Raw genomic sequence first — 57,671 nt, forward strand, 5'->3', positions numbered from 1 at the left:
TTTGCTAGATAACGCCCCCCACGACTATGTGATGAATGCTTCAGAGAGTGACCTTGCACCACTTTCAAGTTTTGTGCATAGAACCTTTAACGGCGAAGATCTACACTATTTTATAAAAGCGCTCCGGTATATCTATTCAGAAAAAGGTGGGCTCGAGGCAATTTTCAGCAAATACAGCACCTCCACTTCTACGCAAGGGGCGATTTCGGCTTTCAAGAAAGATTTCTTTAGCCTTCCACATCCTGCCCGTACCCAAAAACATGTAAGCGACCCTTCAAAAAATTCGGCTGCCAAAAGAATAAATATGTTCCTAAGATGGATGGTTAGGGAGAACACCACCGGTGTAGACCTGGGGATTTGGCAATCAATCCCACCAAGCGCCTTAAGTTGTCCGTTGGACGTGCACAGTGGGAATGTTGCAAGAAAACTGGGTATCTTGAAAAGAAAGCAGAACGACGGCAAAGCCTTGGCGGAATTGGACAAGAGCCTTCGGAAATTTGACCCCGAAGATCCCGTTAAATATGACTTTGCACTTTTTGGCTTAGGTGTTTTTGAGCGTTTTTAAGTAATTTATTAACATAATACACACATGCCGTTAAATCTATCATAATTATACACTATATTAGTTGATAGATAGCTCATCTTTGGGCACTATAACAAAACCTAATGCATGATTGCACCTGTACTTCCACATAATGAAGAACAAAGACTGGCTGCGTTACGTGGATATGGCGTACTCTATACTGAAAGAGAAGAAGAATACGACCAGATAACCGACCTCGCAACACATATTACCGATATGCCCATTTCCTTGATATCGCTGGTAGAAGAAAATGATGTTTGGGTCAAATCTACACAAGGGATGGATATTTGTAGTACAGATCGCTCCAACTCCTTTTGTAGTTATGCAGTAGAAAATACAGATGATAGCTTTGTGGTAAACAATACCAAAAACCATCCAAAATTTAAAAATCACCCCTTTGCCATCTTGGAGGACGATCCAGTGATATTTTATGCAGGGGTCTGTTTGATAGATAAAAATGGTTACAAGCTGGGAACACTGTGTGTAATTGATAGTAAACCTAATAAAATCTCAGAAAAACAGTTGAATGGCCTAAAAAAATTGGCCAAACAAATTGTAAAACTTATAGAGTTGAACAAGGCCAACTCGGTTTTAAAGGGCATACAACTTGAACTTGAAAAAAGGAATAACGAACTAAAGAACTTTGCAGGAGTAGTTTCCCACGACATGAAGATGCCCCTGGCCAACATTATTGTAACTACAGATATCCTAAAAGCTAAGTATGCCTCTAAATTGGACCAAAAGGCCGTTGACTACCTTACTTACTTAAAACAGAGCTCTTTTACCCTTAGCGACTATATAACAGGCCTCTTGAACCATTACGAAAGTGACAAATTAGCTGAAGGCGATATGGAAAGTTTCGATATCCAACATCTATTGGAAGAAATAATCGAACTTTTAAATATTAATATTGATTGCGAGATCAACCTCCCGGAAGAAAATTTTGATCTGCACTGCAACAGAGCGGCTCTTGAGCAAATATTCTTGAACCTTATTGGCAATAGCCTAAAATACAGTGATAAAGATAAAATTGTAATCGATATTGAAGCTACACAAATGTCTGACCAGTACTTTTTCAAAGTTAGTGATAATGGTGTGGGCATTCCTAAGGATAAACAGGAGGACATCTTCAATCTGTTTTCCGTAGTTGGCAATCTGGACAGAAACGGCCAAAAAGGCAGCGGCATAGGCCTTTCTACCGTGAAGAAATTGGTCAATAATTTAGGTGGAGTGATTTCTGTTGCTTCAGAAATAGAAAAGGGCACAACTTTTGAGTTTTCCATTAAGAAATAAGAGCTATTCCCTATATTTGAAATGCTCTTTAATTTACAAAATCGTTTTATAGCAACCTACAAACACGTATGATCTCCCCTCAAAACCCTGAAAATGAAACAGAACGGTTAAAAGAAGTAAAATCCTATAGTTTATTAGACACACTTCCAGAGCAAGAATATGATGATATTACAGAACTTATCGCAAATATCTGTGACACCCCAATCTCGCTTGTAACCCTCTTGGACTCAGACAGGAATTTTTTGAAATCACACTACGGTGTACCTTTTAACGAGTCTCCCAGAGCCATATCCTTCTGTGGACATGCTATATTAGAACCCGAGGATATATTTGTGGTTGAAGATGCCAGGATGGATCCCCGCTTTGCCGAAAACCCCTTGGTAAAAGAACATAACGCCATATTTTATGCAGGAGCGCCCCTCCGTAGTAAAAATGGATACCCCTTAGGCACCCTCTGTATTTTTGACACCAAACCCAGAACAGTCTCAAAAAGACAAAAAACCATTATCGTGGCCATGGCGCAACAAGTAGTAAAGCTATTTGAACTGCACAGAAATAACATTCTGCTAGAAAACAACAAGAAGCAATTGGAAAAAAGAAATGAAGAACTGAAAAATTTTGCTGCAGTGGTATCGCACGACCTAAAATCCCCTTTGGGAAACATCACCTCACTGGCCAAGTTATTAAGGGAGGAGTACAAATTTTCTTTTGATGAACCCGGGATACAGTATCTAGATTATATTGAAGAATCCTCGCTCACACTCAATAAATACATTGATGGGATGTTGGGTTATTATAAAAGTGATGACCTCTTGGCTGAAAACAGAAAGGAAACCTCCCTCCTATCCATCTACGAAGAAATTGAAGACATACTTTTTGTAGACAATGAAGAGTTTAAGCATCCCACCGAAGATGTTACCATAAAAGTAAACCGTTCGGCCTTATTGCAAATTTTCTTGAACTTGGTAGGAAACGCCCTAAAATATAACCATAATGAAGTGCCGCACGTAAGCACAACCTTCTCCCAGGACGAAACCCATTACATCTTTACCGTACAAGACAACGGTATAGGTATAGACAAAGAGAAACAAGAGGTTATATTTCAACTATTTAAAACGGTGGGGGATAAAGACAGGCACGGTGAAAAAGGCTCTGGTATAGGTTTGGCAACGGTTTTGAATCTCGTAACAAAACTTGGCGGCACCATATCGTTGGAGTCCAAACCAAAAAAAGGGACTACTTTTACCTTTACTATTCTTAAATAGTATTTTATCCAAACCATTTTTTATCTTTGGGCAATCTTATAACAGCATGCAGTTTAAACACCCAGAACTTCTCTACGCCCTATTTTTACTGCTCATCCCTATTATTATCCATCTTTTTCAGTTACGTAAGTTTCAGAAGATAGATTTTACCAATGTAGCTTTTCTTAAAAAAGTGAACATACAAACCCGCAAGAGCTCCCAACTTAAAAAGTGGCTAACACTAGTATTGCGCTTGTTTGCATTGGCCTGTATCATTTTGGCTTTTGCACAACCTTTCACAGCTTCAAGAACAGCCCTTAACACACAAAAAGAGACCGTTGTGTATCTCGATAACAGTTTCAGTATGCAAGCGAAAGGGCCCAATGGGCCATTGTTGCAACGGGCCATCCAACAACTGTATGCCCAAGCCAATGGTACAGAGACCATAAGCTGGTTCACCAACTCACAAACACATAAAGATGAAGGCCTACAAGATTTTAAAGCCAAATTGCTGGATGTAGACCATACCGCAAACCAGTTACGCCCAGAAGATGTTATATTAAAATCTGGCCAACTATTTTCCAAGAGTGAGGGAGCCAACAAGCGTTTACTGTGGGTTTCGGATTTTCAGGGTGTTGGCGCTTTTCCTGAAATCCCTGAGGATATTAAAGTAGAGGCGGTACAGCTGGAGCCAGTAAACCAAAATAACATAAGTATAGATTCGGTTTTCGTGGCATCGAGAAACAGTACTATTTCCAAACTTACCGTACAGGTTTCATCACAGGGAGAGGTTCCTATTTCGGTACCAGTGTCCTTGTACAACGGGAACGAGCTCATTGCAAAAGCTGCTGTAGACTTTTCAGAAAGAAACGAAAGCTTTGTCACATTTGATATTGATGCGACCCAGACGTTTAAAGGAAAGATAACCATAGAGGATCCCAACCTTACCTATGACAACAGTTTATTTTTCAGCATAAATACCCCTAAAAAAATCAAGGTGCTCTCCATCTCTGGGGCCAACGCTACTTTTTTGCAGCATATTTTTGAAACCACAGAATTCAACTATACAGCACAAACCGATACGAACACAGACTATAACAGTTTCACCCAACAAAACTTCATCATCCTCAACGAGATCACTTCAGTCCCAGCTTCTTTAAGGACAGCATTGGCAGACTTTGTGGACAAAGGAGGGAGCCTATTTGTAATACCCTCAAAAAATGGACAGCTTGAAGAATATAACGGTTTGTTGAGCAGTCTTGGTGCTGGAAGTTTCGGAAATTATAACGAACAAGAAAAGAAAATCACACAGATTGTCTTTGCCCACCCTCTCTATAAGGACGTTTTTGAAAAGCAGGTGGTCAACTTTCAGTACCCAAAAGTGAACAGTGCCTATAAATTTGCTGCCAATGCCTCTTCCGTATTGAAATTTGAGGATGGCACCCCTTTTATTTCCCAGACTGGTAACGTATACACCTGTGTAGCTCCCATAAACAGCGAGAACAGCAATTTTAAGAATTCACCTTTAATAGTACCTACCCTGTACAATATGGCGCAACAAAGTTTACCTCTTTCACAATTGTACTTTACCGTAGGCCAAGCAAATACCTTTGCGGTTCCCGTAACGCTTATCCAGGACGAGATCCTTACCCTCAAGGACAGTACGAGTAGCTTTGTACCCCTGCAACAAACAAAGGCAACCAATGTGCTCATTACCACAACCGAAGAGCCTACCAGCGCGGGAGTTTACGAAATACATAACAAAGACCAATACCTCGAGGATGTGAGTTACAACTATGGCAGGGTCGAGAGCAACTTGCAATATGCGGACGCCTTAAACTGGGATGGCGCTAGAACCTATAACAGTATCGAGGGATTGTTCGATACGCTACTTGAAGAGAACAGCATAAACAGCTTCTGGAAATGGTTTGCTATTTTTGCACTATTGTTCCTTATCCTTGAAATGTTAGTACTGAAATTTTACAAAACTTAAGTATGAGTGCCACACTATTAAAAAACGCGACCATAGTTGACCCAACGAGCAAACACCATCTCAAAAAAAGAGATGTTTTGGTTGAAAAGGGGATCATAAAAAAAATAGCGGCCAGCATTTCGGAACCCAAAGCGAAGGAGATCGTCCTAAAGAACCTACATATTTCACAGGGATGGTTTGATAGTAGCGTGTGCTTTGGCGAGCCCGGTTACGAGGACAGGGAAACCATTGAAAACGGACTGAAAACTGCAGCAAGATCTGGCTTTACGGCCATTGCGCTAAACGGTGCCACACAACCAGTATTGGATAGTAAGTCTGGCATACAGTACGTAAAGGGAAAAACAGCTGGTAATGTCGTAGAGGTTTATCCCGTAGGGACACTAACCATGCAAGCAAAAGGAGAAGATCTTGCAGAATTGTTCGATATGAAAACCGAAGGAGCCATATCCTTTTACGACTACCAAAAGCCTATTGAGAATGCCAATCTCCTTAAAATAGCACTACAATACACCCAGAATTTTGAAGGGTTGGTACAGTCCTTCCCTATGGATCCTTCCATAGCACGCAAAGGTCTCGTAAACGAAGAAATAAACAGCACAAAACTAGGGCTTAAGGGAATCCCTGCCCTTTCAGAAGAATTGCAGATTACTAGGGACCTCTACCTCTTGGAGTATACCGGCGGAAAATTGCACATCCCCACCATTTCTACCAAAAAATCGGTTCAACTTATAAAGGAAGCCAAAAAGAAAGGTCTGGACGTAACGTGTAGTGTTTCCATAAACAACCTTTGCCTAACCGATGACGAATTGGAAAATTTTGATACCAATTTCAAAGTACTCCCGCCCTTAAGGACAAAAAAAGACATAAAATCGCTTCTTAAAGGGTTGAAGGACGGCACTATAGATGGAGTGACCAGCAACCACGACCCACACACCATCGAGGACAAGAAAACTGAATTTGACCACGCCGCTTATGGCAGCATAGGTCTGGAAAGCTGTTTTGGCGCGCTGCAAGCAATTGTAAATACCGAAACCTCCATAAAGGCACTTACCGGTCTTAAGGAACGTTTCGGGATACATACCACTCCTGTTTCCGAAGGCTCCAAGGCCAATCTTACACTGTTTAACCCAGAGGGTACTTTTCAGTTTTCAGAAGAACATATAGTATCTACATCGAAAAATGCAGCTATGTTGGGCAAAACATTAAAGGGAACCGTGTACGGGATTTTTCACAACAAAAAAATATTTCTAAATGAGTAAAGCTCCTGCAGGAAAAACCAAAGCGATAATAGCCTATATCACTTTTATCGGTTTTTTTATTGCTGTTTCTATGAACAAGGATAAGCCAGAGGCCTTTGCTACTTGGCACATAAAGAACATGTTCGGTTTGTTGCTGTTGCTTATCATTGCTATTGTTACGCAATTCAACATTCATTTATTGATTGGTGATACTATATACTGGTCTGCTGTAGTATTATGGGGTTTTTCTCTCACAATGGCCATTTCGGGCAAAAAAGCGGGTATTCCATTTTTTAGTAAGAAGTTTCAGACGTGGTTCACGTTTTTAGGGTAGATTTTATACCTTTAGTGAAATTTTTACTAAAAATAGCGTATGGAAACGCAGCAAACTGTTGAAGAAGGCAAGACTATGGCTATCATTGCGTATGTTACCGTAATTGGTCTTATCATTGCCTTTATTATTAACAACGACAAAAAAAATAGCTTTACCGCATACCATATCCGGCAAAGTTTGGGTATTTATATTTTGTGGTTTGCATTATCATTGGCCCATACCGCACTTTCGTTTATAGTGCACATCCCCCTACTTTCTTGGATTATCTATATCTGCATGATAGCTCTAGTGGTTATTGGTCTTATCGCTGCAATGCAAGGTGAGCGAAAACCTGTACCCATTGTAGGAGAAAAATTTCAAGAGTGGTTTAAAAATATTGGTTAAACACTAATTCAAACATTCCCTATTGAGGCCGCAGTTTTGTAACTTGCGGCTTCTTTTATGTTACACATTATTTTCTATGGAAAAACAAACTCTTTCACTGGAACACAACATACAATTTGCTGATAGTGCTTCAGAAAAATCACCTGTTATCATTATGCTACACGGTTTTGGAAGTGATGAAAACGATTTGTTTTCGTTTGCACCAGAACTCCCCTCCCACTACACCATTATTTCGTTGAAAGCACCTATCCCAATGCAACCCTACGGAAATGCTTGGTACAATATATATTTTGATGATGCCAACGGAAAATTCAGCGACGACGAACAGGCCATTGCTTCACGGGAGTTGGTCGTTAAATGTATAGATGAAATTATCGAAAAGTATAAAGTTTCCGAAGAAAACGTAACACTTTTGGGCTTTAGCCAAGGAACCATCCTTAGCTTTTCGATAGCGCTTAGTTATCCCGAAAAAGTACAGCGGGTTGTAGGGTTGAGTGGTTATGTAAATGAAGGCATCTTAAAAAAAGGATATGAAAACAACGATTTCAGTAACTTAAAGATATATAGCTCGCACGGAAGTGTAGACCAAGTGATACCCGTTTCTTGGGCGCAAAAAACCAAACCATTTTTGGAAAAGTTAAACATCCCCTGCAAATACTCTGAATTTCCCGTGGGACACGGTGTGGCACCACAAAATTTCTATGAATTCAAGGAATGGTTGGAAACAACTGAAGGATCCAACAATAAAAAGTAAATGCTTGGCTATTGCTAATTCACGTATAAAACCTCGTCCAATCGCTCGATGGAAAGCTCATTGTTCTGGTCAAAGAAATATTCTATTAGCACCTCGCCCCAATTGTCCCCATCACTAAACTCGGCAATTATCCAGCGATGGTTCAAGAATTTTATTTTATTGATCTGCATGGTTCCTTCTATGCTTTCCACAGGCACTAAAGGGTTCCCTCCTGGGGCTACATTCATATCCAATATTTTGTCCCTCACCATGTTTTGTACATCTGCCGCTTCCATGCCAAGACGTTCAAGATAGGTCATAGCGTCATCATTACCCATTAAATTGAAATAATTGAGCTCCCCTATCCGCTCTTCCTGCAGGTTTGCAAGAGAGTCGGCCTCTTTTTGCTTTTGGGTGAGGCTTTCGATCTTTCGTTCCTGGTTTTCAAAGATAGATTTCTCGTTCATATACTGAAATATGATAAACAGCACAGCAAAGAAAAACAGGTACATAAATATTTTATTCTTCATCTCGGGTAATTTAAATAGTTACGTATTAAACTGAAATTTTTAATCCATCGTATGCCAAATGGATATTGGGAGGTAATTTTTTTTCAATCTCTTTATGAAAGCCAAACATATGGCTTATGTGCGTAAAATAGGTTGTTCCTGGGTTTATTTTTTTTACAAGTGCCAGTGCTTCTTCAAGATTTAGGTGGGAATGGTGTGGTTTTTCACGAAGACAGTTCAGCACGAGGACTTCAGTGTTTTTTATTTTTTCAATTTCGGTATCGGCTATTGTTTTAACATCGGTCAAATAGGTAAAGTTTCCAATCCTGAAACCTAGGACCGGCAAAGATGCGTGATGGGCTTCAACTGGTATAATCAGGGTTTCAGCTATATGGAAATTTGAGTTTTTGTCTATTTTGTGTTCAGCAATGGTAGGGGCACCGGGGTATTTATTTTCAGTTTCAAAAATGTAACCGAAACGTTGGTGCAAGGCCTTAAAAACTCGCTCGTGGGCATAAAAGTCTACAAGTCCTTTCTGAAAAGAAAACGGTCTTATATCGTCCAGTCCTGCGGTGTGGTCACTATGTTCGTGGGTTAACAGGATACCGTCTATCTCTTGTACGTCCTCCCGTAACATCTGCTGCCTGAAATCTGGCCCACAATCTATAATATACCGGTGAGGGCCCCACTCCAACATTACCGAGACCCGCAATCTTTTATCCTTACTATCGTTACTTAAACATACTGGGTGCGAGCTGCCTATTACAGGTATTCCCTGTGAAGTTCCAGTACCCAAAAATGTTACGGTGAGCTCATGTTTCATTATGACAAAAATAACAGGATTTTTTTTAGTTTGCCTTGCCTATTCGTTACCTTTGTTAGAGCACATTTAAATAGTGTATTATGCCAGATATGATTAAAGGGGATAAAGAATTTGAGAATATCCCTTCCATAAGAAGTAAAGCCTTGCGTATTAACCTGAACGAGAACATCTATGGTACTTTTGCCGAGATTGGGGCCGGACAGGAAACCGTTAGAAATTTCTTTAGGGCAGGTGGAGCCTCTGGTACCATTGCCAAGACTATGTCTGCTTACGATAAGGATTTTAGTGATGCAATTTATGGCGTAGAAGAAGATGCCAGGTATGTTACGGAGTCGCGTCTCAAAAAAATGCTTAACCACGAAATGAACCTTATTGAGGAACGAATCGTGCGTGAAAAACATCCTGAGAAATTGTTCTTTGCCTATGCAAACACCGTAGCAACTATAGATTTTGCCAAAAAATACAAAGGACACGGATGGCTGGGAATACGCTACCAAACCAAACCAGAAGAAGACTATAGCGAAATTATTCTCCACATACGTTTCCATGAGAACGATGCCGTGGCACAACAGATCACGCTGGGAATATTAGGGGTAAATTTAATTTATGGCGCTTATTATAAATACGACCAGCCCCGAAAATTACTCCGCTACCTTTATGACCATATTGACAAGGACAAAATTGAGATTGACACCATTAATTTTTCGGGACCCAAATTTGACGATAATGTGGATAATAGGTTGATGAGCCTTCAGCTTATTAAAAACGGTATGACCGATGCTGTGATGTTTGGCCCGGATGGGAACAACATACTTCCCGCCCGTATACTCTACAAAAAGAACATCTTAGCGCTCCGTGGAAGTTTCCGCCCTGTAACAAAGGTGAATATTGATATGTATGAGAGGTCGTACGAAATGTTCCTAGAAGAAAACAAGGTTGAAAAAGATCGCACCGAGGTGATCTTCGAAATCACCCTCTCCAACCTGCGTGCCGAGGGAGAAATTGACGAAGAAGACTTTATGGACCGTGCCCGACTACTCTGCTCATTGGGCCACACGGTAATGATCTCCAATTTCCAAGAATATTACAAACTGGTAGAATATTTTTCGCGATATACCAAAATGCGCTTAGGGCTTGCCATGGGCGTAAACAATCTAGTGGATATTTTTGATGAAAAATACTACCGTCACTTAAGTGGTGGTATCTTGGAAGCCTTTGGTAAACTGTTCTTTAAGGACCTTAAGGTATATCTATACCCTATGCGAGACCCAGAAACGGGCGAATATACCACAAGCGAAAATCTAAAGGTGCACCCTCGTATGAAGGAGCTCTACAAGTTCTTTAAATACAACGGCAAGGTTGTGGATATTAAAAACTTTAACGAGAATATCCTCAATATTTTCTCTAGAGAAGTCCTCCAAAAAATTGAGGACAATGAAGACGGTTGGGAGGATATGCTGCCCAAAGGAGTTTCTGAAATTATAAAGGAAAAACAACTATTTAGTTGTCAATACGCAAACGAAGCTGAGACCTTAAAAGAGTAAGATTATTGTAATAAAATATAAAAATCCCGCATGCAGCGGGATTTTTTCGTTGTCTATTTATCTTCTAAAATCTGTGCAGCGTGATCTTTTGTTTTCACTTTATCAATCACACGTTCCACGACACCTTCTTCATTCACTAAAAAAGTTTTACGATGTATTCCATCGTACTCACGGCCCATAAATTTTTTAGGCCCCCAAACGCCAAAGGCATTTATCACTTCTTTATCTACATCTGCCAAGAGCGGAAACGGAAAGTCGTACTTTTTTTTGAAATTGGATTGCCTTTTTTCACTATCGGCACTTACACCTAAAAGTTGGTAGCCTTCATCCTGAAGTTGCTTGTAATTGTCTCGAAGGTTGCACGCTTCAGCAGTACAGCCAGGGGTGCTGGCTTTTGGGTAAAAGAAAACCACTAGTTTTTTTCCTTTGTAATCGTTTAACGAAACGGTATTGCCAGCTTCGTCGTTAACAGTAAAATTTGGCACTGTATCGCCTGCTTGTAAAGTATCCATAGTTTATTTTTGCATAAAAATAGAGAAAATGAACAAGCAAGAAAAGGTACAGTTTGTTATAGATACGTTAAATGAACTCTATCCAGAGATTCCTATCCCACTAGATCACAAAGATCCTTACACCCTATTGATTGCCGTCTTGCTATCGGCACAAAGCACAGATGTTCGCGTAAACAAGATAACACCATTATTGTTTGAAGTAGCCGATAATCCCTACGATATGGTTAAACTTTCGGTAGAAGAAATACGAGATATCATAAAACCCGTAGGACTTTCACCTATGAAAAGTAAAGGCATTTACGGTCTTTCAAAAATCTTGATTGAAAAATATAAAGGAAAAGTACCCCAAGACTTAGAAGCCCTTAAAGAACTTCCTGCTGTAGGCCATAAAACTGCGAGTGTAGTGGTTTCGCAAGCTTTTGGAATTCCTGCGTTTCCCGTGGACACCCACATACACAGATTGATGTATCGTTGGGGACTAACAAACGGAAAAAACGTAGTACAGACCGAAAAAGATGCTAAGAGGCTATTCCCTAAGGAAATATGGAATAACCTGCATTTACAGATAATTTGGTATGGTCGCCAATATTCTCCAGCAAGGGGCTGGGATTTGGAAAAGGACATTATTACGAAGACTATTGGTAGAAAAACCGTCTTGAACGAGTATTACAAGAAGAAGAAATAGCAGTTGATGGAAATAAAAAAAACCCTGAAAGTGGTGAATTTCCAGGGTTTTTCCAAAGTTTAGTTAAGAAGTGCTTCAAACTTCAATTTATGGTAATCTATAACACTTAAAGCCTTCGAATAATCCAGAAGGAACTTAATAGTTTCTCCTTTAGGGACCATATTTTTACCCACGTGTCCCGATCGTGGTGTTTCGGAGTACATTTTTTGCATAGAACGTAATTTTGAGGTTAATGTTACCTAATAACGTACTATAAAAATGTTTATTGTGTTAATTTGTCAATACAATGTTATGTTTATCAATTACTTTGCGCAAATTAATGAGCGCATAACGCATTCTTCCCAGTGCTGTATTGATGCTAACACCGGTTTGCTCACTAATTTCCTTAAAGCTCATATCCTTGTACATACGCATAACGAGCACTTGTTTTTGGTCCTCGGGAAGCTCTTGTATCAACCTTCTTACATCATTTTCCACCTGTCCCTTTATGAGCTGTTTTTCAGCATTTAAGCTTCCATCGCTCAATACCGAAAAAATATTGAAATCGTCTTTGTTCTCAAACTTCGGCATTCGGTTATTCTTCCTGAAATGGTCTATCACCAAATTGTGTGCAATGCGCATTACCCAAGGCAAAAACTTTCCTTCTTCGTTATATTTCCCACGTTTAAGGGTCCTGATAACCTTAATAAAAGTGTCCTGAAAAATATCTTCGGCCACATCGCGGTCGAAAACCTTGGAATAAATAAAACTGTAAATTCTTTGTTTGTGGCGGGTGATTAGATCGCCCAGTGCAGATTCATTGCCTTGCATGTACGCACTTACCAAAGATGCATCGGTAATTATGCTTTTTTTCATATCAATACTTTCTAAATTAAACAACTATGCTTTTGGTTGATGAGCTGTCTGAAAAAATTTTTAAAAGTAGTAATATGCTATAGGCAATAATTTTTAGTAATCTCGTTGTTAGGGGTAAATATAATAACAAAGGATTGTGAAATGCAAATATATTGTGAGTTTTTTCTTAAAATAATGATAAATTTTTGCAGAAATACAAGTAGCCACACCCCACAACCCGTGACTTTGTTAAGCTTTTCACAATTTAAAATAATTTCTCCAAAAATTTGTTTGGCTTAGTAAAAATCAGACAATTGTACTAAAAAAGATAGTGTGTAAATGGTATCTTTGCATTCAATTTTTTGAAAGATATTCACTAAAGAAGCCTTTTCTATCTTGAGCAACCAAACATTGGACACCAAAAACAACATCATTATTCAAGGTGCAAAATTGCACAATTTGAAGAATATTTCTGTAGCCATACCAAGGAACAAATTGGTAGTGATCACGGGGCTCTCAGGTAGTGGAAAATCAAGCTTGGCGTTCGATACTTTATATGCCGAGGGACAACGCCGTTATGTAGAAAGTCTCTCTTCTTATGCGCGCCAATTTTTGGGAAGGTTGGACAAGCCAAAGGTTGATTCTATTAAGGGAATCGCACCAGCAATCGCAATTGAGCAAAAGGTGAACACCACCAACACCCGCTCTACAGTGGGCACCTCTACCGAAATCTACGATTATCTCAAACTGCTCTTCACCAGAATAGGTAGAACCTACTCGCCCGTAAGTGGTAATGAGGTAAAAAAAGATACGGTGACCGATGTTGTAAAGCACATTAAAACATTTCCGGAAGGAAAAAAACTCCTCCTTCTCGCTCCAATTCAACTAGAAGAAGGGCGCAGCATGGAGAACAAAATCCAAGCACTGGCACAACAAGGCTACGCAAGGGTAAAAATAGACGGTACGGTTGTTAGGATAGATGAATTATCGAAAAACCTGCCGAAGGATATCCAATTGGTCGTAGATCGTGTAATCACAAAAGACGACGAAGACTTTTACAACCGTCTCGCAGATGCCGTAGAGATTGCATTCTTTGAAGGAAAAGGAGAACTTTATATTGAAAATATTGACGAGGGAAACACCCGAGAGTTCAACAATAGGTTCGAGGCAGATGGGCTTACATTTGTAGAGCCCAATGTACATTTGTTCAGTTTTAACAATCCGTACGGGGCTTGCCCAACCTGCGAAGGTTATGGAGACGTTATTGGTATTGACGAAGACCTTGTTGTTCCAAACACAGCCCTTTCTATCTATGACAATGCCATTTTCCCTTGGCGAGGTGACAGCATGGGCTGGTACCGTGACCAACTGGTGAACAACGCCTATAAGTTCGATTTCCCTATACACAAACCTTGGTTCCAACTCACTGAAGAACAAAAACAATTGGTTTGGGACGGCAATAAGCATTTTGAAGGCCTGCACGATTTCTTTAAGTACCTAGAATCGAAGAATTACAAAATACAGAACCGTGTAATGCTCTCCCGCTACCGAGGGAAGACCAAGTGCAGTACTTGTCACGGTAAAAGATTGAGACCAGAAGCTGGTTACGTAAAAATAAACAATACTTCAATCCAGGATTTGGTAAACAAGCCTTTGGATGAATTGGCAGTATTTTTTAAAGAACTTATCCTAAACCAGTACGAGCAGCAAATCGCTAAGAGGTTGCTGCTGGAGATCAATAATCGTCTTTCGTTCTTAATGGACGTAGGCCTTAGCTACCTCACCCTTAACCGAAAGAGCAATACGCTCTCAGGCGGGGAATCCCAGCGAATTAATTTAGCCACTTCGCTGGGGAGTAGTTTGGTGGGCTCTATGTACATCTTGGACGAGCCCAGTATTGGCCTGCATCCAAAAGATACCGAACGATTGATAGTAGTACTTAAATCACTACGCGATCTGGGTAATACCGTAATCGTCGTCGAACACGACGAGGATATCATGAAAGCTGCCGATGAGATTATCGATATTGGTCCCGAGGCCGGAACTTTTGGTGGTGAAATAGTGAACACGGGTACTTTTACAGAAATTTTAAAAGGCGCTTCCCTAACGGCAAATTACCTGAACGGCACATTAAAAATTGATGTTCCCACAAAACGCCGCACCTCAAAAAGTGTGATCACTATCAAAGGAGCACGACAAAACAACCTACAGAATGTAGACGCTACCTTCCCATTGGGTGTTTTTACTGCGGTAACGGGTGTTTCGGGAAGTGGGAAGAGTACACTCGTAAAAAAAATATTATACCCAGCGTTACAACGCGAAATAAACGGTTTTGGCGAAAAGCCTGGACAATTCACCTCGCTGGACGGAAGCTTCAGCAGTATCAAAAATGTTGAATTTATAGACCAAAACCCCATTGGGCGCTCCAGCCGAAGCAACCCCGTAACCTACATTAAGGCGTATGATGACATACGAAATCTCTTTGCCACACAAAAACTTAGTGACATACGTGGTTACAAGGCAAAACATTTCAGTTTTAATGTCGCGGGCGGGCGATGTGAAACCTGTAACGGAGAGGGCGAGGTAACCATAGAGATGCAGTTCATGGCCGATGTACATCTGGAATGCGAAACCTGCAACGGAAAGCGTTTCAAAAAAGAAATTCTGGAAGTAAAGTTTCACGATACCAGCATTAACGATGTATTACAAATGACCATAGATGATGCCATCTCTTTCTTCAATCAGCACGACGAAACCAAGATCACCAAAAAGCTACAGCCCCTACAGGATGTAGGTTTGGGCTATGTACAGTTGGGTCAAAGCTCCTCTACCCTTTCGGGCGGTGAGGCACAACGTATTAAATTGGCATCTTTTTTAATTAAAGGAAACACAAAAGATAAGGCACTCTTCATTTTTGATGAACCTACCACAGGTCTCCATTTTCACGATATCAAAAAACTACTGGCCTCTTTTTACGCCTTATTGGATAATGGACATACTGTAATTGTAGTAGAGCACAATCTGGACCTTATTAAATGTGCAGACCATATTATAGACCTTGGTCCTGGTGGTGGTAACAAAGGTGGACACATTGTAGCCCAGGGACCGCCTGAAGAAGTTGCAAATAGTGAAGACTCCATCACAGCGCCGTATTTAAGGGAAAAGCTTCATTAACCCTTAATCGTGACCCCTCTTTAATTTTTTTGGCACGATGATTGTTTCTTGTTAAACGATCAAAAAAATGAAGTGCTCATATAGCTGGTTTTGGTCCAAGAAAAAGAAAATTAATACTACAATATAGTTTTTTGGTTGGTTAGTTAAACCCGCTGGTTTCAAAATCTTTTGAGACAGCGGGTTTTTTCTCTCCTATATACTTTTCATAATAGATAAAACACGACCCACACCTTGGATAGTGCTGTAAATCAATTTTTTATATTTTTGGCACGGTCGTTGTTTCTAAGTGATGTGTATAAGCTGACCAAAAAGTAAAAGCAAGTACGAACCTAAAATTTCAAGATTATGAAAAAGCTAGTTTATTTATTCTGCAGTATGTTTCTTGTCGCTGGTATGGCAAAGGCCAACAACAACGTGATGGAAGAAACTACATTGAACGCCTACAATGGCAAATCGTATATTTTTACCGAGGGGGCTGTTGAATTTTCAGTTTTTCCAGATGGTCAGTTTGATTTTGTATATGTTGGTGGAAACAGAGGAAACAACGTGAGCGTAAATGTTAACTCACCTGGAGTAAGCCTTTCCTTTAACTCTGGTTACGACTACGATATGTATGTACAGTATGATGATTACGGAGCCGTTATACAAGTTGAAGACATCCCTATTTATTATGACGAGTTTGGACGTATTGTCCAAGCGGGTAGTGTAGAGATACGCTATAACAACCGCCGTATTGTTAATGTAGGAAGCTTAGTTGTGCATTACAACAACTACGGGTATTTCTCACACTGTACAGGGTTTATTAATCCTTGGAACCGTTTCTACGTATACCGCCCTTGGCACGTATATTACGTAGCACCAGTATATACAAGCTGTATTGTGTACGACTATCCTTATAGAAGATATTACGCACCAAGAAGATACTCTTGGGGATATCATAGACAACACTATATAAGAGGGTATAATAGAGGATATGCAAATGCAAGAAGAGATTTTTACAGGCCCGGAAGTCGTGTACACTATAAAAATGGTAGAACTGCCGTTAATAGAAGTTACAACCCGAACCGTAGGAATACTATGGTAACAACCTCTAACCGTAATGGCAGGTCCAACATAGCGAACAATAGAACAAACCGCGGTAACTCTCGTGCCACAGCAAAAAACACTCGAGGTAATAACAGCCGTAGTATTGCAAAAAATACAAGTAGAAATAATAATACACGAGGTATTGCAAAAAACTCAAATAGAGGAAACGTTAACAAGAGCCGTACTATCAAGAATAACCGCGGGGTTGCAAAAAACCGAAACCGCGGAACTATTTCTAAAAGTAGAACCTCTAATAATAGAGGCACCGTTAACCGAAGTACATCCTCAAACCGTAAGGTAGCTCGTGGAAATACCTCTAACAGAAATGTGAGCAAGGGCCGTACTTCTACAAAAAGAAATGTGACCCAGAACAGAAAGACAACTTCTAGAAAAGCTACCACCTCACGTAGCTACGCAAATCGCTCCTCAAAGAGCAATGTATCTAAAAGAAGTAGTAATGTAAACAAGTCTAGAGCAAGCTCTTCCAGAGGTAGCAAAAGTGCTAGAAGCAGCAATACCCGTAGCCGAAGAGGACAATAAAAATTTTGGTTGGTTAGTTAGAAATCCCTGTAATTCGCACCTGCGATGCCCAGGGATTTCGTTTTTATAGGGTTTTCAGCAACGTGGCCATCTGTTCGGTTAAATGCTTTCGGGTATATTTTGAAATGTTGGTTGAAATGTTCCCAACCCCCTCACCTTTAAAATCATTGTAATAGCTTAAGATAGCATCTTTCAATTTTTCTTTTTCTGCTGAAATATAAAAATCGCCACTCCCCGATTCTTTAACCACTTGCTGTATATCGCTACCCTTTGGGCCTAATGCAATTATGGGACGCTCTGCCCTGATGTATTCAAACAATTTTCCAGGAATGATGGCACGCGTTTCTGGGCTGTCAATTTCCAAGAGCAACAACAATTGGGCATTGTGCTGCAATTGAAGCGCCTCCTTGTGGGAAACATACCCCACGTTCCGAAGGTTCTGGGACAACCCAAAATTAGAAAGACTCTTCAAAATCCCATCCCCCACGACTCCAGCCAACACGATCTCGAGATCTTCCCGAAAGCCTTCAATCTCTGAAGCCAGTTCATCCAACACCTCCCAGAGGACGGTAGGGTTACGTTCACTCAACAAAGAACCTATGTGCGCCAGGGAGAACTTTTTATCCAGTTGGGGCGTGATGGTTTCCCTACGCTCAAAACCATTGGTTATCACGGTTACCGACCGTTGGGTGATGGCTTCAAATTCTTTTTTTGTGGTGGGGCTCGTTACGGTGATAGCATTTGCAGATTGTAAAACTTTAGCTTCAAGTTGTTTGTGCTTACGTTTCGAGCTTTCGGTCAATCGTAAGGAATCGTGGTAATGTATCGTGGTCCAAGGGTCCCGAAAATCTGCCAACCAAGGAATTTTCGTCTCTTCTGAAAGTTGGAGCCCAATCAAATGCATACTATGGGGAGGTCCAGAAGTAACAACACTTTCCACAGGGTTTTCAGACAAGTATTTTTTCAGAAATGTTACCGAAGGTTTTACCCACCCTACTCTAGCATCTGGAATGAAGAAATTCCCCCTAACATAAAGCATCATTTTTTCAATAGCCGAAAGATTGTTCTTGGCAATGATACCACTGCTCATTTCTTTCGTTTTCTTCCTCGAGAACCATTTAGCAAATTTGTAGGGTTCATTTACCGGCTGGCTAATAATTTCAATATCTGAAGGAACTTCAGCCAAAAAACTTTCGTCACGCAATGGGTAATGCGCATCCTGTGGGATATACACCACGGGGTCAATCCCAAAGTCCCTAAAATATTTCACGAAATAAAGCCATCGCTGTACGCCCGGTCCTCCCGCTGGCGGCCAATAGTAGGTTATGACGAGGACACGCTTCATTAGGAATGGGTTTCCTTTTTACTTCGGAAAATTATATACAACCCACCTAAAAGAACCAGCAACAATACGATGCTGCTGCCCAATGCAATGGCGCTTCCCTTTTCAACAACAGTGGCTTCAAACTTAAACTCAATCTTGTTGTTTCCCGCAGGAACCTTCATCCCACGAAGTATGTAATTTACACGAATGTGTTCAGCTGGTTTTCCATTAATATAGGCGTTCCAGCCCTGGGGATAATACACTTCAGAAAATACTGCCAATTGCGGGCTTTTGGTACTGGCCTCGTACGTAAGATGGTTAGGTTGATGGGCTACTAGCTCGATAGTTGCCGTACTGTCCCGCTGTATATTTTCCAGCGGCAATCTGTCCTTAAATTCTTGGTGCACAATTGCGGTTTTTTTGGTATCGAGGCTATCCAACAATAAAATTTCTTCATCGGCAGTTTCGGCAAACTGAACATTCCCTACAAACCAAGCGGGGCCATTGGCATACGGGTTTCGCTGGGCTATGGGACCACCACCTTTATTCTGAACAATAAAATATTTCACATTCAGCATATTCATAATACCCACGTCGCCGTTGTATAAATAGAAATCGGCTATGTCCTGCATCCTCCCAGGCTTTGCTGCGTGGTAACCTCCCAATGCATTGTGATAGTAGCTTGCGGCACCACTGTTAAAGGCGCTTCTGGTTGCATCGTACACACGGTAATGGCCATCGTCTTTTAGAATCATTTCGTCTGCACCACTCTTGGGAAAGGGTTGGTCCATGATTCGTTTTTGTACAAAATCATCATTGTTTACATAGCGTCTATCTACTCCCACAAGATCGAACAATACGAGAACCACTAGAGCGCCAACAGCAATGTTCTGTTTCAATTTATCCTTTAAGAAAAACCACAGTGCAGCAGCGGCCAACAACACTAAAACCAAGGAGCGAATGGCGTCTTTCATAAACAAGGCCGCACGATCATCACGAACTGCTTCTACCAAACCATTCCCTAATTGGTCACGGATACCTACATCATATGGACTCGCAAAGTCGAAACCGGGGATGGCATCCTTCAGAAGGATAAATAACAGGATAATCCCACCCACGATGCCTGATGAAAAAAGTAAGGCTTTCTTTCGTTTTTCTTCTTTGTTAAATTCACTAAAAAACTGATGGAGCCCTACAATTGCCAGAACGGGTACAATCAACTCAATCAACACCTGAATGGACGAAACGGCCCTAAATTTATCGTACAACGGCACAGTATCGATAAATAAGCGGGTGAGTGTTTCAAAATTATCGCCCCACGATAAAAAGAGGCTTAGCAGCAAACCGGCCACGGCCCACCATTTTAATCTTCCACGTACCAAGAATAAAGCCAGCACAGCCAGGAAAAGCATAATGGCTCCTACATAAGCTGGTGCGGCAACTATAGGCTGGTCGCCCCAATACATGGGTAATTGTTGCAAAATTTGGTTTGCTTCCTGTGGAGATGCACCTAGTTTTATCAATGCTTCAATTGTTTCACCATCTTCGGGTAAGGGCTCACTGCTTCCACCTCCCATAAAACGAGGGATGAGCAGATTGAAACTTTCTAACTTTCCATAACTATATTCGGTAATATACTCATAATCAAGACCCTCAACATTTTGTTTTGGGGTTCCATCTGGAGCAATGGTAAGCTCGTTCTTTCCACGGGTCGAGGTATCTGCGTATTCTTTAGTGGCTAGGATATTGGTAGCATTTAGTCCTACCGCTATTAAAACCCCAAGCACCATAACTCCTACTGCCTTAAAGTAATGGGGCAGCATCTTTTTCTTAAAGGCATCAATAAAATAGGCAATGCCTATGCAAATTACAAGCAACAGCAAATAGTACGTCATCTGGAAGTGGTTGGTCACCAGCTCCAGCCCCATGGCAATTGTGGTAAGGATAAAACCCCAAAGGTACTTGCCTTTAAAGGTGAGGATAATTCCGCTAAGGACCAATGGCATGTAAGCTATGGCGTGTGCCTTGGCATTGTGCCCCACTCCTAAAATAATGATGAGATAGGTAGAGAAACCAAATGCCAATGCCCCTAAAAATGCTAGTTTGTAATCTACCTTCAACACTAAAAAGAGGATATACATTGCTATAAAATAGAGAAACAGATAATCTGCCGGACGGGGCAAGAACCGTAATGCCAGATCTAATTTCTTGATATAGTTGTGTGGATATTTCGCTCCCAATTGGTAAGTAGGCATTCCTCCAAAGGCAGCATCGGTCCAATAGGTCTCTTCGCCCGTGGCCTCCCGGAAATCGTTTTGTTGCTTTGCCATTCCCCTATACTGTACAATATCACTCTGAAAAATGGCTTTCCCTTGCAAGACCGGACTAAAATAGGCCAGCGATGTAATTGTGAATAAAATAAAGACAACAAGGTGTGGAAGAAATTTCTTTACGGAAACGTTCATAGATGGGTTGCTAAAATAGAGCTGGAAAATTACAAAACTAAAAGGATTTTAACAGCAAGCAGAACGTGAAATGTAGCTTTGTGCGATTTCGAATATGGTTTTTATTCTTGAAATAATCCTGAAAAGCTACTCTACTTCCTCATAATCTACATATTCACCAACAGTTTTGGAGTTTTTAGGGTTGTTACGTGGATTGCGGTCTATAGTAACCTTTCCCTCTTTTTCAGTCTCACCGTGTTGCTTAAAGGGGTTTTCACCAAAAGGATTGGCACCAAAAGATTTCTCGAACCGCTGCCCCATCTTTTTTGCGATGTATCTAAACAGGTATGGTTTTGCGAGTTTCCAAGTGAAACGCAAGGCAAAAAATACCAAAAGAACAATAAGTAGCGTTTTAAGAAAGTCCATAAACCGGTAAAAAACTTTAAAGCTCAAAAGTACGATTTGCGCTAGAAAAAAGGTGGCTCCCAGTTATTAAAATAATGATAAAATACTATCTTTGACTACAACCCAACAACTATGAAATATATCCAATTCCTCTTTTGTTGCCTTTTTTTGCTACCGCTCTGTAGCACTGCCCAATACACCGAAATGATAAACACCAACCGCCCTGGAGTTTCCCAGGGAGCATTTTCTGTGGGTACCAACGTATTACAATTTGAAACCGGTTTCAGTTACGGTAACGAAAAACACGACTTACTTGGCACAGATTACACAACATTTGGCTGGGACTATTCGGTACGGTACGGGGTTTGGAGAGAAGAACTGGAAGTGAGTATTATTGGTGATTTTAGGAGCAACAGTGGCGATATTACTCGTGGATCATTAACAGTGGAGGATAAGTTTTCAAATTTCAGGAGCAATACAATAGGCGCTAAATATTTGGTGTTCGACCCCTACCGTAAAAGAGATCTTGAAGGCCCAAACCTTTACAGCTGGAAGGCCAACAACCGAATTCAATGGAGAGATTTAATACCTGCGGTATCGTTATATGCTGGAGCTAATTTCGATTTTGCAGATAATAGATACACCCCCAGCGCAGAAGCTGAGATCAGTCCAAAAGTGGTGCTCTCCACCCAAAACAACTTTGTGGGCGGATTTGTATTTGTTACCAATATAATTGCAGACCGTATCACTACAGATTTTCCCACCTACGGGTACATACTTACCCTAACCCATGCCACCAATAGGTATTTTTCTGTTTTCTTAGAGAACCAAGGCTTCAAAAGCGATTTTTATGCGGACCAGATCCTTCGTGGAGGTGCTGCCGTGCTTCTTAGCAACCATCTTCATGTAGACCTTTCTGGGGCGCTGAACTTTAAAGACACCCCTTCCTTTTGGGAAGCCCGTGTAGGTGTTGCTTATAGGCTGGACATGCATGAAAAAGATGAGTTTATTGAAGAAAAAGGAAAGTCAGGCCGTGAAAAACGAAGAGCCGAAAAAGGAAAGAAAAAAGCCGAGAAAAAGAAAAACAAACGAAAGGATGGCTTTATTGAAGAAGATGATGGTGGGGATGGCGATGGCGGACTAAACTAGCAATATACTTTATGATTGAAATTACCAAAGTAACCAACCCTTCCCAGCTCAAACAGTTTGTAACGTTTCCCTTTACGCTCTACAAAGACTGTCCATATTGGGTTCCCCCACTTATAAAGGATGAGATGGAAACCCTGGACAGTGAAAAAAATCCAGTATTTACCAATGCTGAAGCTGAATACTTTTTGGCCCATAAAAACGGAAAGATAGCCGGCAGGATAGCCGTAATCATAAACCATCTTGAAATTAACGAACAAGGAAAAAAGAAAGTCCGTTTTGGGTGGTTCGATGTGGTTGATGATATTGAAGTGACCAAAGCATTGCTAGAAAAGGTTTACGAAAAAGGTAGAGAACACACCCTAGAGTATGCAGAAGGTCCCGTAGGTTTCAGTAATATGGAAAAGGCCGGTATCTTGGTTGAAGGCTATGAGGAAATGAACACCATGATCACTTGGTACCACTACCCCTACTACAAGGAGCATTTTATGCAATTGGGGTTTGACACCCAAGCTACATGGGTCGAGTATAAATTGAGTATCCCTCCATCCATTAAGGAGAAGGTCGCCAAGTTTTCCAAAATCGTCAGGGAGCGGTATGGGCTTTCGGTAATACGTTTCAAGAACAAAAAGGAAATTCTTCCGTATGTAGATGAAATGTTCGATTTACTGAATAAGACCTATAACACCTTACAAACCTTCGTCCCTATACAGCAATACCAGATAGATTACTACAAGGAGAAATATTTCGGGTTTATACATCCGGATTACATCACTTGCATAAAAGACAAGGAAGGAAAGTTAATCGCTTTTAGCATTGTAATGCCTTCTTTTACCAAAGCATTGAAAAAAGCCAACGGAAAGCTATTTCCCTTAGGTTGGTACCACTTGTGGCAAGCACAACGCAAAAATGACAGGGCAGCTTTTTATTTAATAGGAATTGATCCTGAATATCAAGGAAAAGGTGTTACCGCTATTATTTTTGAAGAAATGCAGTACCTCTTTAACAGCAAAGGGATTGAAACAGTAGAGACCAATCCGGAGCTTGAAGAAAACACCGCCGTACAACTGCTCTGGAAAGATTACGACCCTCAATTGCACAAAAGACGCAGTACCTTTAGAAAATCCCTGTAAAAAACAAAGCCCACCCAACTAAGGGCAGGCTTTTAGTAAGTTTATCAAAGTTTCTTCAGCTATTATTCTCCCATAGCCTGAGCCACGGCAGCGGACAAACGCTTATAGGTTCCGTTTTGAAGTCGTTCCCTAATAGCATCGAACGCTTCTAAGGTTTCATTGATATCCTGCATAGTGTGTGATGCAGTTGGTATCATACGCAAGAGAATCAATCCTTTTGGAATTACCGGATACACTACGATACTACAGAACACCCCGTGGTTTTCACGTAGGTCTTTTACAAGTGCCATAGCTTCTGGTATACTTCCTTTTAAATAAACAGGCGTTACACAACTTTGTGTGGTACCAATATCGAAACCACGCTCTTTCAATCCGCCTTGCAAGGCATTTACATTTTCCCAAAGTTTTTCCTTGAGCTCTGGCATGGTACGCAACATATCCAAACGCTTTAAAGCCCCTTCCACCAACTGCATTTGCAGTGACTTGGCGAACATTTGCGAGCGCAGGTTATATTTTAGATACTGGATAATTTCTTCATCTGCAGCGATAAACGCTCCTGTACTTGCCATAGACTTTGCGAAGGTTGCAAAATATACATCTATTTCATCTTGTACGCCTTGCTCCTCACCTGCTCCGGCACCTGTTTTTCCCAAGGTTCCAAAACCGTGTGCATCATCAACAAACAAACGGAAATTAAATTTTTTCTTGAGCGCAACAATCTCTTTTAGCTTTCCTTGTTCTCCTCGCATCCCAAAAACTCCTTCAGAAATCAAAAGAATGCCTCCACCGCTTTTTTCAGCGACCTTTTCGGCACGCTTCAGGTTTTTCTCGATACTTTCCATATCGTTGTGCTTATAGGTAAAGCGCTGTCCCAAATGAAGTCTTACCCCGTCAATAATACAGGCGTGGGCATCGACATCGTACACAATAACATCGTCTTTTGAGACCAAAGCGTCTATGGTAGAAACCATTCCTTGATATCCAAAATTCAATAGATATGCAGCCTCTTTTTGTACAAAGGCAGCAAGTTCGTTCTGCAATTGTTCGTGCATATCGGTATGGCCACTCATCATCCTGGCGCCCATTGGATATGCCGACCCGTATTTTGCACCCGCTTCTGCATCTACCTTACGGACTTCCGGGTGGTTGGCCAAACCTAGATAGTCGTTGACGCTCCAGGTGATCACTTCCTTTCCGTTAAATTTCATTCGGTTTGCAATGGGTCCCTCAAGTTTTGGAAATACAAAATAGCCTTCAGCTTGATCCGCCCATTTGCCCAACGGCCCTTTGTCCTTATAAATCTTATCGAATAAATCTTTCATCAATATGCTTTAATTTCAATACAAGGTGCAAAAATAGGTATTTTATTCACGATGGCAATGTTATTTAAGATTTCAGAAAAAGAGATTTTAGAAGTATGGTTTCAGTTTTATTTGTTTTGGTTTCAGCTACATAAAAAATCCCGATACGGTAAGCATCGGGATTGTTAATGATTTTTGCTGTAAGCTATTTTATATACTGAAGATTTTGCGGGACCTCGGTTTTTTCATCCAAGAAGCCCTGTTGTGCCATCCATTCATCGCTATACACCTTGCTCATGTATCGTGAACCGTGGTCTGGCAGGATTACTACCACAATGCTGTTAGCATCAAAAACACCTTCCTCGTCCAATTGCTTTATTCCTTGCAAGGCTGCACCACTGGTGTATCCTGCAAAAATACCCTCGGTCCTTGCAAGCTCTCTCGCGGTATGGGCGCTATCTTCGTCGGTTACTTTAATAAAAGCGTCTATGGTGTCGAAATCTGTAGCATCAGGGATCAGGTTCTTGCCCAATCCTTCAATTCGGTACGGATAGATTTCATTTTTATCGAATTCACGTGTTTGGTGATATTTCTGAAGCACAGATCCGTAAGCATCAATACCTATCACCTTTACGTTTGGGTTTTGTTCTTTTAAATATCGTGCCGTTCCTGAAATAGTACCACCCGTTCCGCTACAAGCAACCAAATGGGTTATCTGCCCGTTGGTCTGTTCCCATATTTCGGGTCCGGTTGTTTCGTAGTGTGCCTCAATATTCAGTTTGTTGAAATATTGGTTTATATATACCGAATTTGCAATTTCAGAATGTAACCGCTTCGCAACTTCGTAATATGATCGTGGATCGTCCGCTGGGACGTGTGCTGGACAAACGTGTACGGTAGCTCCCATGGCACGAAGCATATCTATTTTATCCTTTGAGGATTTTGAACTCACCGCCAAGATACACTCGTATCCTTTCAATACACTCACCATAGCAATACTGAAACCTGTGTTGCCACTGGTAGTTTCAATAATAGTGTCGCCCGGTTTTAGAATTCCTTCTTTTTCGGCTTTTTCGATAATATGGAGTGCGATACGGTCTTTGGCAGAATGTCCGGGATTAAATCCTTCTACTTTAGCGTAGAAATTCCCTTTCATTTGTGAGGTGATACGATTGAGTTGCAGCAATGGTGTGTTTCCAATAAGCTCCAACACATTCGAGTAAGCTTTAATTTCTTTCATACAGAGTTGTTAGTTTCTCTTTAAAATTGCACTCGAGGTGCTTTTTTAAAACTCGGGTACAAAGATAGTAGAATTTATTGAATTACTCGGTTTTGCCCTCAAGGTCAAGTAAAAAGGCATAATCCATTGCTACTTCCTTTAGCGCCTCGAACCTACCGGAGGCTCCCCCGTGTCCTGCTTCCATATTGGTATGGAACAATATAAGGTTATCGCCCGTTTTTTTGTCGCGCATTCTGGCCACCCACTTGGCTGGCTCGAAATATTGCACCTGCGAATCGTGATACCCCGTAGTAATGAACATATTTGGGTAATTGAGGGCTTTTACATTATCGTAGGGGGAATAGGATTTCATATAATTGTAATATTCCTTTTCATTGGGGTTTCCCCACTCGTCATACTCTCCCGTGGTTAGGGGGATACTGTCGTCCAACATCGTCGTAACAACATCTACAAAAGGTACCGAGGCCACCACCCCATTATATAATTCTGGTGCCATATTTACTACGGCTCCCATTAGCAGTCCCCCGGCAGAGCCTCCCGAGGCATACAAATGTTCTGGAGAAGTGTATCCTTCTGCGATCAAGAATTTTGAAACATCTATAAAATCGGTAAAGGTGTTCTTTTTGGTGAGCAGTTTTCCATTCTCGTACCATTGTCTTCCTAAATATTGCCCTCCACGAACGTGTGCTATGGCAAAGATGAAACCACGGTCCAACAAACTTAAGCGTACTGAGGAAAAATAAGGATCTATCGTGGCGCCGTAACTTCCGTAACCATATTGCAACAATGGGTTGGAGCCATCCATCTCAATCCCTTTTCGGTAAATCATACTCACGGGGATCTTGGTGCCATCTGCAGCAGTGGCCCAAACGCGTTTTTCCTCGTAATTGCCACTATCGAACGTTCCTCCCAAAACCTCCACTTGCTTCATCACCACTTTTTCCTTGGTTTCCATGTTAAAATCTATAATGGAGGCTGGGGTTGCTAGCGAATTATATGCATAGCGCAATATTTTGGTATCGAAAGCTATATTGTTTGTAGTAGAGGCTGTATAGGTTTCGCTCTGGAAAGGAAGGTAGTAGTCTTGTGTCCCATCCCATCTTTTTATATGAATTTTGTTCAACCCATTGTCCCGTTCGCTTATCACCAAATATTCCTTAAAAATATCTATGTCTTCTAGAAATACATTCTCACGGTGTGGAATGACCTCTTCCCAATTATCCAAGCCAGTTTTGGTTTCGGGTGTTTTCATCAATTTGAAATTGGTGGCATTATCCAGATTGGTCACTACGTAAAAATGGTCTCCAAAATGTGAAATATTGTATTCCAAACCACGTGTCCTTGGTTGAAATACCTTGAAATTTCCTTCTGGGTCATCAGCCTTGAGTATCTGAAATTCTGAGGTCAAAGTACTGTAGCTACCTATCACTAGCCATTCTTCAGATTTTGTTTTATAGACATACGTTCCAAAGGTTTCGTCCTCTTCAGTATAGATAAGTTTATCGGCTGAAGCTTTTGTACCGCGCTTGTGGCGAAATATCCGGTTGGATCTTAGGGTGGTTTCGTCTTTCTTGGTGTAGAAGAGCGTTTCACTATCATTGGCCCAAGTGGAGCCTCCAGTAGTCAAAGGGATATTTTCCTTAATAATTTCATCCGTTTCCAGATTTTTGATGTGGATAGTATATTTTCGTCTACTCACCGTGTCCACCCCAAAGGCAACCCACTTGTTGTCTGGGCTTACATTTATACCGTTCAACCTATAGTATGAGTGACCTTCGGCCATTTTGTTTACGTTGAACATAACCTCCTCTTCGGCATCCAGGCTTCCCTTCTTCCGCGAATAGATAGGGTAATCCTTGCCCGTTTCGTAGCGGGTAATGTAGTAATACCCATTGTAGAAATAAGGCACCGAGGCATCGTCTTCCTTAATGCGGCTCTTCATTTCCTCAAAAAGGTTCTTCTTAAATTCTTTGGTGTGCGCTGTTACTTTATCGTAGTAATCGTTCTCACGCTCCAGATAGTCTATTACCTCGGGGTTCTCCTTTTCATTGAGCCAGTAGTATTCATCGGTCCTAACATCGCCGTGCATTTCTAGATTTTTGGCAATTTTATCGGCTTTGGGCGGGGTTATGTCCATTTCTTTTTTAGATTCTGAAGATTTATTGTCTTTGCAAGCGATGGCAAAAATAAGACAAGCTACTGAAACGATAGTGAGATATTTCATAAGATATAGTTGATTAGTACTCTCGCAAAGTACTAAATTTGCACCTATATAAAAATTGAAATATCATGTTTGGAGATTTAATGGGAATGATGGATAAATTAAAGGAAACCCAAGAAAAAGTTGCAGCAACAAAAAAACGTTTGGATACTGTAATGGTGGATGAGCAAAGCAACGATGGCCTACTGAAAGTTACCTTGACCGCAAACCGTACCATAAAAAATATTGAAGTGGACGAAAGCCTTTTGCAGGATAAGGAGCAACTGGAGGACTACCTAATCTTAACCATAAACAAAGCTATTGAAAAAGCAACCGCTATAAACGAGGCTGAACTGGCAGCAGTAGCCAAAGAGGGAATGCCTAATATTCCGGGGATGGATGGGCTTTTTGGAAAATAGTAACGATACCCTAACCATACAATTTTCATCTTGAATACTTCTCTAGAAAAGCGAAGTGGTGGCTTGTATCCCTAAGCTGGCTATACCCAGATATCTCTCCTTTTTTCTTTCCCTTAGCATTCAGCATCACTAGTTTTGGAAATGTGTTTTCCTTGTTGTATTTGGCTATAACCGTTTTGTTGTAAGCCAGTTGCTCTTCAGAAATAATATCCATACGCCTTGGCCTATCTATAATGACCAATACCATATTCTCTGCTTGGGAGACAAACTTCTCGCTTTCAAAAAAATCTTGTTTCAGTTTTTTACAAGGGGCGCACCAGTCGCTACCAGTAAAATATACCAAAATGGGCTTATTCTTTTTTTTGGCAATCTTCTGGGCCTTTTCAAGATTGGTAAGCCATTTTAGGGTTGAGTCGGCTTCGTTTTGTGCGAATGCAACACCAGTAACAAGTAGCAGGCAAAGAATCAAAGCTTTTTTCATAAAATTGTAAGTTTATTTTACAAACGCAATTAGCGCATTATTCGTGCCAAATATGTCATAAAAAAAAGAGATTCACAAACTTGCGAACCCCTTTTTCTTGGTTTAAAAACTGTGTTTCAACTAGTTATTAATAAGTCTGAACTCAGTTCTACGGTTTACCCTGTGCTCTCTCTCGGTACAGGATACGCCATCCGAACAGCGGTTTTTCAACCTATTCTCACCAAAGCCATTAGCTACAAGCAAACTGGGGTTCACACCTTTGTCCTCTAAGTAACGTGCAACAGCCTGGGCTCTCCTTTCAGAAAGATCCTGGTTAGAGGATTCACTTCCTCTCGAGTCTGTATGTGAAGCAATCTCTAACTTTACACCTGGGTTTTGAGCCAATACAGGCATCAATCTAGTGTCGATAATATTTTTAGCCTGTGGTGTTAACGTGGCACTTCCTAAGTTCCAACTAATTGGGAGCGCTTGATACTCTACCAAGGCACACTCTACTTCTTTCCAAGTAGTAAGTCCACCTTTGCTTTGTAGCACTTCTTTGGTTACTGTTTTGTATTCAGCCGGTACAGTTTCTTCTATTACCTCAGCATCTTTAACCATTACGGTTTTGGTTATGTTCGCGTATTCTGCGGGAATTTCCTCCTCTACTACTCTAGCGGGTTCAACAACCACTCTCTTTGTGTAGCTTCCCATTTGCTCTGGCACTGGGTTTCTATTAAAAGAAGCATCATTGGAAAGTCTAGTAACACTTACTGTAGTAAACTCTGCAGGATAGCCCTTATAACACCAGTAGCGACAGTCGTTAGGATTTGAAGAAGCACAATCGGGTGCAGGTGATCCCAATTCCCACTGTGCATAGGCTGGTTTAATTTCAAGTGTTTCGGTATCACTTGTAAATGAGGCTGGAGAAACACTTAAAGTAGATGCTCCTTGCTTTTTAATATAGGTAATAGTCTCTGTGCCCCATTTTTCTGGGATAACTCTCATTTTCTTTCCAGGAGCTTTCACCATTACACGCTCTGTTTGTGTTTCATACACTGCGGGAACGGTGCGTAAACGCTTATAGGCAGGTTTTGTCATTACCTGTACGGTTTCATTAACGTAGACATCTGGTGTGGTACAGCGGACATAGCATTTTCCAGGTTCTGGATTTGTTGGCAGGTCTTGCGCATAAGTTACTGAACCTAAGAGCATTGAAAGACCGAAAAGGATAATTTTTTTCATGTTGTTGATGTTTAAATTAGGTTGATGTGAATAATGATTATTAAATTTAAGGATGTTTTTTAAGTTAATTTTAACATTAAATTTGGTTTTCGACTAAACACTTGATTTTCAGGTTAAAAAGAAGAAAATCATTTAGCAGTATTTTTTTGTGCAATTTCTTATCTGAACTGTTATTTTTTTTCGATATTTATGTCTTAAACCAAATATGAACAACAAAAAATCTATTAGCATGTTCGAATTAAAGAAAAGTAATGACAAGTACCATTTTGTACTTAAGGCTAGTAATGGTCAAGTAATTCTCTCAAGCCAGATGTATGCTTCCAAGAGTGGAGCTATGAATGGTATTGAGTCTGTCAAAAAAAATTGTGGAGACGACGCCAGTTTCGAGAAGAAAGAAGCCAAGAATGGCAAGTTTCATTTTAACGTAAAATCTACCAATGGTCAGATCATTGGAAGTAGCCAAATGTATGCTGGCGAATCTGGAATGAACAACGGTATCGAATCCGTACAGAAAAATGCTCCAGGAGCTGAAGTAAAAGAAATAGAGTAATCTATTGCTGGTTAAACAATGTAAGGCGCATCTTTTAAAGATGCGCTTTTTTATGCAAGACTTTTTAAGACAGAGAGAAACTGCTCGTGCATCGCATCGGTATAATCCAAATGTGTCACAATACGAAGTTTACCTTGTCCCATATCGCTTATCCTAATCCCTTTTTTCTCAAGGTTTTCCATAAATTCCTTTTCTGAAAAACCTTCAGTAAGGTAAAAGATAACAATATTGGTCTCGGTAGGCTCAACTTTACGAACGTATAATGCATGAGACAAAACATTCGCAATCTCTAGGGCCTTTTTGTGGTCGTCAGCAAGGCGTTCAACATTATGGTCCAGTGCATACAGTCCTGCAGCAGCCATAAAGCCTATTTGCCGCATTCCGCCACCCAATATCTTACGAACTCGAATCGCGTTCTTCATCAGTTCCTTTTGTCCTGCCAAGACAGTGCCCAGTGGAGTTCCTAACCCTTTACTAAAGCATAGCGTAACCGTGTCAAAAATATCTCCGTAGCGTTTAGGGTCTTGGCCCGTTGCGACTATGGCATTCATCAAACGAGCGCCATCCAAGTGCAATCCAAGGTTATGGGCATCGCACACTTCTTTAATGCTTTCTATTTCGGCAATATCATAACAGGCTCCACCTCCTTTGTTCGTAGTATTTTCCAAACAGACCAATGAAGTTAACGGACTGTGGTAAAAATCCGGAGGATTTATATGCGCTTCGACCTGCTGTGCTGTAATAATCCCTCTGTCCCCATCAACCAATTTGCAGGAGACCCCGCTGTTAAAGGAAACACCACCACCTTCATAATTATAAACGTGTGCCCACTTATCGCAAATCAACTGCTCTCCGGGCTGTGTGTGTAATTTGATAGCCGCTTGGTTGGCCATACTCCCTGTGGGAAAAAACAGTGCTTCATCCATTCCAAAAAATTCTGCAACGCGCTTTTCCAGTTCATTGGCGGTAGGGTCTTCCTTGTATACATCATCTCCCGTTTGGGCGCTCATGATAGCCTGTAACATTCCCCCCGAAGGTTTTGTTACAGTATCGCTTCGTAAATCTATTGTCATTTTTATTTCTGAAATTTTAACGCGGTTACATACGCCTGTATTTTGAACTGCCCTCTAGTTCATTAATAGCAGCGTCCATCATGGGTTCGAGTTTAGTAACCGGAAGTTCTTTGTTGTAAGCATAATTTGTGTTCTCTTCGCGTGCGCTATTGGTAAGGTCAAAAGGCCTAAATTCTTGTTCGCCCTCGGTTGCCTCGTCTACAAATCTATATTTTCTATAGCAATCCTTTATCTCGGTTCTCAATATGGGGCCACCTTCACGGTTTGCAATCTCGTAGGGCTTTACCTTTTTTTCCTGTAGGGCAGTAACGTGTTGTTCAAAAAATTCAAACAAATCGTTCTTGGCAAGTGCTACTGGGGCAAACATCCCGCAGTTATCTATTTTTTTTATCATCGTTTCATCATTTTCCATCCAAACAACATATGCAGCAGCATAGGTACCTTGGGAAAAACAACGGGAACCGTCCGGCATCACGAATATCATAGTTTCACCATTGCAATAGCGGGTGGTAGTAAAATACTTGTCTATGTTTCGATTTTCCAGTGAGGTGGAAAATTCGGTTACTTGGGCTTCAACCGAAGCCATGTCTTCTTGTGCCATCAAAGTACAGCAAAAAAGAAGGATACAGAGTGAGGTAATAGTTTTCATTTTTCTAAAGATTAGTTGCATAAATGTACAATAAATATTTACTGAAATATCAACTTTAAAACCTGAATTGTTTTTCAAATGAAATCCCAATAGTTTACTCATCCACAAAACACTGAAAACTCCCTATAGGGCTGCCGTCAGGGATTTTGGGTGTTGGGAGTAACTTGAACTTTTCAGGTTTTGTCTTAAACTGTTCGATCTCCCAGAGCAATTGCCTGTCGTACACATTGGTACTTGAGAGTCGGGAAATAATTTCTTCTATCGCCTGGTTTGCTATAGCTTTTGTCTGCGGAATGCTCTGTGCTTGCAGGACAAGATTCATTAATCGCTGCAGGTATACAAATTGTATGGTTTTCTTGATCTCATTGTGGTATGCGTTCTTCGTTTCAGAAGAAAATAAAGCATCACTTGTCTGCTGAAGTGTTTCTTCCAGCCCCAACGCCTTTGTATCCATTGCTTTTTGCTGTACCAATCGGTTGGCCCGTTGTGGGTTCAACAATAATTGCAATGTTAAATCGCTGGCTGTCGCCGCGGTCCCCAAGGCATCAAAAGCCACGCCATTGTTGCTCTTAAAACTTTCACGATTTCTCCAATAACCATAGGCACGTGGCGGAAACAATTCCAACTTATCCTCTGGAATGGCTAAATTTTCAGCAGAAAGTGTCGCTAACACAGCATCCAGTGCTTTCTCCTGTTCTTTTCTGGAAAGAGTTTTATGGATTAGCTGGCCATCTCCCTTTACAGCATAATTATAATCCATCCCGCCAATTAACTTTACGGTAGCCTCGGTTTGAAAGCGATGATAGAAATAGAGTGGTACAAACACATCTTCCAACACCGAGTACGGTTCACCCGTTCGAATGTTATCTTCAGAAAAATTTTCGATAGCTTTTTTACGCAGTTTTAGTACACGTTCCAACTCTTCAGCGGCATCTTTTCCATTGTCCCATAAATGTGCCTTTGCGTGCGCACCGCTTTGGGCCCTTGCGTCACTATCGGTTATGTAGCGGAGCCCTCTTTGTTGGGCATTCTCTAAAATTTCATTTAAATAATCCTTTTGGGATGCAGTGCCCTTGGGAATATCGCTATAACTGTAGGCAACGGTTACCTTGTCCCAATCGCCTATTCCAGTAGCATACGCATCACTGAAATCTACCTCGTTTCCCTTCAGTTTTAAAGTTGGATGTGGATAGTCCATTACACTGGCCCTATCGTTGGTACTGGCAGCAAAATTGTGTGCAAAGCCCAACGTATGCCCAACCTCGTGGGCGCTCAATTGCCGTATACGTGCCAGTGCCATCTCTAGCATAGGTTGGTAATTAGCATCTCTTTCGGCAAATGGTTGGTTCATTAAAGCTTGTGCGATCATAAAATCCTGACGGATTCGTAAACTCCCCAAGCTTACATGGCCTTTAATAATTTCGCCGGTACGAGGGTCTATCACGCTACCACCATAGCTCCAGCCACGCGTGCTGCGATGCACCCATTGTATTACGTTATAGCGTACGTCCATAGGATCTGCGTTCTTAGGCAGCATTTGTACTTGAAAAGCATTGGTGTACCCAATTGCCTCAAAAGCTTCGTTCCACCAGCGAGCCCCTTCTAACAATGCAGAACGTACGGGCTCTGGTGTCCCAGGGTCTAAATAGTAAACAATAGGTTCTTTGGCTTCACTATTTTGGGCAGATGGATTCTTTTTTTCCAAGCGGTGACGGGTAATAAAACGTTTTGTAATAGGTTCCCAAATAGGCGTACTGTAATCTTGGTACGAAATGGAAAATGAACCACTGCGTGGGTCAAATTCGCGAGGAACATACCCATCATCGGGCAATGCAACAAAACTATGGTGCTGTATCACAGAGACCGAACCAGCATCTGGCGCTACACTGCTAATGTTTTTGCCCTTGGGTTCTCCCACAAACGTGAGCAATGCTTCAAACTCGGTATTCTTGGGGAAGGCTTTGGTACGCTCCATCCAAACGGTGTTTCGTGATGCGTCAAGTTTGTAGGTTCCCTCTTTACCATCCTTTAGCCGTTTGGCAACACCATGCGTATCCTGAAATAAAAATGGTGTAATGTCTATAACATAGTTTGTGTCCAGGGTATCCTTTACTTCAAAACCGTAAAGTACCGAGGTCGCAAATGCTTCGGCAATAGATTGTTTTTCTTCGGCATTTTGGGTATTGGCACGGTATTTTAAATTGGGCTGAAAAAGCAACAACTTGTTACCACTCTTAACAAACTTTACCACTGCCTGATCGCCCAATTGACCGCGGTCCAGACCAATATCGTTACTACCCAACCCAGTGCGCAGGGAATGGACGTAGAGAAATTCTTCATCAAGCCTATCTTTTGGAACTTCTAAATATATCTCACCATCCTTTTCAGAATAAAGGAAACTGAAGTAGCCATCAAACTTTTGGAGATTTTTCTTCTTTTCTAAAAATTGGGCATTAATGGTTGTAATTCCGCAGAGAAAAAAAAGCAGCACTAAATTTTTCATACACTGTAAATTTTGAGGAGGGCACAGTTCGTTTCAAACTAACGAAGCATAAATATATAAAATCTCAACCGCTCTTTGTACTGTGGTGCTTTTTCTTTTTTTCTGAAAGGTAGAAGTTCTATTTTTACAGTTGAAAAATTTAGGAGCGTAGGAAGAGATTTCTACCTTCGCAGAAAATATATGATTACAAACGACCAACTCCAAGACCTTCGCGACCGCCTGGAAGCGTTAAGGCAATATCTTTGACGTAGCCGGAAAGCGCATCGAGATACAGAACGAAGAAGAAAAAACATTCGACCCCAATTTTTGGAACAATCCACAGGAAGCTGAAGCTTTTATGAAAACCCTCCGCAACAAGAAAAAGTGGGTTGAGGACTATGAAACTGCCGTGGCATTGACCGATGATACCGAGGTTATCTACGAATTTTTCAAAGAAGGCGAAGGTGAGGCCGAAAACGTGGAGATACGCTACGGAAAAGCGCTTGAGGCTGTTGAAGCGCTTGAGTTCAGGAACATGCTGAGCGATGAAGGGGACGACCTCTCTGCAGTGCTGCAAATAACCGCTGGTGCTGGAGGTACCGAAAGCTGCGATTGGGCACAGATGCTTATGCGTATGTATTTGATGTGGGCCGAAAAGAATGGCTTTAAAGTAAAGGAACTGAACTACCAGGAAGGGGATGTTGCGGGTATAAAAACTGTGACCTTGGAGCTAGAGGGCGACTTTGCCTTTGGCTGGCTTAAAGGTGAAAACGGTGTGCATCGCCTGGTGCGTATTTCTCCTTTTGACAGTAACGCCAAGCGCCATACCAGTTTTGCTAGCGTTTATGTGTATCCGTTGGCCGATGACACCATTGAAATAGACATAAACCCAGCTGATATTTCGTGGGATTTCGCACGAAGCTCCGGTGCCGGCGGCCAGAACGTGAACAAGGTAGAGACAAAGGCTATTTTAACGCACCATCCTTCGGGCATCGTAATTCATAATTCTGAAACGCGCAGCCAATTGGAAAACCGCGAAAAAGCGATGCAAATGCTAAAATCGCAACTCTATGAGATTGAACTGCGCAAACAACAGGAAAAACGTGCAGAGATTGAAGGCAACAAAATGGCAATTGAATGGGGAAGCCAGATACGCAATTACGTGCTACACCCCTACAAACTGGTAAAAGATGTGCGAACCCAGCACGAAACCGGTAATACAGATGCAGTGCTGGATGGCGCTATCGATGAGTTTTTAAAAGCATATTTAATGATGACCGGGCAAGGCGAAAAAAGTGATGAGTTGTAATTTTCGATTATTCCTCGCTTTCAGATGTTGTGCCTGACAGGTCTTCTTCCAGCAACATTTCAACATAGCGCTCAAATTCCTTGACGAAAGCATCATAATTTTTGCCCGTGGCTGGACCGTTAAAGCCTGTATGTATCTTACGTACGTTACCCGCTTTGTCTATAAAAATAGTGGTAGGATAACTAAGTACATGGTTGAGCATGGGTAGTTTTTGGTTGGCTTTTCCTTTATCACTGCTGCCATATTGGGCCAAAAGCATGGGATATGGCACGCCTACTTTTTCTTTCAAACGATATATGGCCGCCATCGCTTTTTCCTTTGTAGGAGCGTATTCAAAAGCGAGTGCTACAATTTCTAGGTTTTCATTTTTAGTATCGTTGTAATATTCAGTAAGGTAGCGGGTCTCATCCAAGCAATTGGGGCACCAGGTTCCCATTACCTGGACGATTACAACTTTATCTTTAAATCGGTTATCGCTCAACGATATCTCTTTCCCCTTGGTATTTGGGAAGGTAAACTCCAGCTTCTCATACCCGTCCCGCAAAAAAGTGAGTGAGTCTGCCCTAGGGAGCTCGTAGGCATCATTTTTACGAGCGGTAAAAGGTTCTTTCCAATGGTTTCCAGAGTAAAACACGCCTGCCATCAGGCTATCACCCTGTACTTTGGCTTCGAAAAGAAAAGCGTGGGCACCATCGAAAGTAGAGAGCCGTAGCGTATCATTTTCAACCGCGCCGTCCAAGTAGCGGTAGTCTCCAGTAGTTGTTCTAAAAGTTCCGGTTACCTTATGGCCCTTTTGTTCAAAAATTCCTTTGGCAATGTATCTATCTGCAGGCTTGTTAGGGCTAAAAACGGTTTCCCAGTTCCCGGTTACTGTTGCCTTTGGAGCCGCGCTAACGGCAAATCGTTCTTTTCTCCCTTGTTTCATCACAAAAGGCATTTCCCTGTTCAGACTAGGTTTTATAAAAAGTCCTGTTATGCTATCGGGTGTAAAGACACCCTTAAAAACACCTTCGTATATAGGGTGTGCAATTATAATAGAGTCTTCTCGTAGCGTCACATCATCAAAAATCACTTCTTCGGTAGCATTGGAAACGGTCATGGTAAGACCTTCAGTAAATGTAAACAGAAAAGGAAGTTGTTTGCCATCCATGGTCTCCATCGTGGCACGCCACTCACCTTGCTTTGGTTTGTCCAATTTCCTGTTACAGGAAAACAGCAATACTACAATGCTTGCAAAAAGTAAATTCTTATAAAAGGAATGTTGAAACATGGGTAAAGTGTTTTAGGTTGTAATGTGTATTTTTTCAAAAACACAACTTGAATTCATTATAAAAGTACTCACAAAAAATGGTATAAATGCTATCTTTGCGGTTCGTTAAGAAATTTTTAGGATGAAGATATCGTACAACTGGCTAAAACAATTTGTGAATCTGGACTGGGATGCCGAAAAAACCGGCGAACTACTTACAGACCTTGGGCTGGAAATTGAAGGAATTACCCCCTTTACCTCTATTCCTGGCGGACTGGAAGGTGTGGTTGTGGGCCACGTTGTATCGTGCGAGCAACACCCTAATGCAGACCGACTTAAACTTACCACTGTAGATCTTGGAAATGCTGAGCCAGTTCAGATCGTATGTGGCGCTCCCAATGTTGCAAAAGACCAAAAAGTACCTGTAGCAACCATAGGAACTACTCTATACGATGATGATGGAAACCCTTGGAAAATAAAGAAAGGAAAAATTAGAGGTGAAGTGAGCATGGGTATGATTTGTGCCGAAGACGAATTAGGTCTGGGACAGAGCCATGACGGCATTATGGTTCTTGACAAAAATTTGAAACCCGGAACTCCGTGTTCCGAAATTTTTGAGGTTGAGAACGACACCGTTTTTGAAATTGGCCTCACCCCCAACCGTGCCGATGCTATGAGCCATTGGGGCGTAGCACGCGACCTCCGTGCTGGGTTGTTGCAGCAAGATATTTCTATCGAGTTTATAACGCCTTCCACCAGTAATTTCCACATAGACAACCGTACCCTAAAGATTGACGTAGCAGTTGAGGATACCGAAAAAGCACCACGTTACTGTGGCGTAACCCTTAGCGGACTTAAAGTAGAAGCGTCTCCAGCTTGGTTACAAAATAGATTGAAGGCAATAGGATTAGCCCCCATCAATAATGTGGTAGATGCAACCAACTATGTATTGCACGAACTGGGACAACCGCTACACGCCTTTGATGCCGCAAAAATTACCGATAGTAAAATTGAAGTTAAAACACTTCCAGCAGGCACCAAGTTTACTACACTGGATGGTGTAGAACGTGAACTCCACGAAGAAGACCTTATGATTTGCGATGCCGAAAAGCCCATGTGTATTGCAGGTGTTTTTGGTGGTGAGTACAGTGGCGTGACAGAGAGTACCACGAGTATTTTTCTTGAAAGTGCTTACTTTAACCCCGTAAGTGTCCGGAAAACTGCAAAACGCCATGGCTTGAACACAGATGCCTCATTCCGTTTTGAACGTGGAATAGATCCCAATAGTTGCGAATATGCATTGCTGCGAGCAGCCGTACTTATCCAAGAAATTACAGGTGGCGAGATAACCAGCGAAGTAACCGATATTTACCCCAATAAAATTGAAGACCACCAAGTATTTCTCAGTTTTGATAATACCACAAAGCTTATAGGGCAGGAGATCCCGCGTGAGACCATAAAGGATATTCTATCTTCCCTCGAAATAAAAATAAACAATGTTACCGAAGCCGGCTTGGGAATGACCATCCCAGCCTACCGTAACGATGTTACCCGTGAGGCCGATGTTATTGAAGAAATACTACGTGTATACGGTTACAACAACATAGATTTTTCTGAAAAACTGAACGCAAGCATAGCTACAAACGGAAAAGTTGAAGATTATGTGGTACAGCAAAAAGTAAGTATGCTACTTACCGCTCTGGGTTTTCACGAAATGTTGGCAAACTCCCTAACCAATCCAAGCTATGTGCAGCTTTCTGAAAATTTAAAGGAAGACCACAACGTAACAATGCTCAATCCTTTGAGCAACGAGCTTTCGGCAATGCGGCAGAGTATGCTCTTTGGGGCTTTGGAGGCCTTGAGCTACAACCAAAACCGAAAGATGCCACACGTTAAGTTTTTTGAGTTTGGAAAAACATACCATAACTATCCCAACGGAAGGGAGGAGCACAAGCACCTCTCGTTATTGGTGTCCGGAAATGTTACCGAAGAAAGCTGGGCAACGCCCCAAAAACCCACCACCTTTTTCTATTTGAAAGGCGTGGTGACCTCTATTTTAGAGCGATTGGGAATAAATGAAACCTTTGAAAAACAAGCAAAGACAGATGTTCTTGCAGAAGGAATTTCCATCTCAAAAAACAAAAAGACCCTGGTAGAACTGGGGATACTAAAAAAACAAGTACTCAAAGCTTTTGATGTGGAGGCCAAAACCATGTATGCCAATTTTAATTGGGATGCCATCTTGGAAGAAATATCTTCAGAAAGTTTTCACGTTACCCCTATTCCTAAATTTCCAAAGGTGAAGCGGGACTTTGCCCTGCTACTGGACGAAACGGTTTCATTTTCAGCATTGCAGGATGCTGCGTTTGCTACCGAGAAACAACTGCTAAAAGACGTAAATCTTTTTGACGTTTATACGGGCAAGAACCTTCCGCAAGGAAAGAAATCGTACGCGATGAGCTTTACATTGCTAGACGAACGAAAAACCCTTACCGACAAACAGATAGACAAAATCATGAAAAAACTCCAAAACCGTTTTGAAACCGATTTTGGAGCAGAATTGCGATAATTTTTTATTGATCACTACTTGGTACCGGGCAGCAATAGTCCATCTATAATGTGGAAGAAACCATTTTTATGGTAGTAATCTTGTCCTATAATTTTTGCTGTATTTCCTTTGGCATCGAACAGGACGAGATTTCCTTTTACTTCTTTAACGCCTAAACGTTGCCCTAAAACCGTGTCGAAATACGCTACTCCATTTCCGTTGGCAACCGCTTTTTGGAGTGCATTACCATCTACACGGCCAGGGATAAAGTAATACGTGATAAAGCTTTTTTGCAGATTGGTAAAAAATTCTTCTTCCTCATCTTTTGAAAACTTGTCAAACGAACTGTTTACCATCACAAATGCCGTGAGCATGGCGTCTTCGGCAATAACACCTTCTTTCAACAAAGGAGCGGCTTTGCTAAAGGCATCGGTATTTCCGATATTCTGGAAAATAGATTTTTCAGAAGAAAAAGTAAGCCCTTTCCATTCTTTGGTCGTGTTCTGCATTTGGGTGTTGGTATATTTTTGGGCAGTGGCGGTAAATACTCCCAACAGGGCTACCACTAGTAGTGATTTTAGTTTCATAATACATTATTTATAGTGTAAAGGTACATAAATTGACCTTAGTGGTTATAACGCAAATAACACACCAATATTGATTTACTTCACTTACAATGTGTTAAAATATTGTGTTACAGTAAAACGTTTGTTATTTTTAAAGGAAAAAGTGTCATGCTACCCAAAACAAATCTTGAAAAAAAGTTGCACAGAGTAAGGGACAAGCGTATCGCTTCGGAAGACATCCTTACCGAGGTTGAGGCGATATTTCGGCAAAACGAAATTGAAAGAGCCCAGATCAAACAACGTTTACAAACAAAAATTGATGCTGCTGAAACTCGTTTTAATACAGACCTGCTAGAAGCGAGCAATGTGTTTCATATCACCGATATCAAAAAAATTTGTGTGGAATACAGGTTGCGTTTCTTGGATTCGCATTTTTTTAAAAAAGAAATTCCAGAAGAAGCCATCTCAAAAATCAGGCAACTGGAAAAAGAGCATGACAGTACGTTCAACTCCTTTAAAATTGTAGCTCCAGCAAAATTATTGAAACTTGAAAATGCTGACGACCCCCTACTTTTCCTTCCTTTGGGAAATGATTATTTTTACTTGATACACAAATGGGGTAACGATTTGCACCCACTGCGAAAATGGTTGATGTGGCCGTATAAATGTTTTGAGAATTTAGTTTTTACAGTGTTTGTACTAAGTATTTTACTCACAGCTATTACGCCGCTACATCTATTTACCCATGGCGAAGTGACCAACCAAGAATACTTGCTCATGTTTTTGTTTATGTTCAAGAGTGTGGGTGGTATTGTACTGTTTTATGGTTTTGCCAAGGGAAAAAACTTCAACAACGCTATTTGGAACAGTAAATATTATAACGCCTAAACCAAAGCTATGAGCGAAAACACCGAAGAAACCACGAGAATATATACAGGCCCCGCTATGATCGCCCAAGGACTACGCGCCCGCTTGAATGAACTGGGTATTGAGCCCATTATAAAGGATGACCATGCTAGCGGCATTACCAGTGGTTTTGCCATAGGGGTCCCGGGGCAGGTACGTGTTTTTATACGAAAAGATGAACTAGCCACAGCACAAACCACAATTGACGGGTTTTTGAAAGAAATCGGTGAAAAGTAATTAATTTGTAAATTACCGTATTAAGAGTCGAGCGAAAGCAGCCCGAACCTAGCAGTAGCTTTAGCTACGTCCTACCGTGTACCAACTAACGACTAAGAATACATCTTCTCCCGAAGCTCCTTTATCTTTTTGTCTCCCATGTACTCATCGAAGGTGGTATAGCGGTCTATCACGCCTTTTGGTGTAAGCTCTATCACGCGGTTACCAACGGTTTGTGCAAATTCGTGGTCATGGGTGGTAAAGATCACGGTACCTTTAAAATTTTTCAAAGAGTTATTGAAGGCTGTGATAGACTCCAAATCCAAGTGGTTTGTGGGCTCATCCAGCATCACTACGTTGGCGCGCATAAGCATCATTCGGCTTAACATACAGCGTACTTTTTCACCCCCAGAGAGTACATTGCTCTTTTTGAGGGCTTCCTCGCCGCTAAAGAGCATTTTTCCTAAAAATCCGCGAATATAAACTTCTTCACGTTCTTCTTCGGTCTTGGCATATTGGCGTAACCAATCTACCAAGGTATCGTCTCCATTTTCATCTTTAAAAAATTCGCTGTTGTCCAACGGTAAGTAGCTCTGGTTAGTGGTTACTCCCCATGAATAGTTTCCTTTATCTGCTTTTTTATTATCATTCACGATCTCGTAGAAAGCTGTGGTAGCACGCGAATCGCGACTAAAAAGCACAACTTTGTCCCCCTTGGCAAGGTTTATATCTACATTGCTGAAAAGCACCTCCCCATCTAACGTAGCTTCAAGGTTTTCAACATTTAGGATCTGGTCTCCCGCTTCACGTTCACGTTCAAAAATAATGGCGGGGTATCTACGGCTGGAAGGTTTTATATCGGAAACATTCAGCTTATCTATCATTTTCTTTCTACTGGTGGCCTGCTTGCTCTTTGCCACGTTTGCAGAGAATCTTCTGATGAATTCCTCCAATTCCTTTTTCTTCTCCTCGGCTTTCTTGTTTTGCTGGGCACGTTGTCTGGCCGCCAATTGGCTACTCTCGTACCAAAAGGTGTAGTTCCCGCTAAAATGGTTTATTTTCCCAAAGTCAATATCGCTAATGTGCGTACATACACTGTCCAAAAAGTGACGGTCGTGAGATACCACGACTACACAGTTATCGTAATTTGCCAAGAAATTTTCCAACCACGTAATGGTTTCGTAATCAAGGTCGTTTGTGGGCTCGTCCATAATGAGAACGTCGGGATTGCCAAAAAGTGCCTGCGCCAAGAGCACACGTACTTTTTGCTTACCGTCCAAATCGCTCATTAAACTATAGTGTAGTTCTGGTGCGATACCAAGGTTGGAAAGTAGGGCCGCTGCATCACTATCGGCATTCCAGCCGTTCATTTCCTCGAAGGTAACCTGTAGTTCGCCTATACGCTCGGCGTTCTCATCGGTATAGTCTTCGTAGAGCTTATCTATTTCAGATTTAATGGCGAACAGCTCTTTGTTACCACGCAACACGGTTTCCAAAACTGGGTAGTCGTCGTATGCATTGTGGTTTTGCTCCAGCACGGACATCCGCTTACCAGATTCAAGATGTACTTGTCCAGAGGTAGGCTCTTGTTTTCCTGCCAATATCTTTAAAAACGTAGATTTTCCGGCACCATTGGCACCTATAATTCCGTAACAGTTGCCCGTTACAAATTGTGTGTTTACATCGTCAAACAAAACGCGTTTGCCAAACTGTACCGATAGGTTTGAAACTGATAACATGGTTTATTTCTTTAATTGGGCGCAAAATTAACCAAATACCCTAGATTGAAGAAACATTAACGTTTATAAATTCCTTTTAACCTGCAATTAACAAAATGCACAATGAGGTAAGCATATTTTTGTTGCACAACCAAACTATATATGGGTAATAGACTATTACTACTTTTCATTAGTGTTCTTGTAGCATCATGTAACAACGGTGATAACAGAAAAAGTGACGAAACGTACCTTGGCGGTGAAATTGTGAACCCAAGGATGCGAACAGTCATTATCTATAAGGACGATACTGTCCTGGATACCGTTACACTTGCTGAGGACAATACCTTCTTGTACAAATTTGAAAATGCCGAAGAAGGGCTCTACACCTTCCATCACAACGAGCTGCAATGGTTTTACCTAACGCCCAGCGATAGTCTTATGCTTCGGTTGAATACATTGGAGTTTGATGAATCGCTACACTTTTCAGGAACTGGGGACAAGGAAAATAATTTTCTGATAAATATCTTTCTTGATAATGAAGAAGATTCCAAGACCCTATCCAACTTTTTTATGCTACCTCCTGATGAGTTTCAGCAAAAATTGGATTCAATTTCTAGCTTGAACCAGACAAAATTGAAAAAGTTCATTGCAATGCACAAACCCAACAAACAATTCAGGGAGGTCGCAGAGAGAATCTTGAGCTACAATAAATATATAAAAAAGGAATTTTACACCTCGGTTCTGCACAAAAGTAAAGACCGTGTCTCTGAAACCGTTTTTCCAAAAGATTTTTACAACTACCGAGAGCATATAGACCTGGATGGCACCCAACTACAGGACCACTACTCGCGAATAAGGTTTCTGGATGCCTATTTCAGCAATTTAGTGTATAGCAGTTCTCAGGATTCTGAAGTTATGGACAATAGGAGCTATACCCATATTTATAATAAAATTGAGATGATGGACAGTCTACTTTCCAACGAGTTCATCAAAGAAAGACTGGTAAAAAGAAACACGAGGCGTTATTTGCTTTCGGCAAAGGAGGTTACCAACGAGGAAAAAATGGTTGCGCTCGCCAAGAATGTCTTAAAAAGCCCTGAGAATATTGCACAAATTGAAGCCCTTGCCCAAGCGACCATGAAGCTAACGCCAGGCCAAAATGTCCCCAACGTTGCCCTGGTAAATACCGAAAATGAAACTGTTGAATTACCGGAAATCATAGACAAAAAGTCTGTATTATATTTTTGGTCACTAGAGTCTGTAAAGCACTACAAGGACATACATTCCAAGGCTGCGGAGTTATCCTCAAAATTTCCAGAGTACCGTTTTATCGGTATAAATACCGATACACATTATAAAAAGTGGCTCAAGACCGTGAAAGGCTCTGGATATTCTCTGGACAATGAGTTCCAGATAAACGATATACAAAAGGCGGAGACCAGCTTAGTGCTCAATTCGCACTTTAAAGCAGTTATTGTAGATGAGCAAGGGATAATTCTTGAGAGCAATACAAATCTCTTCAGGACCGAAATTGAGGAGCAATTGCTCGCCTACCTTAACCAATAGCCACTACTCTACTATTATTTTTTCTGAAAGTTTTGTTTCACCATTTTCAATGCTCACCATATATATGCCGTTACTGAGATGACCTACTTCAAGTTGGGTCAAAACTGAAGCATTCTTTTCTTGAAACATGGTTCTACCCGTTATATCCCGAAGAGTAATCATGCTTCCCGCAAGCACTTCAGGAAATGTTATGGTAACGGTCTCTGAAGCAGGGTTAGGAAAAATATGTATTTCTTCATTTGAAAATTCTTGGGTCCCCAATATGTTTTCGCCTTCAATATAGGTATGGTGAGTGTTAATGGCTGGGTTTTCAATATAATCTACGATCCCGCTCAACCAGTGTATTTTCACATAGTCTACGCTAGTTGCAGCACCAATCCCGAAGAATTCATACGAAGAGTTTTGTCCCAAATATCCTTCGCCAAGCATCGTGTACTGGTATTGTTTTTGGCCGTTTACCGAAATTTCTATGGTACTTCCTATTCCCTGTCTGTTACTTTCCGTGCCTTGCAGTTTTACCTTTAGCCAATTGTGGTTCTGGGTATTGGTGTTTTCCCAAACATAAATGGCATCGGGTTCGTAATTAAGGACCGTAATATCCGGTAGTCCATCATTATTTATATCGCCTATGGCATTTCCGAAGCTTTGTGCCGTATCGTCATCAAAGCCTGCGTTTGTGGGAATAGTATACATTCCCGACCCTGCGTTTTCATAAAAAGCTGAGGGCAACAGCCCCGCGTCACCATCCAACTGCCCGCTTACGTACAAGTCTAGATCTGTATCATTATCAGCATCCAAAAACACGGCTCCCCAACCAACCGACTCGAATAAAGTTCCGTTGCTTGCGGCAATATCGGTAAAAGTACCATCGCCATTGTTCTTGTAAAAAACATTCCCCTCAATAGTGTTGGTAACGTAGATATCCTGAAAACCATCATGGTCATAATCCCCAATAGTAGTGCTCATGGCATTTATGGAAACGTTGGTGCCTGTTACAGCTCCTACTTCGGTGAAGGTACCATCTCCATTGTTTTTATAGAGCAGGTTTTCTGGATCTCTATCGTTGGCGATGTAAATGTCTTGCCAGCCGTCATTATTATAATCAAAAAAGGCCGCACAGAATGAAAAGTAATTTAGGTCCGGAATTCCCGTGGTAGCGTTTACATTGGTGAAGGTACCATCGCCATTGTTCTTGTAGAGAATATTTGGCATTTCTGCGTTATCATAATGACGCGAGTTGATGAAAAGATCTAAAAAACCATCCTTGTTGTAGTCTCCCCAAGAAGCGCCAAAGGTCCTGTGATCCGTCGTGACAAGTCCTGCACTAGTGGTTATATCCGTAAACTGGAGCGAACCGTCATTTTCATATAGTTTGTTACCCTCTATGTTACTGGTTACGAATAGGTCGTAATCTGCATCGTTATCAAAATCTACCCACTGTACCGTTTTTGTTTCGTATAGGGCATCGTTTATATTGAAGGTTTCCTCAAAGAAAATCCCTCCATTATTTTTAAAGAAACGTACGGGTTGCCCCTCTTCCGAGGAAACCGTGATGTCGTCCCAACCGTCACTATTGTAGTCGAAAAAAGAAATACCTCCTCCCAAGAAACCATCGCCATAGCTCATAGTGCCGCATCCCAGGTTTGAAGCCTGTTCCAAAAAATTTATTTGACTTAATAAGGTAGTGGAAGCCACTAGCGAGAATAACAGGAGGAAAGACTTTTTCATAATAGCATTGTTGTTAAAACAATGTTAAATATACGATTTAATCTGAATTCTGAAATTATTGCCGAAAGTTTAAGCTTTTGAAGTTGAGAACAATAATAGTTTTTCTGTTTCCCCGGGGAAGACATACGTATCAATACACTGCAGACCCAACTTTTTCAATAAACCAATGGATGCAGTATTTTCTTTCACCGTAAAAGCATAAATGGTATCTATCTTCAGGACAGTCTTAGAATGATGTAGTACCTTAAAAGCAGCTTCAAAACCAAAGCCTTTTCCTGTAAAATCTGGTAAAAAAGCAAAGCCAATATCTGGATACTCCAGATTGTCCCTCTTATAGATACCACAGGTTCCTATGGGCAATTGTGTAGCTTTTTCTATCACCAGATACGACCCATACCCATTTGTAGTATAGCTGGGAATATACTTTTTAGTAATTTGTTTTTCGGCGTCGGCTACGGTTTGTATGTTTCGGTTACCGATATACCGAAGCCATCCCTCACTGTTGAAGAGTTCAAAAAAGAAAGGAGCGTCTGTCACTTCAATTTTTCGAAGTACTAGACGCTCGGTTTTAAGAGGTTGAATATTCAAATACTTAAGCTTTGAACAAAGGCAATCCCGCCATCATCCCATTTACTTTTCTGGCAACCTTTTCCAGCGTAGCTTCATCCTCAAAATTGCTGATCGCTTCGTCTATCAAATCTACTATTTGCTGCATATCAGTTTCTTTCAGTCCGCGGGTGGTCACTGCTGCAGTCCCTATGCGTATTCCGCTGGTCACAAATGGCGACTTATCATCAAAAGGCACCATATTTTTGTTTACGGTAATTTCGGCTTTGCCCAGGGCTTCCTCGGCTTGTTTGCCGGTTATGTTTTTGTTCCTTAGATCAATGAGCATCATGTGGTTATCGGTTCCGCCGCTAATTATTTTATACTCTTTTGCCACAAACGCATTGGCCATTACGGCTGCATTTTTCTTTACTTGTACCATATAGTGCAAGAACTCATCGGCCAATGCTTCGCCAAAGGCTATTGCTTTAGCCGCAATGATATGCTCCAAAGGTCCGCCTTGGTTCCCAGGAAATATGCCACTGTCCAAAAGCGAGGACATGTTGCGCAGGTTTCCATTTTTCAGTTTAATACCAAAGGGGTTCTCAAAGTCCTTCCCCATCAAGATCATTCCGCCTCGAGGGCCACGCAAGGTTTTGTGCGTGGTGGTGGTAACCACGTGACAATGTGGGATGGGATCGCTTATAATTCCTTTGGCTATGAGGCCGGCGGGATGGGCAATATCGGCCATTAAGATGGCTCCTACCTCGTTGGCAATCTCACGGAATGCTTTATAATCTATCTCCCGCGAATACGCCGAAGCCCCAGCAATAATCATTTTGGGTTGTTCCTTTTTAGCTGTTTCACGAACGTGATCCATATCTATAAAGCCCGTTTCGGCATCAACTCCATAAAAGACAGGGTTGTACAACCTACCACTAAAATTTACGGGAGAACCGTGCGTTAGGTGCCCCCCGTGTGCCAGATCGAAGCCCAAAAACGTGTCCCCAGGTTTTAGGCAGGCTGCAAAAACCGCCGTGTTTGCCTGAGAGCCACTGTGGGGCTGCACGTTTACATATTCGGCACCAAAAAGGGTCTTGGCGCGGTCTATGGCCAATTGCTCTACTTGGTCCACTACCTCACAACCTCCGTAATAACGTTTTCCGGGATAGCCTTCTGCGTACTTATTGGTTAGGACAGAGCCTGCTGCTTCCATCACTTGTTCGCTAACAAAATTTTCGGAAGCGATCAATTCCAGCCCGTTCAGTTGGCGTTGCTTCTCTGCTTCAATAAGATCGAATATCTGTTGGTCTCGTTGCATAAATAAATTTTAGTAATGACTGATTTATGATAAAAAATTTCAGTAAAAAATAATACTGAAATAGGGTATGCCGATTGAATTTTCAGCACTTCCGTTAAGGAAAACTTAAAAAACCGAATCGAAGTACCAAAAATACAAAATGCTTGTGGTTAGTTGTCCAGAAATTATATATTTGATTCAACAAAATTGCTAACAAATAAAATTCTCAACATGCCTTTAACCGCTAACGACCCAAAAAGAAAATCTTGGTTGCACGTACCCAAAAACAGCGACTTCCCCATACAGAATATCCCCTTTGGTGTATTCTTGACACGTGACGATATTATTACCATAGGAACCCGTATTGGTGAGACCGCCATAGATCTGGGCGCACTGCACCAGTTGGGCTACTTTAAAGGAATTGACCTAACCGACGATATATTTTTACAGGACACGCTGAACGATTTTATAGCCGATGGAAGAAAAACATGGCGCTTGGTTCGAAACCGAATTAGCGACCTGTTCCTGGACGGTAACGATGAGCTGAGAAAAAACAAGGATCACTGCAAGGAAGTGTTGTTCCGTTTGGACGAAATTGAAATGCAGCTGCCTGTGGACGTGGGCGATTATACCGATTTTTACGCCAGCAAAGAACACGCAACCAATGTGGGGTCACTCTTCCGCGATCCAGAGAATGCGCTTTTGCCCAACTGGCTGCACATCCCAATAGGGTACCACGGGAGAAGCTCCTCAATTGTGCCCTCGGGCACCCCAATTCGCCGTCCTATTGGCCAGACCAAACCGCGAGACGATGGCAAACCAGGCTTCGGTCCCTCAAAGTTGTTGGATTTTGAACTGGAAATGGCCTTTATCACCACAGCTACCAACGACCTTGGCAAGCGCGTAAAGATAGAGGATGCCGAAGAAAACATTTTTGGCCTTGTACTCTTTAACGATTGGAGTGCACGTGATATACAGGCTTGGGAATATGTCCCCCTTGGACCATTCTTAGGAAAAAGCTTTGCTTCTACTATTTCACCATGGATCGTTACCTTGGATGCCTTGGAGCCTTTTAGGGTAGATGGTCCCAAACAAGAGCCAACCCCACTTCCCTATTTGCGACAAAAAGGGAAAAAGAACTTCGATATACACCTGCAAGCCGCCATACAGCCCAAGGGCAGTAAAGAGACCGTCGTGGCCAACTCCAACTTTAAATATATGTACTGGTCCATGGCACAGCAACTCACCCACCACACTGTAAATGGTTGTAACGTACGCAGTGGTGATATGATGGGTAGCGGAACTATCTCCGGCCCTACCGAAGATAGCTACGGCTCTATGCTGGAACTTTCCTGGAAAGGGACAAAACCTCTACAATTAAATGACGGTAGCGAGCGTAAATTTATTAATGATGGTGATACCGTTATTATGCGTGGTTACTGCGAAAAGGATGGACTTAGACTTGGTTTTGGAGAGTGTTCGGGAAAGGTACTTCCGGCCAAGGAATAGTTTTTGGCATACCAATTGTAATTTTAACAATGGTAACCAATACTATTTCATTATGAAAAAAGCACTACTCTTACTCGCTCTTGCAGTTGCTTTTGTAAGTTGTAATAGCGTAAAACGAAACCAGAAATACCTTCTGAAAGGTAATTATGACCAAGCAATCGAGCTTGCCGTTAAAAAGATTTCCAACGATAGATATGATGAACAGATAAAAGAGCACATCATACTACTGGAAGAAGCGTATGCCAAAGCTGTATCCCAAGATAACCGAAGGATTTCTGCATTGCAAGGAAATGCCACTCCGGAAGCACTGAGAGAGCTATACTATGTTTATAAAAGGTTGGACAATCGCCAAGAGGCCATTCGTCCTTTGTTGCCATTAAAGAATGTGGAGACAGGGTATAATGCCCATTTTCCAATGGTAAACTACAACCAGCAACTTACCCAGGCCAAAGCAAATTTTGCAAATTCGCTATATACCGAAGCAAAAAATTTTATGGCCAGAAATACCATTATGGACTTTCGTGAGGCACACAGTATCTTGAGTGAGCTGAAGCAGTTGCAATCCAACTATAAAGACATAGACCGGTTATTGGACGATGCACATTTTTACGGGACCGATTTTGTGTTGGTAACATTGAACAACCGAAGCAATATGATCATCCCAAGAAGGCTGGAGCGTGAACTGCTGGATTTCAACACCTACAATTTGGATGATTTTTGGACGGTGTACCACAATGAAAGACAGCGCGACATTCAATATAACTATGGAATTGTGCTGAACTTTAGGGAAATTGCCTTTTCGCCGGAACGAATTTCAGATAAAGAATTCCGAAGAAAGAAAGAAATCAAAACAGGCTGGAAGTATAAGCTGGACAGATACGGCAACAAAATTAAAGATGAAGATGGGAAATTTATTAAAATTGATGTTTTTGAAACGGTAACAGCCCGTGTTACGCACACCTTGCAAAGCAAGTCTATCTTGGTAGGCGGAGATGTAATTTACAGGGATTTGCAAAGTGGTCGAAACATAGATTCCCACCCGCTATCCACTGAATTTATCTTTGAGAATGTCTTTGGCAAATTCCGTGGTGACGAACGTGCCTTGACCAGGGAAGATAAGCGATTGCTCAACAACGATTTTGTTCCCTTCCCAAACAATGCACAAATGTTATTGGATGCAGGAGAAGATATAAAAGGGAGGCTCAAGGAGATATTGAGCGATAATGAGCTGCGATAAGTAACTTAAGCTACAAATTGCTCCAAGTCCCCCGCCTGTATACTATGGTGCGAAGCGTGCGCTACAGTAGCGCCATTCTTCACAACAATTATTTGTGGACTTTCATGGATTACCTGGAAGCGTTGGGCCACTTCGTTAGAAACTGCTCTGTTCGCTTTTAGGTCTAGATAATAGAGCTTCATTTGGTCATCGGTAAGGGTGTACTCTTTTTCAAAATTCCGAAGTACCATCCTACTAATACCACAGCTGGTAGAGTGCTTAAAAATGGCAACAGGAGTAGTTTTGGACTGCTCCTCAATCTCGTCCACTTGTTGTATTTCAGAAAGTACATGCCATGGTACTTCAACAATTTCCTCTTTAGCAATATCTCTTTGTGTTTTCTTTAGTTTACCGAACAGTCCCATACTATTTTACTTTTCAGCAAAAATACAACTTATCCTTCCAAGAGTTTCATAAAGAAATAATAACAAGCTCAGTAACCGTCATAATGTCTGTTAAAATCAATGGTTTAACCGCCATTATGGCGTAAATTTATAGTGGTTCAGTATTTGAAATAGTGTGGCTGTACACAAGAAAATACGCAACAACTAATAAGGAAATAAGTGGCAAAAGTCACAAAACAATACTATGAATTTTAACAATTTTACTATAAAAAGTCAAGAAGCCGTACAGCAAGCACAACAGCTGGCACAAGGCTTAGGGCATCAACAAATAGAGAATGAGCACTTGATGAAGGCTATTTTTGAAGTTGATGAGAATGTGACCCCATTCATCTTAAAAAAGCTGAATGTAAACGTAGGCTTGTTGCAACAAGTACTCGACAAACAATTGGAGAGCTTACCGAAAGTTTCGGGAGGCGATATAATGCTTTCTAGGGAAGCAAATAAAACGCTCACCGAATCCAGCATTATCGCCAAAAAAATGAACGATGAGTATGTTTCCATCGAGCATTTGGTATTGGCCATTTTCAAATCAAAAAGCTCCATTGCCCAGTCGCTAAAAGATCAGGGCGTTTCAGAAAAAGGTTTAAAGAGCGCTATTGAAGATTTGCGCAAGGGAGACCGCGTGACCTCACAGAGCGCCGAGGATACGTACAACTCCCTAAACAAATATGCACGGAACCTCAACCAGTTGGCACGCGATGGCAAGCTGGATCCTGTGATTGGTCGTGACGAAGAGATTAGAAGGATATTACAAATTCTCTCACGCCGTACCAAGAACAACCCTATGTTAGTGGGTGAACCAGGTACCGGAAAAACCGCCATTGCCGAAGGTCTTGCACACCGTATTGTTGATGGGGATATACCCGAAAACCTGAAGAGCAAGGAAATATACAGCTTGGATATGGGCGCCCTTATCGCAGGCGCCAAGTACAAAGGTGAGTTCGAGGAACGCCTCAAGTCCGTTATAAAAGAAGTGACGGGCAGCGATGGTGATATCGTACTCTTTATAGATGAGATCCATACGCTAGTAGGTGCGGGTGGCGGACAAGGAGCCATGGACGCTGCAAACATCCTAAAACCAGCATTGGCAAGAGGTGAGTTACGAGCCATTGGAGCTACCACATTGGATGAATATCAAAAGTATTTTGAAAAGGATAAAGCCCTCGAGCGTCGTTTCCAGAAAGTACAGGTAAACGAACCCGATACCGAGAGCGCCATTTCTATCCTTCGTGGTATCAAGGAAAAGTATGAAACACACCACAAGGTGCGAATTAAAGATGAAGCCATTATTGCTGCAGTAGAACTCTCACAGCGCTACATCACCAATCGTTTCTTACCGGATAAGGCTATTGATTTAATGGACGAAGCAGCGAGTAAACTGCGAATGGAAATTAACTCCAAGCCTGAAGAGTTGGACGTGCTGGATAGAAAAATCATGCAGTTGGAAATTGAGATTGAGGCCATAAAACGCGAAAAGGACGAAGCAAAACTGAAAAGCCTACGAAGCGATCTTGCTAATTTGAAGGAAGAACGCAACGAGCTGAATGCGAAGTGGAAGAGCGAAAAAGAAGTGGTTGATACTATTCAGCAGTATAAAACTGAAATCGAGGATTACAAATTAGAAGCCGAACGTGCCGAACGTGACGGGGACTTTGGGAAAGTAGCCGAGATACGCTACGGGAAAATCAAGGAGGCTCAGGAACAATTGGCAAAACTTGAAAGTGAGTTGGCCGAAAACCAAAGCGAACACTCCTTGATAAAAGAGGAAGTGACCAACGAGGACATCGCCGAAGTGGTAGCTAAATGGACCGGGATTCCCGTGACCAAGATGCTACAGAGTGACCGAGAAAAGTTGCTTCGTTTGGAAAAAGAACTCCATAAGCGTGTCGTGGGACAAGAGGAGGCCATTGTAGCGGTGAGCGATGCCATTCGCCGTAGTCGTGCGGGCTTGCAGGACCAGAAAAAGCCCATAGGTAGCTTTCTATTCTTGGGAACCACGGGAGTGGGTAAAACAGAACTTGCAAAAGCACTTGCCGAATATTTGTTCGACGATGAAAACGCAATGACCCGTATCGATATGAGCGAGTACCAAGAACGCCATAGTGTGAGCCGTTTGGTAGGAGCACCCCCCGGATATGTTGGGTATGACGAAGGCGGGCAGTTAACCGAGGCGGTGCGCAGGAAGCCCTATTCGGTAGTGTTATTGGACGAGATTGAAAAGGCGCATCCAGATACCTTCAATATCTTGTTGCAGGTATTGGATGAAGGACGATTGACCGATAACAAAGGAAGAACGGCCGATTTCAAGAATGCGATCATAATCATGACCAGCAATATGGGTAGCCATATCATCCAAGAGAAATTCGAAACAGTGAAAGATCCAGATACTGCAATGGAAGCCGCTAAAGTAGAAGTGCTCGGATTGTTGAAACAATCGGTACGTCCAGAATTCTTGAACAGGATTGACGACATCATTATGTTCACCCCGCTGAACAAAACAGATATCAAGGAAATCGTGGGCTTGCAATTGAAAGGTCTTACTAAAATGTTGTCTAAACAGAACATAACCTTGGATGCTACCGAAGAAGCCATTGCATATCTTTCGGAAAAAGGATTCGATCCGCAATTTGGGGCACGCCCTGTAAAACGAGTGATACAGAAAGAAGTGCTGAACCAATTGTCCAAAGAGATCTTGTCCGGTAAAATAACTACCGATAGTATTATATTATTGGACAGTTTTAACAACGAGCTTGTTTTCAGGAACCAAGGAGACCTGGTTACAGAACAATAAAGGCGAGAGGTTGCCTACCGGGAAGTAAGATACCCCGACAAAACCTCTTTATTTGGTTGGTTAGCCACCCGTGCCTATTCAGTGCGGGTGGTTTTTTTATGCCAAAACCCAAATGATTATGTACATTCGCAAACAAGTGAAAACTTCAGTATACATACTTTTCATATTGTTTCTTGCAGTAACGATAACCAGTTGCAAAGAAACACCAAAACCCGTTGCAGATAGCCGCAAGAGCGACTATGCGCTTTACGATGCCAGTGGTGGTTTCCATAGACTCTCAACCTATAACAACAAAGAGGCCATTGTACTGTGGGTGCAGGGAAATGGTTGCCCCATCGTGAGAAACGCTCTTGAAGATTTCCATACTATAGTTACTGAATATTCCGAAAAAGGATTTCAGTTTTTTATGGTAAACAGCAACATACAGGACGATCGTGCTGAAATTGCCATGGAAGCAAAAGAATACAATTTTAAGGTCCCCGTACTGGTAGACAATGCCCAACTCATTGCTGAAGAACTGGACATTACTATTACTGCAGAAGCTATAGTCCTCCACCCAACCACAAGAAAGATTCTGTATCGAGGTCCATTGAATAACAGGCTGGATTACGAGGCCCAAAAGGAAATTGCCTCTGAAACTTATTTGAGAGATGCCCTTGACGCCATTGCAAAAGGGAAAACCCCAAAAAACAAACAAGAAGTTACACGGGGGTGTACCGTTACAAGACTCTCAAACCAACCCAATAAAAAAGATCTTACCTACACCAAGGACATAGCCCCTATCCTGGCCGAAAGTTGTGTACGCTGTCATCGCGATAACGGGATTGCGCCTTGGGCCATGGAGGACTATCAGACCGTTACAGGATGGTCTGCAATGATAAAAGAAGTATTGCTGAGTAAACGAATGCCCCCGTGGAAAGCAGACCCTACCGTGAATGAATTTAAAAATTCTTTTGCACTGGCAGATAGCAATGCCAGAAAGATAATTTCATGGATAGACGCCGGGATGCCGCCAGGAATTGGGAAGGATACCTTGCAGGGTCTTACATATAACGATGCCATTTGGCAAAGAGGAAGACCAGACAAGATAATTGCACTCAAAGAAGAAAAACTACCTGCCAATAGACTTATCCCTTACCGGTACCAAACATTCGATCTGGAATTAGAAAAGGACACCTGGCTAAAAGGAGTTGAAATAAAACCCGGAAACCCTAAGGCACTACACCACATTGTACTTACCAATAAAGCTACAAACAAACGAAACGCAATTGTGAATCGAAAAATATGGCCCTATACCGATAACTATATTGCCCTTGGTGGTGGTGTGGACCAACTAACTATGTTTCCCGAAGGTACAGGTGTATACTTACCAAAAGGAACAAGTTTAACCGTGCAAATACATTATACGCCTACGGGGAAAGAGGACTCTGATAAAACCAAGATTGGTTTTTATTATCACGACACACCGCCTAAGCAAGAGTTTTATGCCCTCTCCCCGTCCAACTCAACATTTAAAATACCTCCCCACACCAACAACGTAAAAATTGTAGCTGCAGATACTATTACAAAAGATATAAACATACATTATATAGTACCGCACATGCACTACCGGGGCAAGAGCATTAAAATGAGTATTATAGCGCCCAATGGGAAGGTAAAAGAATTAATATCAGTACCAGATTTTAGCTTTAATTGGCAATGGCTCTATCAACTTAAAGACCCCATGTTCGCACCCAAAGGTTCTATTATTCAGGTAGAAGGAATTTACGATAATACTGTACAAAACCCATTAAACCCAGATCCTTCCCAAGAGCTCCATTTTGGGATACAGAGTACCGACGAGATGCTGATAGGGTTTTTTAACTACACTTTGGCAGATCGATAGGGTTATTACAAAAAAAAGACCGCTCTCGTAAGAACGGCCTCTCCTTTTCATAGCAATTTCTATTATTTCAAGAAATTACCAGCTCGCAATCTCTTTTTCTGCTTCTTCCTTGGCTTTTCCAGTTTTCTCCTGAACTTTGCCTACCATCTCGTCATACTTTCCTTCTGAAAACTCTTCATTATCATCAAAGGTCATCCCATATTGTTGCTTGGCTTTACCTTTAATCTGTTTCCATTTTCCTTTTATTTGCTCCTTGTTCATAGTTTTTGTTTTTAGTTATTAAATTCTTTTTCAACTTTAATAATTTAAAGATACAGCCTGTGCCAACGCTATTGTATTAAAGACTTCACAAAGACTTAGGTAAAGTTGTTATTGTTTTACCAAGTTCTCTTAAAAAGTGTTATTTTTCGGTTTTAAATCTGAAAATCCATGCGTTATCTCCTATTACTTGTCACACTTATTTGTATTTCCTGTGGAAGTGACAAAAAAAACGAAACAACTCCTGAAGAGGCAAGTACTACCACCTACTACTTAATTCGCCATGCGGAAAAGGACCGTACTGCAGGAGACGATC

50 protein-coding genes (2 of these 50 cut by a window edge) are annotated in these 57,671 nt (G+C 41.5%); 26 read left to right on the top strand and 24 right to left on the bottom strand.

Annotation, left to right across the window (positions count from 1 at the left end; genetic code table 11):
• The 8 genes from C8D94_RS10095 to C8D94_RS10130 form a co-directional block, all read left to right on the top strand.
• A protein-coding gene (locus tag C8D94_RS10095; RefSeq protein ID WP_115123822.1) for a TIGR02757 family protein crosses the window boundary here: on the top strand, window positions 1-565 show its 3' portion. 200 nt of this gene lie to the left of the window's left edge; only the last 565 of its 765 coding nucleotides appear in the window; the start codon falls outside the window, past its left edge; its stop codon occupies window positions 563-565.
• Window positions 566-670: 105 nt separating this feature from the next.
• A complete protein-coding gene (locus tag C8D94_RS10100) occupies window positions 671-1,876 on the top strand; it encodes a sensor histidine kinase (RefSeq protein ID WP_115123823.1) in 1,206 nt (401 codons plus the stop codon).
• Between the two features lie 68 nt (window positions 1,877-1,944).
• The gene (locus C8D94_RS10105) at window positions 1,945-3,141 is read left to right on the top strand and encodes a sensor histidine kinase (RefSeq protein ID WP_115123824.1); all 1,197 of its coding nucleotides are present in this window, start codon (window positions 1,945-1,947) and stop codon (window positions 3,139-3,141) included.
• 46 nt (window positions 3,142-3,187) lie between these two features.
• Window positions 3,188-5,113, top strand: a complete 1,926-nt coding sequence (locus tag C8D94_RS10110) for a BatA domain-containing protein (RefSeq protein ID WP_115123825.1) — start codon at window positions 3,188-3,190, stop codon at window positions 5,111-5,113.
• Between the two features lie 2 nt (window positions 5,114-5,115).
• Window positions 5,116-6,372, top strand: a complete 1,257-nt coding sequence (locus C8D94_RS10115; protein ID WP_115123826.1) for a dihydroorotase — start codon at window positions 5,116-5,118, stop codon at window positions 6,370-6,372.
• Complete coding sequence (locus C8D94_RS10120; RefSeq protein ID WP_115123827.1) at window positions 6,365-6,685, top strand: hypothetical protein; 321 nt, start codon at window positions 6,365-6,367, stop codon at window positions 6,683-6,685. The genes C8D94_RS10115 and C8D94_RS10120 overlap by 8 nt, the downstream gene beginning before the upstream one ends.
• Before the next feature lie 39 nt (window positions 6,686-6,724).
• Complete coding sequence (locus tag C8D94_RS10125; RefSeq protein ID WP_115123828.1) at window positions 6,725-7,069, top strand: DUF4870 domain-containing protein; 345 nt, start codon at window positions 6,725-6,727, stop codon at window positions 7,067-7,069.
• 76 nt (window positions 7,070-7,145) lie between these two features.
• On the top strand, window positions 7,146-7,823 hold the full coding sequence (locus C8D94_RS10130) for an alpha/beta hydrolase (protein WP_115123829.1): 678 nt from the start codon (window positions 7,146-7,148) through the stop codon (window positions 7,821-7,823).
• A 14-nt stretch (window positions 7,824-7,837) separates the two neighbouring features.
• Here C8D94_RS10130 and C8D94_RS10135 read toward each other — a convergent pair whose 3' ends face one another.
• Entirely contained in the window at window positions 7,838-8,332 is a 495-nt protein-coding gene (locus C8D94_RS10135; protein WP_115123830.1) for a hypothetical protein, read from the bottom strand.
• Window positions 8,333-8,357: 25 nt separating this feature from the next.
• Window positions 8,358-9,134 (bottom strand): MBL fold metallo-hydrolase, encoded by a 777-nt coding sequence (locus C8D94_RS10140; RefSeq protein ID WP_115123831.1) that lies wholly within the window; start codon window positions 9,132-9,134, stop codon window positions 8,358-8,360.
• 80 nt (window positions 9,135-9,214) lie between these two features.
• On the opposite strand from C8D94_RS10140, the gene C8D94_RS10145 reads away from it, so the two are divergent.
• Complete coding sequence (locus tag C8D94_RS10145) at window positions 9,215-10,678, top strand: nucleotidyl transferase family protein (RefSeq protein ID WP_115123832.1); 1,464 nt, start codon at window positions 9,215-9,217, stop codon at window positions 10,676-10,678.
• A gap of 53 nt (window positions 10,679-10,731) precedes the next feature.
• Here C8D94_RS10145 and bcp read toward each other — a convergent pair whose 3' ends face one another.
• The gene (gene bcp, locus C8D94_RS10150; RefSeq protein ID WP_115123833.1) at window positions 10,732-11,190 is read right to left on the bottom strand and encodes a thioredoxin-dependent thiol peroxidase; all 459 of its coding nucleotides are present in this window, start codon (window positions 11,188-11,190) and stop codon (window positions 10,732-10,734) included.
• 28 nt (window positions 11,191-11,218) lie between these two features.
• Here bcp and C8D94_RS10155 point away from each other — a divergent pair, with 28 nt between their 5' ends.
• Complete coding sequence (locus tag C8D94_RS10155) at window positions 11,219-11,875, top strand: endonuclease III domain-containing protein (RefSeq protein WP_115123834.1); 657 nt, start codon at window positions 11,219-11,221, stop codon at window positions 11,873-11,875.
• Window positions 11,876-11,934: 59 nt separating this feature from the next.
• On the opposite strand, the gene C8D94_RS15320 is transcribed toward C8D94_RS10155, so the two are convergent.
• Both C8D94_RS15320 and C8D94_RS10160 read right to left on the bottom strand, forming a co-directional pair.
• On the bottom strand, window positions 11,935-12,087 hold the full coding sequence (locus C8D94_RS15320) for a hypothetical protein (protein ID WP_170134757.1): 153 nt from the start codon (window positions 12,085-12,087) through the stop codon (window positions 11,935-11,937).
• Window positions 12,088-12,145: 58 nt separating this feature from the next.
• A complete protein-coding gene (locus C8D94_RS10160) occupies window positions 12,146-12,730 on the bottom strand; it encodes an RNA polymerase sigma factor (protein ID WP_115124040.1) in 585 nt (194 codons plus the stop codon).
• 375 nt (window positions 12,731-13,105) lie between these two features.
• On the opposite strand from C8D94_RS10160, the gene uvrA reads away from it, so the two are divergent.
• Window positions 13,106-15,883, top strand: a complete 2,778-nt coding sequence (uvrA, locus tag C8D94_RS10165) for an excinuclease ABC subunit UvrA (protein ID WP_115123835.1) — start codon at window positions 13,106-13,108, stop codon at window positions 15,881-15,883.
• Between the two features lie 345 nt (window positions 15,884-16,228).
• A complete protein-coding gene (locus tag C8D94_RS10170) occupies window positions 16,229-17,509 on the top strand; it encodes a hypothetical protein (RefSeq protein ID WP_147278535.1) in 1,281 nt (426 codons plus the stop codon).
• A gap of 64 nt (window positions 17,510-17,573) precedes the next feature.
• On the opposite strand, the gene C8D94_RS10175 is transcribed toward C8D94_RS10170, so the two are convergent.
• The 3 genes from C8D94_RS10175 to C8D94_RS10185 all read right to left on the bottom strand — a co-directional run bounded on the left by C8D94_RS10175 (window position 17,574) and on the right by C8D94_RS10185 (window position 21,703).
• A complete protein-coding gene (locus tag C8D94_RS10175) occupies window positions 17,574-18,854 on the bottom strand; it encodes a glycosyltransferase family 4 protein (RefSeq protein WP_115123837.1) in 1,281 nt (426 codons plus the stop codon).
• A complete protein-coding gene (locus C8D94_RS10180) occupies window positions 18,854-21,298 on the bottom strand; it encodes a YfhO family protein (RefSeq protein ID WP_115123838.1) in 2,445 nt (814 codons plus the stop codon). Before C8D94_RS10180 ends, C8D94_RS10175 begins: the two co-directional genes overlap by 1 nt.
• Window positions 21,299-21,424: 126 nt before the next feature.
• On the bottom strand, window positions 21,425-21,703 hold the full coding sequence (locus C8D94_RS10185) for a DUF4834 family protein (RefSeq protein WP_115123839.1): 279 nt from the start codon (window positions 21,701-21,703) through the stop codon (window positions 21,425-21,427).
• Between the two features lie 111 nt (window positions 21,704-21,814).
• Here C8D94_RS10185 and C8D94_RS10190 point away from each other — a divergent pair, with 111 nt between their 5' ends.
• Both C8D94_RS10190 and C8D94_RS10195 read left to right on the top strand, forming a co-directional pair.
• Window positions 21,815-22,831 carry a transporter gene (locus C8D94_RS10190; RefSeq protein ID WP_115123840.1) on the top strand — a complete coding sequence of 339 codons (1,017 nt, stop codon included), beginning with the start codon at window positions 21,815-21,817 and terminating at the stop codon, window positions 22,829-22,831.
• Between the two features lie 11 nt (window positions 22,832-22,842).
• Window positions 22,843-23,961, top strand: coding sequence for a GTP cyclohydrolase (locus C8D94_RS10195; protein ID WP_115123841.1), 1,119 nt, complete (start codon window positions 22,843-22,845; stop codon window positions 23,959-23,961).
• A 62-nt stretch (window positions 23,962-24,023) separates the two neighbouring features.
• Here C8D94_RS10195 and C8D94_RS10200 read toward each other — a convergent pair whose 3' ends face one another.
• The 3 genes from C8D94_RS10200 to C8D94_RS10210 form a co-directional block, all read right to left on the bottom strand.
• Window positions 24,024-25,283 carry an aminotransferase class I/II-fold pyridoxal phosphate-dependent enzyme gene (locus tag C8D94_RS10200; RefSeq protein WP_115123842.1) on the bottom strand — a complete coding sequence of 420 codons (1,260 nt, stop codon included), beginning with the start codon at window positions 25,281-25,283 and terminating at the stop codon, window positions 24,024-24,026.
• Window positions 25,284-25,467: 184 nt separating this feature from the next.
• Window positions 25,468-26,502 (bottom strand): PLP-dependent cysteine synthase family protein, encoded by a 1,035-nt coding sequence (locus C8D94_RS10205; RefSeq protein WP_115123843.1) that lies wholly within the window; start codon window positions 26,500-26,502, stop codon window positions 25,468-25,470.
• An 82-nt stretch (window positions 26,503-26,584) separates the two neighbouring features.
• Window positions 26,585-28,726: a S9 family peptidase gene (locus C8D94_RS10210; RefSeq protein WP_115123844.1), complete on the bottom strand. Its 2,142-nt coding sequence runs from the start codon at window positions 28,724-28,726 to the stop codon at window positions 26,585-26,587.
• Between the two features lie 65 nt (window positions 28,727-28,791).
• On the opposite strand from C8D94_RS10210, the gene C8D94_RS10215 reads away from it, so the two are divergent.
• Window positions 28,792-29,121 carry a YbaB/EbfC family nucleoid-associated protein gene (locus C8D94_RS10215; RefSeq protein ID WP_115123845.1) on the top strand — a complete coding sequence of 110 codons (330 nt, stop codon included), beginning with the start codon at window positions 28,792-28,794 and terminating at the stop codon, window positions 29,119-29,121.
• 25 nt (window positions 29,122-29,146) lie between these two features.
• On the opposite strand, the gene C8D94_RS10220 is transcribed toward C8D94_RS10215, so the two are convergent.
• Window positions 29,147-29,602, bottom strand: coding sequence for a thioredoxin family protein (locus tag C8D94_RS10220; RefSeq protein WP_115123846.1), 456 nt, complete (start codon window positions 29,600-29,602; stop codon window positions 29,147-29,149).
• Window positions 29,603-29,722: 120 nt separating this feature from the next.
• Complete coding sequence (locus tag C8D94_RS10225) at window positions 29,723-30,826, bottom strand: OmpA family protein (protein ID WP_115123847.1); 1,104 nt, start codon at window positions 30,824-30,826, stop codon at window positions 29,723-29,725.
• 229 nt (window positions 30,827-31,055) lie between these two features.
• Between C8D94_RS10225 and C8D94_RS10230 the strand changes: the two genes are divergently transcribed.
• Complete coding sequence (locus C8D94_RS10230) at window positions 31,056-31,376, top strand: YegP family protein (RefSeq protein WP_115124041.1); 321 nt, start codon at window positions 31,056-31,058, stop codon at window positions 31,374-31,376.
• 50 nt (window positions 31,377-31,426) lie between these two features.
• Here C8D94_RS10230 and C8D94_RS10235 read toward each other — a convergent pair whose 3' ends face one another.
• The 3 genes from C8D94_RS10235 to C8D94_RS10245 all read right to left on the bottom strand — a co-directional run bounded on the left by C8D94_RS10235 (window position 31,427) and on the right by C8D94_RS10245 (window position 35,601).
• Entirely contained in the window at window positions 31,427-32,449 is a 1,023-nt protein-coding gene (locus C8D94_RS10235; protein ID WP_115123848.1) for a threonine aldolase family protein, read from the bottom strand.
• Between the two features lie 25 nt (window positions 32,450-32,474).
• The gene (locus C8D94_RS10240) at window positions 32,475-33,098 is read right to left on the bottom strand and encodes a hypothetical protein (RefSeq protein WP_147278536.1); all 624 of its coding nucleotides are present in this window, start codon (window positions 33,096-33,098) and stop codon (window positions 32,475-32,477) included.
• 94 nt (window positions 33,099-33,192) lie between these two features.
• Window positions 33,193-35,601, bottom strand: a complete 2,409-nt coding sequence (locus C8D94_RS10245; protein ID WP_115123850.1) for a zinc-dependent metalloprotease — start codon at window positions 35,599-35,601, stop codon at window positions 33,193-33,195.
• 180 nt (window positions 35,602-35,781) lie between these two features.
• On the opposite strand from C8D94_RS10245, the gene prfB reads away from it, so the two are divergent.
• Window positions 35,782-36,889, top strand: a protein-coding gene (gene prfB / locus C8D94_RS10250; protein ID WP_115123851.1) for a peptide chain release factor 2 whose coding sequence is annotated in 2 segments (ribosomal slippage) — window positions 35,782-35,844 and window positions 35,846-36,889 — 1,107 coding nt in all. Because the reading frame shifts where the segments join, the coding sequence is not laid out codon by codon here.
• Between the two features lie 7 nt (window positions 36,890-36,896).
• Here prfB and C8D94_RS10255 read toward each other — a convergent pair.
• Window positions 36,897-38,159, bottom strand: a complete 1,263-nt coding sequence (locus C8D94_RS10255; RefSeq protein WP_115123852.1) for a peroxiredoxin family protein — start codon at window positions 38,157-38,159, stop codon at window positions 36,897-36,899.
• Between the two features lie 121 nt (window positions 38,160-38,280).
• On the opposite strand from C8D94_RS10255, the gene pheT reads away from it, so the two are divergent.
• A complete protein-coding gene (gene pheT / locus C8D94_RS10260) occupies window positions 38,281-40,707 on the top strand; it encodes a phenylalanine--tRNA ligase subunit beta (protein WP_115123853.1) in 2,427 nt (808 codons plus the stop codon).
• 14 nt (window positions 40,708-40,721) lie between these two features.
• Here the strand turns inward: pheT and C8D94_RS10265 are convergent, their stop codons facing one another.
• Window positions 40,722-41,273 (bottom strand): fasciclin domain-containing protein, encoded by a 552-nt coding sequence (locus C8D94_RS10265; RefSeq protein WP_115123854.1) that lies wholly within the window; start codon window positions 41,271-41,273, stop codon window positions 40,722-40,724.
• A gap of 147 nt (window positions 41,274-41,420) precedes the next feature.
• Here C8D94_RS10265 and C8D94_RS10270 point away from each other — a divergent pair, with 147 nt between their 5' ends.
• A complete protein-coding gene (locus C8D94_RS10270; RefSeq protein WP_115123855.1) occupies window positions 41,421-42,140 on the top strand; it encodes a hypothetical protein in 720 nt (239 codons plus the stop codon).
• Between the two features lie 9 nt (window positions 42,141-42,149).
• Window positions 42,150-42,395 (top strand): putative signal transducing protein, encoded by a 246-nt coding sequence (locus C8D94_RS10275; RefSeq protein WP_115123856.1) that lies wholly within the window; start codon window positions 42,150-42,152, stop codon window positions 42,393-42,395.
• Window positions 42,396-42,487: 92 nt separating this feature from the next.
• On the opposite strand, the gene C8D94_RS10280 is transcribed toward C8D94_RS10275, so the two are convergent.
• Window positions 42,488-44,113, bottom strand: coding sequence for an ABC-F family ATP-binding cassette domain-containing protein (locus tag C8D94_RS10280; protein ID WP_115123857.1), 1,626 nt, complete (start codon window positions 44,111-44,113; stop codon window positions 42,488-42,490).
• A gap of 141 nt (window positions 44,114-44,254) precedes the next feature.
• On the opposite strand from C8D94_RS10280, the gene C8D94_RS10285 reads away from it, so the two are divergent.
• On the top strand, window positions 44,255-45,658 hold the full coding sequence (locus tag C8D94_RS10285) for a hypothetical protein (protein WP_115123858.1): 1,404 nt from the start codon (window positions 44,255-44,257) through the stop codon (window positions 45,656-45,658).
• 3 nt (window positions 45,659-45,661) lie between these two features.
• On the opposite strand, the gene C8D94_RS10290 is transcribed toward C8D94_RS10285, so the two are convergent.
• The 3 genes from C8D94_RS10290 to glyA form a co-directional block, all read right to left on the bottom strand.
• Window positions 45,662-47,386 carry an FG-GAP-like repeat-containing protein gene (locus C8D94_RS10290; protein WP_115123859.1) on the bottom strand — a complete coding sequence of 575 codons (1,725 nt, stop codon included), beginning with the start codon at window positions 47,384-47,386 and terminating at the stop codon, window positions 45,662-45,664.
• A 69-nt stretch (window positions 47,387-47,455) separates the two neighbouring features.
• Entirely contained in the window at window positions 47,456-47,974 is a 519-nt protein-coding gene (locus C8D94_RS10295) for a GNAT family N-acetyltransferase (protein ID WP_245946268.1), read from the bottom strand.
• Window positions 47,975-47,978: 4 nt separating this feature from the next.
• The gene (glyA, locus tag C8D94_RS10300) at window positions 47,979-49,253 is read right to left on the bottom strand and encodes a serine hydroxymethyltransferase (RefSeq protein ID WP_115123860.1); all 1,275 of its coding nucleotides are present in this window, start codon (window positions 49,251-49,253) and stop codon (window positions 47,979-47,981) included.
• A 210-nt stretch (window positions 49,254-49,463) separates the two neighbouring features.
• Here glyA and fahA point away from each other — a divergent pair, with 210 nt between their 5' ends.
• Window positions 49,464-50,741: a fumarylacetoacetase gene (fahA, locus tag C8D94_RS10305; protein ID WP_115123861.1), complete on the top strand. Its 1,278-nt coding sequence runs from the start codon at window positions 49,464-49,466 to the stop codon at window positions 50,739-50,741.
• 52 nt (window positions 50,742-50,793) lie between these two features.
• Window positions 50,794-51,978 (top strand): hypothetical protein, encoded by a 1,185-nt coding sequence (locus C8D94_RS10310; RefSeq protein ID WP_115123862.1) that lies wholly within the window; start codon window positions 50,794-50,796, stop codon window positions 51,976-51,978.
• A 5-nt stretch (window positions 51,979-51,983) separates the two neighbouring features.
• Here C8D94_RS10310 and ytxJ read toward each other — a convergent pair whose 3' ends face one another.
• Entirely contained in the window at window positions 51,984-52,382 is a 399-nt protein-coding gene (gene ytxJ / locus C8D94_RS10315) for a bacillithiol system redox-active protein YtxJ (RefSeq protein ID WP_115123863.1), read from the bottom strand.
• A gap of 223 nt (window positions 52,383-52,605) precedes the next feature.
• On the opposite strand from ytxJ, the gene clpB reads away from it, so the two are divergent.
• The gene (gene clpB / locus C8D94_RS10320) at window positions 52,606-55,212 is read left to right on the top strand and encodes an ATP-dependent chaperone ClpB (RefSeq protein ID WP_115123864.1); all 2,607 of its coding nucleotides are present in this window, start codon (window positions 52,606-52,608) and stop codon (window positions 55,210-55,212) included.
• A 136-nt stretch (window positions 55,213-55,348) separates the two neighbouring features.
• Entirely contained in the window at window positions 55,349-57,097 is a 1,749-nt protein-coding gene (locus tag C8D94_RS10325) for a redoxin domain-containing protein (protein WP_170134758.1), read from the top strand.
• 75 nt (window positions 57,098-57,172) lie between these two features.
• Here C8D94_RS10325 and C8D94_RS10330 read toward each other — a convergent pair whose 3' ends face one another.
• Window positions 57,173-57,358, bottom strand: a complete 186-nt coding sequence (locus C8D94_RS10330; protein ID WP_115123866.1) for a CsbD family protein — start codon at window positions 57,356-57,358, stop codon at window positions 57,173-57,175.
• A 168-nt stretch (window positions 57,359-57,526) separates the two neighbouring features.
• Between C8D94_RS10330 and C8D94_RS10335 the strand changes: the two genes are divergently transcribed.
• Window positions 57,527-57,671, top strand: partial view of a SixA phosphatase family protein gene (locus C8D94_RS10335; RefSeq protein ID WP_115123867.1) — the beginning only. It continues 377 nt past the right edge of the window; the window shows 145 of its 522 coding nt (coding positions 1-145); it begins with the start codon at window positions 57,527-57,529; the stop codon falls past the right edge of the window.

Source organism: Marinirhabdus gelatinilytica (assembly GCF_003353425.1).
Lineage (GTDB): Bacteria > Bacteroidota > Bacteroidia > Flavobacteriales > Flavobacteriaceae > Marinirhabdus > Marinirhabdus gelatinilytica.

Coding starts and splice junctions, on each gene's coding strand:
- C8D94_RS15320 (WP_170134757.1), bottom strand. CDS start 12,087: ATGCAAAAAATGTACTCCGAAACACCACGATCGGGACACGTGGGTAAA.
- C8D94_RS10135 (WP_115123830.1), bottom strand. CDS start 8,332: ATGAAGAATAAAATATTTATGTACCTGTTTTTCTTTGCTGTGCTGTTT.
- C8D94_RS10145 (WP_115123832.1), top strand. CDS start 9,215: ATGCCAGATATGATTAAAGGGGATAAAGAATTTGAGAATATCCCTTCC.
- clpB (WP_115123864.1), top strand. CDS start 52,606: ATGAATTTTAACAATTTTACTATAAAAAGTCAAGAAGCCGTACAGCAA.
- C8D94_RS10275 (WP_115123856.1), top strand. CDS start 42,150: ATGAGCGAAAACACCGAAGAAACCACGAGAATATATACAGGCCCCGCT.
- C8D94_RS10245 (WP_115123850.1), bottom strand. CDS start 35,601: ATGAAAAATTTAGTGCTGCTTTTTTTTCTCTGCGGAATTACAACCATT.
- C8D94_RS10185 (WP_115123839.1), bottom strand. CDS start 21,703: ATGGACTTTCTTAAAACGCTACTTATTGTTCTTTTGGTATTTTTTGCC.
- C8D94_RS10155 (WP_115123834.1), top strand. CDS start 11,219: ATGAACAAGCAAGAAAAGGTACAGTTTGTTATAGATACGTTAAATGAA.
- C8D94_RS10280 (WP_115123857.1), bottom strand. CDS start 44,113: ATGTTATCAGTTTCAAACCTATCGGTACAGTTTGGCAAACGCGTTTTG.
- C8D94_RS10230 (WP_115124041.1), top strand. CDS start 31,056: ATGTTCGAATTAAAGAAAAGTAATGACAAGTACCATTTTGTACTTAAG.
- C8D94_RS10105 (WP_115123824.1), top strand. CDS start 1,945: ATGATCTCCCCTCAAAACCCTGAAAATGAAACAGAACGGTTAAAAGAA.
- pheT (WP_115123853.1), top strand. CDS start 38,281: ATGAAGATATCGTACAACTGGCTAAAACAATTTGTGAATCTGGACTGG.
- C8D94_RS10225 (WP_115123847.1), bottom strand. CDS start 30,826: ATGAAAAAAATTATCCTTTTCGGTCTTTCAATGCTCTTAGGTTCAGTA.
- bcp (WP_115123833.1), bottom strand. CDS start 11,190: ATGGATACTTTACAAGCAGGCGATACAGTGCCAAATTTTACTGTTAAC.
- C8D94_RS10140 (WP_115123831.1), bottom strand. CDS start 9,134: ATGAAACATGAGCTCACCGTAACATTTTTGGGTACTGGAACTTCACAG.
- C8D94_RS10240 (WP_147278536.1), bottom strand. CDS start 33,098: ATGAAAACTATTACCTCACTCTGTATCCTTCTTTTTTGCTGTACTTTG.
- C8D94_RS10265 (WP_115123854.1), bottom strand. CDS start 41,273: ATGAAACTAAAATCACTACTAGTGGTAGCCCTGTTGGGAGTATTTACC.
- C8D94_RS10125 (WP_115123828.1), top strand. CDS start 6,725: ATGGAAACGCAGCAAACTGTTGAAGAAGGCAAGACTATGGCTATCATT.
- C8D94_RS10310 (WP_115123862.1), top strand. CDS start 50,794: ATGAAAAAAGCACTACTCTTACTCGCTCTTGCAGTTGCTTTTGTAAGT.
- C8D94_RS10195 (WP_115123841.1), top strand. CDS start 22,843: ATGATTGAAATTACCAAAGTAACCAACCCTTCCCAGCTCAAACAGTTT.
- C8D94_RS10115 (WP_115123826.1), top strand. CDS start 5,116: ATGAGTGCCACACTATTAAAAAACGCGACCATAGTTGACCCAACGAGC.
- C8D94_RS10285 (WP_115123858.1), top strand. CDS start 44,255: ATGGGTAATAGACTATTACTACTTTTCATTAGTGTTCTTGTAGCATCA.
- C8D94_RS10175 (WP_115123837.1), bottom strand. CDS start 18,854: ATGAAGCGTGTCCTCGTCATAACCTACTATTGGCCGCCAGCGGGAGGA.
- C8D94_RS10180 (WP_115123838.1), bottom strand. CDS start 21,298: ATGAACGTTTCCGTAAAGAAATTTCTTCCACACCTTGTTGTCTTTATT.
- glyA (WP_115123860.1), bottom strand. CDS start 49,253: ATGCAACGAGACCAACAGATATTCGATCTTATTGAAGCAGAGAAGCAA.
- ytxJ (WP_115123863.1), bottom strand. CDS start 52,382: ATGGGACTGTTCGGTAAACTAAAGAAAACACAAAGAGATATTGCTAAA.
- C8D94_RS10160 (WP_115124040.1), bottom strand. CDS start 12,730: ATGAAAAAAAGCATAATTACCGATGCATCTTTGGTAAGTGCGTACATG.
- C8D94_RS10270 (WP_115123855.1), top strand. CDS start 41,421: ATGCTACCCAAAACAAATCTTGAAAAAAAGTTGCACAGAGTAAGGGAC.
- C8D94_RS10330 (WP_115123866.1), bottom strand. CDS start 57,358: ATGAACAAGGAGCAAATAAAAGGAAAATGGAAACAGATTAAAGGTAAA.
- C8D94_RS10190 (WP_115123840.1), top strand. CDS start 21,815: ATGAAATATATCCAATTCCTCTTTTGTTGCCTTTTTTTGCTACCGCTC.
- C8D94_RS10255 (WP_115123852.1), bottom strand. CDS start 38,159: ATGTTTCAACATTCCTTTTATAAGAATTTACTTTTTGCAAGCATTGTA.
- C8D94_RS10200 (WP_115123842.1), bottom strand. CDS start 25,283: ATGAAAGATTTATTCGATAAGATTTATAAGGACAAAGGGCCGTTGGGC.
- C8D94_RS10130 (WP_115123829.1), top strand. CDS start 7,146: ATGGAAAAACAAACTCTTTCACTGGAACACAACATACAATTTGCTGAT.
- C8D94_RS10215 (WP_115123845.1), top strand. CDS start 28,792: ATGTTTGGAGATTTAATGGGAATGATGGATAAATTAAAGGAAACCCAA.
- C8D94_RS10170 (WP_147278535.1), top strand. CDS start 16,229: ATGAAAAAGCTAGTTTATTTATTCTGCAGTATGTTTCTTGTCGCTGGT.
- C8D94_RS10220 (WP_115123846.1), bottom strand. CDS start 29,602: ATGAAAAAAGCTTTGATTCTTTGCCTGCTACTTGTTACTGGTGTTGCA.
- C8D94_RS10210 (WP_115123844.1), bottom strand. CDS start 28,726: ATGAAATATCTCACTATCGTTTCAGTAGCTTGTCTTATTTTTGCCATC.
- fahA (WP_115123861.1), top strand. CDS start 49,464: ATGCCTTTAACCGCTAACGACCCAAAAAGAAAATCTTGGTTGCACGTA.
- C8D94_RS10235 (WP_115123848.1), bottom strand. CDS start 32,449: ATGACAATAGATTTACGAAGCGATACTGTAACAAAACCTTCGGGGGGA.
- C8D94_RS10100 (WP_115123823.1), top strand. CDS start 671: ATGATTGCACCTGTACTTCCACATAATGAAGAACAAAGACTGGCTGCG.
- C8D94_RS10120 (WP_115123827.1), top strand. CDS start 6,365: ATGAGTAAAGCTCCTGCAGGAAAAACCAAAGCGATAATAGCCTATATC.
- C8D94_RS10110 (WP_115123825.1), top strand. CDS start 3,188: ATGCAGTTTAAACACCCAGAACTTCTCTACGCCCTATTTTTACTGCTC.
- C8D94_RS10290 (WP_115123859.1), bottom strand. CDS start 47,386: ATGAAAAAGTCTTTCCTCCTGTTATTCTCGCTAGTGGCTTCCACTACC.
- C8D94_RS10205 (WP_115123843.1), bottom strand. CDS start 26,502: ATGAAAGAAATTAAAGCTTACTCGAATGTGTTGGAGCTTATTGGAAAC.